Genomic DNA, 56,958 nt, shown 5'->3' on the forward strand with positions numbered 1-56,958 from the left:
GGCCCGGACGGTCGTCTGCGTCGGCCCCGACGAGCAGCCGCCGGCCGGCGAGGGCTGGCACCAGGACCCGGACGTCCTGGACACCTGGTTCTCCTCCGGCCTCTGGCCCTTCTCCACCCTCGGCTGGCCGGAGAAGACCCCGGACCTGGAGAAGTTCTACGCGACCGACGTCCTGGTCACCGGCCACGACATCATCTTCTTCTGGGTCGCCCGGATGATGATGTTCGGCCTGTACGCGATGGACGGCCAGGCGCCGTTCAAGACCGTCGCCCTGACCGGCCTGGTCCGCGACGAGTTCGGCAAGAAGATGTCGAAGTCCTCCGGCACCGCCGTGGACCCGCTGGACTGGATGGACGCCTACGGCGCCGACGCCGTCCGCTTCACCCTGGCCCGTGGCGCCAACCCCGGCGCCGACGTGCCGATCGGCGAGGACTGGGTCAAGGGCTCGCGCAACTTCTGCAACAAGATCTGGAACGCGACCCGCTTCGCGCTGATGAACGGCGCCACCGTCGAGGGCCCGCTGCCCGCGCCGGAGGAGCTGACCGCGGTCGACCGCTGGATCCTGTCGCGGCTGAACGCCACCGTCGCCGAGGTGGACGCGCTGTACGACGACTACGAGTTCGCCAAGGTCTCGGACGCGCTGTACCACTTCGCCTGGGACGAGGTGTTCGACTGGTACGTCGAGCTCTCCAAGACCACCCTGGCCAAGGGCGGCGCGCAGGCGGACGCCTCCCGCCGGGTCCTGGGCGAGGTCCTGGACGTCACGCTGCGGCTGCTCCACCCGGTCGTCCCGTTCGTCACCGACACGCTGTGGACCACGCTCACCGGCGCCGAGTCCCTGGTGGTCACCGAGTGGCCGCAGGACAGCGGCTTCCGGGACACCGCGGCCGAGGCCGAGATCGCCACGCTCCAGCAGGTGGTCACCGAGGTCCGCCGGTTCCGCTCGGACCAGGGCCTCCAGCCCGCGCAGAAGGTCCCGGCGCGGCTCGGCCTGGACGGCACCGTGCTGGCCGTCCACGAGGACGCCATCCGCTCGCTGCTGCGCCTGACCCTGCCCGACGACGGCTTCACCGCCACCGCCTCGCTCCCGGTCGCCGGCGCCACGGTGGCGCTGGACCTCTCCGGCACCATCGACGTCGCGGCGGAGCGCAAGCGCCTGGCCAAGGACCTCGCGGCCGCCGAGAAGGAGAAGACCCAGACCACCGCCAAGCTCGGCAACGAGGCGTTCCTCGCCAAGGCGCCGGACGACGTGGTCGCCAAGATCCGCACCCGCCAGGAGGCCGCCGAGGCCGACATCGCCCGGATCACCGCCCAGCTCGCGGCGCTGCCGCAGGCCTGATCCGCACCGGCTCCAGGAGGGGCCGCATCCCGCCGACGCGGGGTGCGGCCCCTCCGGCTTTTCCGGACCGCCCGTCCTTTCCTGCTACTAATAGCTCAATGGCGTTGCTCCCTTCCGGCGAATATTCATCCTGGACCGGGTGAGGTCTTATTCCGCCCGAATTCATTCCGGTCTTGCCCGCGCGGGTTCGCGGAAGTTAGCAGGTCGGATGTGTACGGTGTGCAGGAGTTCCGCTGAGCCGACGGCATCGAACGGGAGGGCATGGAGTGGTGGCGACCAAGGAGTTGGCCGACGAACTGCCTGCTGAGGCGGTCGACGAGGCCAAGGCCCGGGCGGCGATGCTGCTTCTCGCGTTCCGGCACGGAAACCAGCTGGCGTTCGACGAGGCGCTGGACCGGATCCTCGACGAGCACGCGCACCGCGAGGTCACCACCCTGCTCACCTGGATCGCCGCCGAGGCGGTCCGCAAGGCGTACGCGCCCGAGGTCGGCGACCGGGTGCTGCATGCCATGGCCCGCCGCGCCCCGGCCGACACCGCAGCGGTGGACGTGGACGAGGAGACCGCGGACGCGGCCCGGCTGATCGAGGCCGTCGCCGGCGGCCGCGTCTGCGAGGTCCGCGGGCTGGTGGCGGCCACCGCCGACACCACCTTCCTGCTCGGCGGCCTGCTCCAGGGCGTTGCCATGATGCTGCCGTTCCTGCCGGATGGCGAGCTGGCCGAGATCACCGCCGAGCTGCGCCGCCGGCACTGCGGCCCGTGCCCCGAGATCCCCGAGGCCCGGGCCGGGGTCTGACACCCCGTCCCCGGGCCCCGGGCGGGTCGGCCTACGGCATCGCGTGCAGGTGCGCGCCGACGGTGGCCGCGATCCCGCCGCCCGCCTTGGCGTCGTGGTTGGTCGACCAGGTCATCGCCCCGCCGATCCCGGGCCAGGTGGTGTCGGGCCTGAAGGTGCCGCAGTTGGTGCCGGCGGCCAGGCAGTCCAGCGCGTTGTCGACCACGCCCGGGCCGACGTACCCGCCGCCCGCCGCGCTGGTGGAGGCCGGCACGCCGAGCCCGACCTGGTCGGGCCGCAGCCCGCCCTTGAGCTGGATGCAGGCCAGCGCCGTCAGGAAGTTCTCGGTGCCCTGCCCGTACACCTGGCCGTCGCAGCCGAGCATCGTGCCGGAGTTGTAGTACTGCATGTTGACGATGGTGAGGACGTCCTTCACGTTCAGCGCCAGCTTGAAGTACTCCGTCCCGGTCGACTGCATGTCGATGGTCTGCGGCGCCATGGTGAGCACGAACCCGCTGCCGGCCTTCGCCGCCAGCGTGTGCAGCGCCTGGCCCAGGTAGGTGGCGCTGACCCCGTTCTCCAGGTCGATGTCGATCCCGTCGAACCCGTAGCCCTGCATCAGCGACCAGGCGGTGTCGGCGAAGGTGGTGGCGGAGGCGGAGCTGTTGACGGAGACGGTGCCGTTCTGGCCGCCGACCGAGAGGACGACTTTCTTCCCGGCCGCCTTCTTGGCCGCGATGTCCGCCTTGAACTGCGCCTCGGTGTAGCCGCCGAGCCGCGAGGAGAGCGTCGGGTCCAGGGTGAAGGCCAGGCCGCCGGGTGTGCTGGTGGCGTCCGCGAAGGAGACCGCGATGATGTCGTACGCGGCCGGAACGTCGCTGATCCGCTGGACGGTGGCGCCGTTGTCGAAGTTCTGCCAGTAGCCGGTGAGGATGTGCTTGGGCAGGCCCGGCGGACGGCCGGTCGGGGTGGCGGTGGGGGGCGCGGTGCCGGTCGGCGAGGCGGTCACGGTGGTGGTCGTCGTCGGGGAGGGCGTGGGGGTGGTGGAGCTGGGGGAGGGCTTCGGGTCGCCCGGGCCGACCAGCGAGACGTCGTCGGCCAGGAAGGCGGGCTGCCCGTACCAGCCGTGCAGGTAGACGGTGACGCTGGTGGTGTTCGCCCCGGTGGTGAAGGTGGTGCCCAGCTTGGCGTACCCGGTGGAGCTGGTCCAGGTGCTGGGATCGGTCCCGCCGGTGCCGCGGGCGCCCAGGTAGACGTACGAGCCCTGGACCCAGCCGCTCAGCGTGTACGTCGAGGACGGCTTCACGGCGACGGTCTGGACGCACTCGCCGGTGTCGCCGGCGCCCGGGGCGGAACGCAGCGCGAACGAGCCGGAGTGGACGGTGGCGGTCTCGGGCACGGCGGCGGAGCAGGTCCAGCCGGTGAGGTGGTTGCCGGACTCGAAGCCGCCGTTGGTGATCAGGTCGATGTCGGCGGCCTGGGCGCCGGTACCGCCGGCGAGGACGAGGCCGCTCAGGCCCAGGGCGATCGCGGTGGCCCCGGCGAGCAGGCCGTGGAGGGCGCGCGGGCGCGCGGGCGCGCGGGTCGGGCAGGTGGCATGACTCCATCTCCTGTGGGGGAGGCCGGGCGGCTCGCGTGGGGGGAGCCGCCCGGGTGTCGATGGTGTGCGTGCGGGAGCTACCGACAATTCAAGTCCCCATCAGGGAAGGAGACTTGCCTCACAAGGTGGAGTAGACCAATCCGGCTGTCAAGAGGACGGGGCCTCAGGCGGCCGCCGGCACCGGCTGTTCGGACAGCCGCGCGGTCAGGGCGGCGATCCGCGCGGAGGCCAGCCCGTCGCCGTACGGGCTCGGGGTGGCGGCCAGCCGGGCGAGCCGCTCGGGGGAGTCGGCCAGCCAGTCGGCGGCCAGGTCGCCCAGCCCGGGGCCGGGCGGGACGAGCGCGGCGAAGCCCGCGTCCACCGCCTCCGGGCGCTCGGTGGAGCGGCGGACGACGAGCAGGGGGCGGCCGAGTACGGTGCACTCCTCCTGGACGCCGCCGGAGTCGGAGACCAGCAGCGCGGCGTGCCGGGCCAGGCCGAGGAACTCCGCGTAGCCGACCGGTCCGGTGGCGGCGATCCGCGCGAGCAGGCCGTCGAGGGCGAACCGCTCGACGGCGGCCCGGGTGTGCGGGTGCATCGGGAACAGCACCGGCGTCCTGGCCCGGGCGATCCGGTCCAGCTCGGTGAGGACGGCGCGGAGCGCCCCGGCGGTGTTGGTGTTCTCCGGCCGGTGCACGGTGGCCAGCACGTAGCCGTCCGGCGCGACCCCGTGGGCCGCGAGCAGCGCGGCCCGGGCGTCCCCGTCGGGCAGCCGGCGGCGGACCACCTCGACCACGGTGTTCCCGGTGAGGGCGATCCGCTCCTCGTCCAGCGACTCGGCGCGCAGGTTGGCGGCGTTCCCGGTGGTGGCGGCGCAGAGCAGGTCGGCGACGTGGTCGACCATCACCCGGTTGTGCTCCTCGGGCACCGCCCGGTCGAAGCTGCGCAGCCCGGCCTCGACGTGCACCAGCGGGATCCCGCGGGCGCCGGCGGCGAGCGCACCGGCGAGGGTGGCGTTGGTGTCGCCCTGGACGACGACGGCGGCGGGCCGGTCCTCGGCGAAGGCCGCGTCGAGCTGGCCGAGCGACTGGGCGATCTGGCCGGCCCGGGGGCGGCCGCCGACACCGGTCAGCAGCTCCGGGCGGGGCGGGCCTTGCCGGCCGGGCGGTAGTGCGGCGAGCGCAGCACCCGCCCGGTGTAGCGCAGGCACTGCATGTCGCCCTGGGCCCACCGGGTGCGCTGGGTGAGGAAGCGCCGGAGCGAGACCAGCCCCTCCTGGGACACCCGCCTCGGTGATGTGCGTCAACCGCCAGCCGGCGAGCCGCAGTTCGAGCCCGGACTCGTAGTCCTCCAGCAGCGCCCGCTCCGGCCAGGGGCGGCCTGCGCGGCCCTCCTCGGCGGTGAGCGAGTCCAGTGCGGAGAGCCGGAGGAACTGGCCGTTGCCGCCGAGGCCGACGGAGCCGGTGCCCCGGCGCAGCAGCTGCATGCCGGCGTTGTTGGCCTGGAACTCGACGTCCTGCATCCGCACCAGGGCGCGGGCCCGCGCGTTGGCGAACCGGCCCCGCCCGGGCAGCGGCCGCTCGTCGTCGGCGTTGCGCATCCGGACGCCGATCTGCACGGCGCCGGTGTCCGGGCGGCCGGGCGCCTTCCCGTTGCAGACCTGGGCGAGGGTGCCCGGGTCGAGCCGGCCGTCGGCGTCGACGACGCCGATCACCACGCGGGAGCGGTCGGTGCCCTCGGGCAGCCGGGCGGAGATCTCGCGGTAGGCGGCGTTGAGGGCGGCGCCCTTGCCGATCCGGGCGTGCGGGCGGCGGCGCTGGACGAGGTGGAGCCGGTCGTCCCGGTCGGCGGCGGTCAGGACCAGGGCGCGGGTGGCGTCCTCGCTGTCGTCGTCGATCACCCACAGGTGCGCCCCGGGGGCGGAGTGCCGCAGCCCGTCCAGGGTCTGGACGACCGCGGCCTCCTCGTCGCGGCAGGGGACGGCCAGGTGCCACTCGAAGGCGGCCGGGTCGCCGGGTTCGGCGGGCCGGTTGCTCCGGAAGGCGTGCCGGGAGCCGGCCCAGTACACGAGGAAGCGTCCGAAGACGAGGGCCATGTAGCCGACGAGTGCCAGCGAGACCAGTCCGGCTAACCGGACGATGCCGTCCTGCCGGAACACGATCCAGTCGTGCAGGGTGTCGAGCATGGCGCGGTTTCTCCTCGTGATCAAAGGTTGGCGACTCCTGACGATTGCGAATCGATGCTTCATTGCGGCTCAAATTCGCTGAATCAATAGTAAAGGGGGCAAACTAGAAAATTAGGGCAAAGTGGCCGTTCTCACCCCGTGAGGACGGCCCGCCAGCGCTCCGTAGACTGTGGTCGTGAGCGACAAGGCCGACCCGAACCCGTACACCCTCCGCCCCGCCGACGCCGGCCCCGGCGACGCCCTGCGCGACGTCGAGATCGAGCTCTCCGAGCGCTGGCCGGAGAACAAGCTGGAGCCCTCGCTCGACCGGATCGAGGCGCTGATGGACATCCTGGGCCAGCCCCAGCGGTCCTTCCCCTCCATCCACATCACCGGCACCAACGGCAAGACCTCCACGGCCCGGATGATCGAGCAGCTGCTCAACACCTTCGAGCTGCGCACCGGCCGCTACACCAGCCCGCACGTGGAGTCCGTCACCGAGCGGATCAGCCTCGACGGTGCCCCGATCACCCCCGAACGGTTCGTCGAGGTCTACCGCGACATCGAGCCGTACGTGCAGATGACCGACGCGCAGCAGCCCGTCCCGATGTCCTTCTTCGAGGTGCTGACCGGCATGGCGTACGCCGCCTTCGCCGACGCCCCGGTGGACGTCGGCGTGATCGAGGTCGGCATGGGCGGCTCCTGGGACGCCACCAACGTGATCGACGCCGCCGTCGCGGTGATCACCCCGATCGGCCTGGACCACACCGACAAGCTGGGCGGCACCACCGGCGAGATCGCGGTCGAGAAGTCCGGGATCATCAAGACCGGCACCGTCGCCGTCGTCGCCCAGCAGCAGCTGGACGCCGCGCAGTCCATCCTGCGCCGCGCCGTCGAGGTGGACGCCACCGTGGCCCGCGAGGGCATGGAGTTCGGCGTGATCCGCCGTGAGGTCGCCATCGGCGGCCAGCTGGTGACGCTGCGCGGGCTCGGCGGCGAGGAGTACGAAGACGTCTTCATCCCGCTGCACGGCGCCCACCAGGCGCAGAACGCCGCGCTGGCGCTGGCCGCCGTCGAGGCCTTCTTCGGTGTCGGCGGCGCGCGCGGCGGGCAGCTCGACGTCGACAAGGTCCGCCAGGCCTTCTCCGGCGTCGCCTCGCCGGGCCGGCTGGAGGTCGTCCGCCGCAGCCCGACGATCCTCCTCGACGCCGCCCACAACCCGAACGGCGCCCAGGCCACCGTCGCCGCGATCGGCGAGGCCTTCGGCTTCACCCGGCTGGTCGGCGTGATCGGCACCAGCGGCGACAAGGACGTGGCCGGCCTGCTGGAGGCCTTCGAGCCGATCCTGGCCGAGGTCGTCATCACCCAGAACTCCACCCACCGCGCGATGGACGTGGACGCCCTGGCCGCCCTGGCCGTCGAGATCTTCGGCGAGGACCGCGTCCAGGTCGAGCCCCGGCTCGACGACGCCATCGCCGCCGCCGTCACCCTCGCCGAGGAGGAGGGCGACCTCGGCGGTGCCGGGGTGCTGGTCACCGGTTCGGTCATCACGGTGGGCGAGGCCCGCCTGCTCCTCGGGAGGAAGTGACGATGAGGACGCTCTGCTCCTCGACGCTGATCGGCGAGGCGTTGCTGGCGATGTTCGCGGGGTTGGTGGCGATGCAGCTCTCCGACATCCCGACGGCCACCGTCTGGACCGTCACGGGCGTCGTCATGGCCCTGTGCATCGCACTCTGCGGCATGATCAACCGGCCGGGCGCGGTCGCCCTCGGCTGGGCGCTGCAGATCGGCCTGATCGCCAGCGGCTTCATCCTGCCGACCATGTTCGCCCTCGGAGTGGTCTTCGCCGGCCTGTGGTGGTGCTCGGTGCACTACGGCCGCAGGATCGACGAGTTCAAGGCCGCCCGCGCCGCTGCCCAGGTGGCCTAGACCAGGCCCCGGGCGGGCGGCCGGAGCCGCCGCTCACGCAAGGTAACCTCTGCGGTAGTCGCACTCCGCGCCACGAACCGAGTGCAAGCCGAACCGATTTCCCAGGAGACGCACCGTGTCCCAGCGCACTCTCGTCCTGCTCAAGCCCGACGCCGTCCGCCGCGGCCTGGCCGGCGAGATCATCAGCCGCATCGAGCGCAAGGCCGGCTGGCGCCTCGCCGCCGTCGAGCTGCGCACCTTCGACCGGGCGACGCTGGAGCAGCACTACGCGGAGCACGTCGGCCGCCCGTTCTACGAGCCGCTGCTGGAGTTCATGACCTCCGGCCCGTCCATCGCGCTGATCGTCGAGGGCGAGGAGGTCGTGCCCGGCATCCGCATGCTGGCCGGGGCGACCAACCCGCTGGAGGCCGGCGCCGGCACCATCCGCGGCGACTACGCGACGATCACCCGCGAGAACCTGATCCACGCCTCCGACTCCCCGGAGTCCGCCGAGCGCGAGATCAAGATCTTCTTCCCGGCGCACGCCTGAGAACCACCACGGGCGAAACGCCCGAGGGACCTTCGGGTGCCCCGGCCGGGACCATTGGCCCGGCCGGGGCATTCTTATCGTGAAATAGGGAACTGGGGGTGCCGACACGGCGTCCCAATGCCCGGAGAAGCGATCACGCTCCGGACAATGGACGGTATGCCCCACGCCGACGTCCGTACTGGCCGACGTGACTACGATGGACGCGACTCAAGGGCCCGGTACGGCTGGTCAGCTGTTTTCCGCCCAAGCCGTGGGCGCATGCTTCTCGTCCACCCCCGCTAATGACTCCGAGCCCGGGAAGGCACCTACACCCCATGGCAACCAACCTGTCGTTCATCGGCCGCGACCTGGCGATCGACCTCGGAACCGCCAACACGCTGGTGTACGTCAGGGGCAAGGGGATCGTCCTCAACGAGCCGTCCGTCGTCGCGGTCAACACCAACACCGGCGGAATCCTGGCGGTCGGCTCCGAGGCCAAGAAGATGATCGGCCGCACCCCGGGCAACATCGTCGCCATCCGCCCGCTCAAGGACGGCGTGATCGCCGACTTCGAGATCACCGAGCGGATGCTCCGCTACTTCATCCTCAAGATCCACCGCCGCCGCTACCTGGCCCGCCCCCGGGTCGTGGTCTGCGTGCCCTCCGGCATCACCGGGGTCGAGCGCCGCGCCGTCATCGAGGCCTCCTCGCAGGCCGGCGCGCGCCAGGTGCACATCATCGAGGAGCCGATGGCCGCCGCGATCGGTGCCGGCCTGCCCGTCCACGAGGCCACCGGCAACATGGTCGTCGACATCGGCGGCGGCACCACCGAGGTCGCCGTCATCTCGCTCGGCGGCATCGTCACCGCCCAGTCCATCCGGGTCGCCGGCGACGAACTGGACAACGCCATCGTCCAGCACATCAAGAAGGAGTACTCGCTGCTCCTGGGCGAGCGCAGCGCCGAGCAGATCAAGATGAGCATCGGCTCCGCCTTCGGGCTGGAGGGCGAGAAGGACGAGCACGCCGAGATCCGCGGCCGCGACCTGGTCAGCGGCCTGCCCAAGACCGTCGTCATCTCCGCCGCCGAGGTCCGCGAGGCCATCGACGAGCCGGTCAACTCCATCATCGACGCCGTCAAGACCACCCTCGACCAGTGCCCGCCCGAGCTGGCCGGCGACGTCATGGACCGCGGCATCGTCCTCACCGGCGGCGGCGCCCTGCTGCGCGGCCTGGACGAGCGGCTGCGCCGCGAGACCGGCATGCCGATCCACATCGCCGAGAACCCGCTCGACTCGGTCGCCCTCGGCTCCGGCAAGTGCGTCGAGGAGTTCGAGGCGCTCCAGCAGGTACTCGACGCCCAGCCGCGCCGTTAGCACAACCGACGAAACCCGTAACTCAACTGAACGGCCCACCGCCCGGGCCCCACGGCCCGGGTGGGCGGCCAGGTACGAAGGGGCAGTACCAGCACCGTGAGGGACACACGAGAGAGCCGGCTGCTGCTCATCCTGCTGGTGGCCGTCGCCTTCGCGCTGATCACCGTGGACATCAAGGGCGGTGAGAGCTCCCCGCTCGGCGGCGCCCGCCGCGCCGCGGCCGGCGTCCTCGGCCCGGTCGAGCGCGGCGCCGCCACCGCGGTCGACCCGGTGGCCGACACCGTCCGCGCCTTCCGCGACGCCGCCACCCACAGCGGCCGCACCGACCAGCTCGCCCGCGAGAACACCGAGCTGCGCCAGAAACTGGCCTCCTCCGACGCGGCCGGCGCCCGCACCAAGCAGCTCGACGACCTGCTGCGCACCGCCGGCGCCGGCGGATACACCGTCAAGGCCGCACAGGTCATCGCGATCGGCCCGGCCCAGGGCTTCTCCTGGACCATCACCGTCGACGCCGGCAGCGACGACGGCCTGACCCGGGACATGACCGTGATCAACGGTCAGGGCCTGGTCGGCCGGATCACCACCGTCGCCCCGACCACCTCCACCGTGCTGCTCGCCTCCGACCCCGGCTTCAGCGCCGGCGCCCGGCTGGAGAGCAGCGGCGAGATCGGCTTCGCCTCCGGCGGCGGCACCAGCGCCATGAAGGTCTCCCTGCTCAACGGCAAGGCCCAGGTGAAGGAGGGCGACCGGATGGTCACCTTCGGCTCGCAGAGCGGCCGCCCGTTCGTGCCCGGCGTCCCGGTCGGCAAGGTCGTCCAGGTCGAGGCCAACCCCGGCCAGCTCACCAAGACCGTCCTGGTCGAGCCCTTCGTCCAGTTCACCCGGCTCGACCTGGTCGGCGTGGTGGTGGTACCGCCGCGCACCGACCCGCGTGACGCCGTCCTGCCGCCCGCGCCCGCCCCGCAGGGCCAGGCACCCGCGGCCCCCGCCGCACCGCCCGCCAAGCCCTCCGGGGGGAACTGAGCCATGCGCCTCGCCCGCATCCCCGTCTCCGCCGTCCTCGTCCTGCTCGGCCTGATCCTCCAGGTCAGCGTCTTCGGCCGGCTCCAGCTTCCGGGCGCCACCCCGGACATACTGCTGCTCGTCGTGGTCGGCCTGGCCATGGTCTACGGCCCGACCGGCGGCTGCCTGGTCGGCTTCGCGGCCGGCCTGCTCGCCGACCTCGCACCGCCCTCCGACCACGCCATCGGCCGCTACGCCCTGGTGCTCTGTCTGATGGGCTACGCCGCCGGGCTGCTGCGCCCCGACCACGGGCGCCAGCGCTCGGTCTCCAGCGCGCTGCTGGTGGTGGCCGCCGCGGCGGTCGCCTCGACGCTGCTGTACGCGGTGGTCGGCGCCCTGGTCGGCGACACCGCCGCCCGCCACGTCGGCCTCGGCAGCCTGGTGGTCACCGCCCTGCTGTACGACCTGCTGCTGGCGCCGTTCGTGGTGCCCGTGGTGATGCTGGTCGGGCGCCGCTTCGGGAAGGACCCGGTGGCCGCCGCCGCCGGGGACGACGAGGGCGGACCGGGCCTGGGCACGCTGGCCCGCTACCGCACCACCCGTGAGGCGTCGTCCGGGCCGGGCTACCGGAAGAAGCGCTCGCTCGGCTTCGCCAAGCGCCCGTGACACCGCGCGCGTGACACCGTGCCCGTGACACCCCGCGCCTGCAAGGCCCTTCGCGCCCGCAACGCCCTTCGCGTCCGCAAGGCCCTTCGCGCCCGCAACACCCCGACCCCCTTGTCCGGACCCCCGCACTCTGGAGCGCACGAGACGTGAGCAACATCCCCGAGACCGGCCGTACCCGGCGGGTGACGATCCGTCTGGTGGTGCTGCAGATCCTGGTGCTGTCGCTGCTCGCCACCCTCGGCGGACGGCTCTGGTACCTGCAGATCCGCAACGCCAGCGTCTACACCGCCAAGGCGACCGGCAATCACATCCGCGAGGTGGTCGAGCCCGCCGTGCGCGGCGAGATCCTCGACGCCTCCGGCCGCATCCTGGCCGGCAACGAGACCCGGCTGGTGGTCTCCGTCAGCCGCACCTCGCTGCTCCAGCAGAAGGACGGCGGCAAGGCGGTGCTGAGCCGGCTCGCCGAGGTGCTCGGCATGCCGGCCAAGGACGTCCAGGAGAAGGTCCGGCTCTGCGACGCCAAGACGCAGCAGCCCTGCTGGAACGGGTCGCCCTACCAGCCGATCCCGGTCACCAAGGAGGCGACCACCCAGCAGGCGCTGCAGATAATGGAGCGCCGCGAGGACTTCCCCGGGGTGACCGCGCAGCCCACCGCCGTGCGCCACTACACCGGCGTCGAGGGTGCCAACATGGCCCAGGTGCTCGGCTACCTCTCGCCGGTCACCGACGAGGAGGTCTCCAAGACGGCCGACAAGAGCGGTCTCGACCGCTACCTGCCGGCCGACCAGATCGGCCGGGCCGGCCTGGAGTCGGTGTACGACCGCGACCTGCGCGGCACCGCCGGGATCACCAAGCTGGAGGTCGACAACCTCGGCCGGGTGATCGGCACCGCCGGCACGGTCGAGCCGCAGACCGGCAACAACCTGGTGACCAGCATCGACGCCCGGGTGCAGAAGGTCGTCGAGGACAACCTCGTGCAGGCGATGAACGACGCCCGCAAGACCTTCGACAAGGTGACCAACCGCAACTACGAGGCCGACTCCGGCGCCGCCGTCGTGATGGACGTGCACACCGGGCGGATCGTCGCGATGGCCAGCGCCCCGACCTACGACCCCAACCTGTGGCAGGGCGGCATCTCGGGCAAGGACTACCAGGCACTGACCAGCAAGGAGTCCAACTTCCCGCTGCTGAACCGGGCCATACAGGGTCAGTCCGCCCCCGGCTCGACCTTCAAGGTCATCTCCACCACCGCCGCCGTGCAGGCCGGTTACTCGCTGGACGGGCGGTACGACTGCCCGAAGAGCCTGACCATCGGCGGCCGCGAGTTCAAGAACTTCGAGAGCGAGAACTTCGGCCCCATCTCCCTGGAGAAGGCGCTGGAGGTCTCCTGTGACACCGTCTTCTACGGCCTGGCGTACGACCAGTGGATGAAGGACGGCGGCATCAAGCCGAAGAAGGACCCGGCGGACTGGTTCTACAAGACCGCCCACCAGTTCGGCCTCGGCGCCAAGACCGGCATCGACCTGCCCAGCGAGGTCACCGGCCGGGTGCCGGACCGTCAGTGGAAGCAGTCCTTCTACGACAACAACAAGGACGCCTGGTGCAAGCAGGCGGAGAAGGGCGGCAACACCTTCTCCGACCAGATCGCCCGGGAGAACTGCGTCGACGGCTACCAGATGCGCGCCGGCGACTCGGTCAACTTCGCGATCGGCCAGGGCGACACGCTCGTCACCCCGATCCAGATGGCCCGGATCTACTCGGCGCTCTCCAACGGCGGCACCTTCTACCGCCCGACCGTCGCCAAGGCGGTGATAAGCCCGGGCGGGGATCTCGTCCGCGAGATCGCCCCGCACGAGGACGCCAAGTTCCCCGGCGACCAGAAGCTGCTGAGCTACATCGACCAGGCCACCGCCGGCGTCGTCACCGGCGGCACCGCCGCCTGGAAGTTCACCGGCGCCGGCTGGCCGCAGGGCAAGATCGAGCTGCACGCCAAGACCGGCACCGCCGAGGTCGAGGGCAAGCAGACCACCTCGTGGCTGACCACCTACAGCGGCGACTACGCGGTCGTGATGACGATAAGCCAGGGTGGCACCGGCTCCGGCGGTTCCGGTGACGCGATCCGCCGGATCTACCAGGCGCTGTACGGCGTGGACGACAAGGGCAACGTCGACGGCGGCAAGGCGCTGCTGCCCAAGCCGCAGGCCGAGCTGCCGAAGTTCAACCCGGACGGTACCGCGATCGTCAAGCCGGCCGCGTACTCCCCGGCCGCCCAGGGCGACCCGGGCGTGACCGGCAGCTCTCCGCGGGTCTTCCTCGACCCGGCGCAGCCTTCCGGCCCGGTGACCCCGCTCACCGCGGTGGACGCCGCCCTCGAACCGGCCCGGAGCACGGGAAGGAGCCGCGCATGAGTTCCTACGGGTCGTACCGGCAGCTGCGGCTGGCCCCGCAGCGCAGAGGGGTGTCGAAGGCCCTCGCCAAGGACTCCCCGCTCTGGCGGATCGACTGGATACTGCTGCTGTCCGCACTGGTGCTCTCGCTGGGCAGCTCGCTGCTGGTCTGGTCGGCCACCCGCGGGCGGGACTCGCTGACCCACGGCGATCCGCAGTACTTCCTCTTCCGGCACCTCACCAACGTGGTGATCGGGATGGTGCTGTGCGCGGTGGTGATAGGGATAGGGAGCCGCCGCTTCCGCACGGTGGTGCCGTTCCTGTACGCCGGCGTGATCCTGCTGCTGGCGGCCACGCTGAGCCCGCTCGGCTCGACCATCAACGGCCAGCACTCCTGGATCCAGCTCGGCGGCGGATTCTCCGTCCAGCCGGCCGAGTTCGCCAAGCTGGCGATCGTGCTGGCGATGGCCGTGGTGCTGTCGGACCAGGTGGACGCGGGGGAGCGGGAGTTCCCCTCGAACCGGGCGGTGTTCCGCGGGCTGGTCTGGGCCACGGTGCCGATGGCCGTCGTGATGCTGATGCCGGACGCCGGGTCGGTGATGGTGATGGCCGTCATCGTGCTGGGCATCCTGCTGGGCTCCGGCGCGGCCAACCGCTGGGTCTTCGGGCTGATCCTGGCCGGGGTCGGTGGCTGTGTGGCGATCTGGAAGCTCGGGGTGCTGAGCAAGTACCAGATCGACCGCTTCGCCGCCTTCGCCAACCCGGCGCTGGACCCGTCGGGCGTGGGCTACAACACCGCCCAGGCCCGGATCGCGATCGGCTCGGGCGGGCTCACCGGCAAGGGGCTCTTCCACGGGACGCAGACCACCGGGCAGTTCGTGCCGGAGCAGCAGACCGACTTCGTCTTCACGGTCGCCGGCGAGGAGCTCGGCTTCCTCGGGGCGATGGCGATCATCGTGCTGCTCGGTGTGGTGCTCTGGCGGGGCTGCCGGATCGCCCGGCAGGCCACCGACCTCTACGGGACGATCGTGGCGGCCGGGGTGGTCGCCTGGTTCGCCTTCCAGGGCTTCGAGAACATCGGGATGTGCCTGGGCATCATGCCGGTGGCCGGCATCCCGCTGCCGTTCGTCTCGTACGGCGGGTCGTCGATGTTCGCGACCTGGGTGGCGATCGGGCTGTTGCAGGCGGTGCAGAGCCAACGGCCGATAGCGGCCTGAGCACGGTGACCGGGGCCGGTCCGGGGGCACTCCCCGGGCCGGCCCCGTCGTCTGCCGGCATGGGCGGCCCCCTGCGGCCCCGTGCGCGGCCCGGGGCCCGCAGGCCGGGGACGCGACCGCGACCCGGGACCGCGGCGCGGCGGGGAGTCAGCCGGACAGCACGCAGTCGGCCGTGGTCAGGACCGCCCGGGCCTGGTGCGCCACCTGGGTCTCCACCGGCACCCAGCGGGCGCCGAGCCGGTCCAGCCCCACCAGCCCCACCAGCCCCGCCGCCACGACGGCCCGGGCCTGCGCCCGGGCCGCCTCCACCGCCGGGCCGCCCGTGTCGGCGAGCAGCCGCAACAGCATCGAGGCGATCCGCAGCGGAAGCCGCTCCGCGACGATCCGGGCCGTGGTCACCCGGGAGACCGAGAGCGGGGCGGCGCACCACCCGGTCCGCAGCTCGTCCACCAGCAGCGGGCAGACCCGCAGGTTGAACTCGGCGGCGCGCAGCAACGGCCCGTACGCCGGGCCGGCATGGGCGGGAACCAGCGGCAGCAGCCCGCCCAGCACCTCCACCCGGGCACCCGACGGCGGCGCGGGCCTGCGGGTGCGGCCCGCCGTCGCGGACCTCCTCGACGGCCCACATCGGCACCTCCAGCACGGCCGTCACCCCGCCGTACGGGCCGCGTGCGACCAGGTGGAGAGCTCGGGCCGGTCCGGCAGGACCAGCGAGCCGGCACCCGGCGCCGGCATCACGTACGCACCGGGGGCCGGACGGTCCCAGCCCACCGCGTCGTAGGAGTCGACGTCCAGCGGGATGCCGCCGCGCGCCACCGACCGGGCGAACCGCTCCGGCAGGCCCGCGGCGGGCCGGGTCAGCTGGACGAACGCACCGCCGAAGTCCACCCCGTGCAGCGAACACTGGAGCACCGGACGCAGCTCGTCGATCAGCCCGGTCAGCGCCAGGCTCTCCGGCAGCGGCGGGCGGCCGCCGTCCGGCGGCGGCAGCAGCTCGGGCTGCTCGTCGAAGGACGGCCGGAAGAAGTGCTCGTAGTGCCGCGCGGCGGTCAGCGGGCCGCCCAGCCAGCCCTCGTTCAGCGCGGCGCCGTCCGGGTCCAGGCAGAGCAGGACGTGCCAGGCCACCCCCGGCCGAGGCGGCAGCTCCAGCACCCGCTCGGCCAGGCGCAGCGCGGACGCCACCCCCACCGGCTCGTTGGGGTGCGGCCCGCCGACCACCAGGACGGCACGCTCGCCCTCGTCGACCGAGAGCACGACCAGCGGTCGGCCGGCCCGGGAGCGTCCCACCTCGCGCAGCCGGCAGCGCTCCGGGCGCAGCCGGGCCAGCCGCCGCGCGGCCGCGACCGCACGGGCCACCGTCGGGTACCCCGTCGCGTCCCGGTGCGGCACTGCGGTCAGGGGCGGCCGGGACCGCCGGCGGTGCCGTCGTGCATGGTCAACTTCCTTGTCCCGGTGGCGAGCTGGGGATTCGGGCAGGGCTCTGACAGTACGGCACGGTCCGTCCGGGGCTGTCAACGGTCGGTGAGCAGGGCCGCGCGCCCGCGGGCGGGCCCCGAGGCCCGGCCGGGCGGCCCGCGGATTCGGCTACCCTTGAGGGTCACCCCCTCCCAGACGCCGCCCGCCGCCCCGACCGGGAGTCGATGCGCGCGGCACCGCTCAAGCTCGTAAGGGTTCCTAGTACATGACTGTCGAATCGGTCTTCCCACGCCTGGAGGCCCTCCTCCCGCACGTCCAGAAGCCGATCCAGTACGTCGGCGGCGAGCTGAACTCGACCGTCAAGGACTGGGACGCCTGCGACGTCCGCTGGGCGCTGATGTACCCCGACGCCTACGAGGTGGGCCTGCCCAACCAGGGCGTCATGATCCTCTACGAGGTGCTCAACGAGCGCGAGGGCGTGCTGGCCGAGCGGACCTACAGCGTCTGGCCGGACCTCGAGGCGCTGATGCGCGAGCACGACGTCCCGCAGTTCACCGTGGACGCCCATCGTCCGGTGAAGGCCTTCGACGTCTTCGGGCTCTCCTTCTCCACTGAGCTCGGCTACACCAACATGCTGACCGCGCTCGACCTCGCGGGCATCCCGCTGGAGGCGAAGGACCGCACCGACGAGGACCCGATCGTGCTGGCCGGCGGCCATGCGGCGTTCAACCCCGAGCCGATCGCGGACTTCATCGACTGCGCGGTCGTCGGCGACGGCGAGCAGGCCGTGCTGGACATCACCGAGCTGATCCGCGGCTGGAAGGCCGAGGGCCGCCCGGGTGGGCGCGACGAGCTGCTGCTGCGCCTGGCCCGCACCGGCGGGGTGTACGTGCCCAAGTTCTACGACGTGGAGTACCTGGCCGACGGCCGGATCGGCCGTGTCGTGCCGAACGCGCCCGGGGTGCCGTGGCGGGTCTCCAAGCACACCGTCATGGACCTCGACGAGTGGCCCTACCCGAAGCAGCCGCTGGTCCCGCTCGCCGAGACCGTGCACGAGCGGATGTCCGTCGAGATCTTCCGCGGCTGCACCCGCGGCTGCCGCTTCTGCCAGGCCGGCATGATCACGCGCCCCGTGCGGGAGCGAAGCATCACCGGCATCGGCGAGATGGTGGAGCGCGGGCTCAAGGCGACCGGCTTCGAGGAGGTCGGCCTGCTGTCGCTGTCCAGCGCCGACCACACCGAGATCGGTGACATCGCCAAGGGCCTGGCGGACCGCTACAGCGAGGACAAGATCGGCCTGTCGCTGCCGTCCACCCGCGTCGACGCCTTCAACATCGACCTCGCCAACGAGCTGAGCCGCAACGGCCGCCGCTCGGGCCTCACCTTCGCCCCCGAGGGCGGCAGCGAGCGCATGCGCAAGGTGATCAACAAGATGGTGTCGGAGGAGGACCTCATCCGCACCGTCGCCACCGCGTACGGCAACGGCTGGCGCCAGGTGAAGCTGTACTTCATGTGCGGCCTGCCCACCGAGACCGACGAGGACGTGCTCCAGATCGGCGAGATGGCGAAGAACGTCATCCAGAAGGGCCGCGAGGTCACCGGCCAGAACGACATCCGCTGCACCGTCTCCATCGGCGGGTTCGTGCCCAAGCCGCACACGCCGTTCCAGTGGGCCCCGCAGCTCTCCGCCGAGGACACCGACGCCCGCCTGGCCAAGCTGCGCGACTCCATCCGCGGCGACCGCAAGTACGGCAAGAACATCGGCTACCGCTACCACGACGGCAAGCCCGGCATCGTCGAGGGCCTGCTCTCCCGCGGCGACCGCCGGATCGGCGCCGTCATCCGCGCGGTCTACGAGGACGGCGGCCGCTTCGACGGCTGGCGCGAGCACTTCTCCTACGACCGCTGGATGGCCTCGGCCGAGAAGGGCCTGGCCGGCACCGGCGTCGACGTCGACTGGTACACCACCCGCGAGCGCACCTACGAGGAGGTGCTGCCCTGGGACCACCTGGACAGCGGCCTCGACAAGGACTGGCTCTGGGAGGACTGGCAGGACGCCCTCGAAGAGGTCGAGGTCGACGACTGCCGCTGGACCCCGTGCTTCGACTGCGGGGTGTGTCCTCAGCTCGGACTCGACATCCAGGTGGGCCCCACCGGCAAGAAGCTGCTGCCGCTGACGGTCGTCAAGTAGTTCCCGCGCCTCCTGCGACCCCCGTCCGGATCCCTCCGGGCGGGGGTCGTCGTGTCCGGGCTGACCAGGGGCGGAGCGAGCGGTCCGGCCGGGCGCGTACCCTTTGAGGTGACAGAGTCCGGCCAGCGGTGCACAGACGCCGTGCCGGACGGGGACAACTGACTAAGGACTGAGCGACTCTGGCACGCCGTACGCCCGACGGTCCGCCGCCCGCGCCGACGGTGCAGCGGATCCGTCTCCGCTACACCAAGCGCGGCCGGCTCCGCTTCACCAGCCACCGCGACTTCCAGCGCGCCTTCGAGCGCGCCCTGCGCCGGTCGGCCGTGCCGATGGCCTATTCGGCAGGCTTCACCCCGCACCCGAAGGTGTCCTACGCCAACGCCGCTCCGACCGGGGTGGCGAGCGAGGCGGAGTACCTGGAGATCGGGCTCGCCGCGGTCCGCGACCCGGAGGGGCTGCGTGCGCAGCTCGACGAGTCGCTGCCCGGCGGCCTGGACGTCATCGACGCCGTCGAGGTCCGGACGCCGAACTTCGTGGAGCGCCTGGAGGCCTCCGAGTGGCAGGTCCGCCTGGACGGTGTCACCCGGGAGGAGGCGGCCCGCGCGGCCGGGCTCTTCCTGGCCGAGGAGCGGGTCGAGGTCGAACGCCTCACCAAGAACGGCGTGCGGGTCTTCGACGCGCGCGGCGCGGTGGCGGCGCTGGAAATCCTCCCGCCGCAGGTCGACGGCGGTGCGGACGCGGAGGGTGATGGGGCCCGCGATGTTCGGACCGGCCGTCCCTGTGCGATACTGCGCCTGGTAGTACGACACGCCACACCCGCCGTACGACCCGACGACGTATTGTCCGGTCTCCGTGCGACGGCCGACCTGGCGCCGCCGGTCCCCGCAGAGGTGACCAGGCTGGCGCAGGGGCCGCTCGACGAGGAGACCGGCACGGTGACCGACCCGCTGGCGCTCGACCGCGCCGCGGCCCCGGCCGGCCCAGTGGCGGCCGGCGAGCCGCGCGCAACCGCGTCCGCCTAGCGGGCGGAGGCCGGGGCCAGTACCCACTGGGCCCGCTGGTCCTCCAGGCCCCCGCAGCTCCCCAGGGGAGCGAGCGTCGTCGAAGCACAGGCCGGCCTCTTGTGGCCCGCCGACCCCGATGGTCGGCGGGCCCGAGGACCCCGTCCGGGAGCCACCCGGGGTTGGGGGACGGCGAAGCTTGGGAAAACCTCAGAAGACTGGTCAGACCAGAAGACTTTCGACACCCCGCCGAGGGCGGGGCGCCGAGCGAGACTACGAGCCCCTGTGCGGCCTCGCGTCCGCACGGCGGCACCGGGAAAGGGTCCGGCCCGAGCATCCATCGGGATGCCGGCCGGCCATCGGTGCCCTGCCGTGCCTGGATACGGAGCCCGGGGGCCTGACGGGAGATCCACCCGCATGCTCGATAACACCGATCCGCAGCAGTCTGCGGCAACGGAACAGAACGAGTCCGCCGTCACCGGTGGCGAGGGCGCGTCCGCCGCGCCGCCGCGCCGCCGTCGCCGGGCGGTGTCCCGCCCGGCGGGCACCCCGCAGGGAGCGGCTGCCGAGGCCGCCGAGACGGTGATCCCGGCCGAGACGCCGGCCGCGGCGCCCGCTGCCGAGGCCGCGCCCGCCGAGGCCGAGCCGGTCGCGGAGAAGCCGGTCCGGGCCCGCCGGACCCGCAAGCGTGCCGAGGCGCCCGCCGGGGCGCCGGAGGCCACCCCGGTCGTCGTGACCGCGCCGGAGGCCGCCGAGGCCGCTTCCGTGCAGGCGCCGGCCACCGAGGCCGAGCCGGCCGCGGAGAAGCCCGCCCGGGCCCGCCGGACCCGCAAGCGTGCCGAGGCGCCGGTCAGCGCGCCCGCCGCCGAGGAGCCGGCCGTCGAGGCCGCGCCCGTCGAGGCGCCCGCCGCCGTCGAGGCCGCGCCCGCCGAGGAGGCCCCGGCCGCGCCGGCCCGCCGTGCCCGCCGCCGCCGCGTGGTCGAGGCCGCGCCGGTCGCCGAGGAGACCCCGGCCGAGGAGCCGGCCGCCGAGGAGACGCCCGCCGAGGAGGAGGCCGAGGTCGTCGCGCCCGAGCCGGCCGCCGCGCCGGAGCCCGCCCCGGCCCCTGTGGCCGGCGCCGCCGAGCCGCCGCAGCGGGTGCGCCGCCGTGCGGTCCGCCCGTCCACCGCGATCTTCCAGGCCCCGGTCTTCCAGGAGCCGGCCCCCTACGCCGCCCCGGCCGCGCAGCCCGCCGCCGAGGCCGCCGCCGACGCGCCGGCTCCGGCCGAGACCCCGGCCCCGGCCGCGGCTGTGCAGGCCACCGAGGCCGAGGACGAGTTCGAGTACAGCGGCGTCGGCCGTCGTCGTCGCACCCGCACCCAGGTGCGGGTGCAGACCCCGTCCCGCCGCAAGGCCGCCGCCCAGGCCGCCCAGGCCGTCCAGGCCGCGCCGGCTGCGCCGGTCGCGCCGGTCGTCGAGGAGCCGGTCCCGGCGCCCGCCGTGGAGGCCCCGGCCGCCGTCGAGGCGCCCGCCGCCACCGGCCCGGAGGCCGAGGACGAGTGGGAGGACGGCCGTCCGTCCCGCCGTCGCCGTCGGGGCGGCCGCCGCCGCCGTCGTGGCGAGGCCGAGGAGTTCGAGGCCGAGACGGCCGAGGCCGAGCAGCCCGTCGGGGAGCCGGCCGCCGTCGAGGACGAGGAGGGCGAGGAGGAGGACGACCTGTCCGCCGGCCTGGCCTCGTCCCGTCGTCGTCGTCGCCGTCGCCGCCGCAGCGGTGAGGCCGGCGCCACCGAGGCCGCCGAGACCACCGAGGACGGCGTCCGCACGGTGGTGAAGGTGCGCGAGCCGCGCCGCCGTTCCACCGAGCCGTCGTTCGACCCGGACGAGGTGCAGTCCATCAAGGGCTCCACCCGCCTGGAGGCGAAGAAGCAGCGCCGTCGCGAGGGCCGCGAGCTGGGCCGCCGCAGGGTGCCGATCATCACCGAGGCCGAGTTCCTGGCCCGCCGCGAGTCGGTCGAGCGCGTCATGGTGGTGCGCCAGAACGGCCAGCGCACCCAGATCGGCGTCCTTGAGGACGGCGTGCTGGTCGAGCACTACGTCAACAAGGAGCAGGCCACCTCGTACGTCGGCAACGTCTACCTGGGCAAGGTCCAGAACGTGCTGCCGTCGATGGAGGCCGCCTTCGTCGACATCGGCAAGGGCCGCAACGCGGTGCTGTACGCCGGCGAGGTCAACTTCGGCTCGCTGGGCGGCCACGGCGGCCCGCGCCGGATCGAGTCGGTGCTGAAGTCCGGCCAGTCCGTGCTGGTGCAGGTCTCCAAGGACCCGATCGGCCACAAGGGCGCCCGCCTGACCAGCCAGATCTCGCTGCCCGGCCGCTACCTGGTGTACGTGCCCGAGGGCTCGATGACCGGCATCTCCCGCAAGCTGCCGGAGAACGAGCGGGCCCGCCTGAAGCAGATCCTCAAGAAGATCGTCCCGGACGACGCGGGCGTCATCGTGCGCACCGCCGCCGAGGGCGCCTCCGAGGAGGAGCTGACCCGCGACGTCCAGCGCCTCCAGCAGCAGTGGGAGGACATCCAGAAGAAGGCCGCGACCGGCAACGCCCCCGCGCTGCTGTACGGCGAGCCGGACATGACCGTCCGGGTCGTCCGCGACATCTTCAACGAGGACTTCACCAAGGTCATCGTCTCCGGCACCGAGGCGTGGAACACCATCCACGACTACGTCTCCAACGTGGCCCCGGACCTCACCGAGCGGCTCCAGCGGTGGACCTCCGAGGTGGACGTCTTCGCCACCTACCGGATCGACGAGCAGCTGATGAAGGCGCTGGACCGCAAGGTCTGGCTGCCCAGCGGCGGTTCGCTGGTGATCGACCGCACCGAGGCGATGGTCGTCATCGACGTCAACACCGGCAAGTTCGTCGGCCAGGGCGGGAACCTTGAGGAGACCGTCACCCGGAACAACATCGAGGCGGCCGAGGAGATCGTGCGCCAGCTGCGGCTGCGCGACCTCGGCGGCATCATCGTGATCGACTTCATCGACATGGTGCTGGAGTCCAACCGCGACCTGGTGCTGCGCCGCCTGCTGGAGTGCTTGGGCCGGGACCGGACCAAGCACCAGGTGGCCGAGGTCACCTCGCTGGGCCTGGTGCAGATGACCCGCAAGCGGGTCGGCCAGGGCCTGCTGGAGTCCTTCTCCGAGCCCTGCGTGCACTGCAACGGCCGCGGCGTGATCGTCCACATGGAGCAGCCGAGCAGCCACGTGCACGCTCCGGCGGCTCCGGCCGTCGAGGCGGGCGCGGGCGGCGGCAAGCGCCGGCGCCGGGGCAAGGGCGGGGCGTCCCAGGAGGAGCTCCAGGCCGCCGCCGAGGCGGGCGTGGAGGCCGTCGAGGCGGCCACCGAGGCGCCCGAGCGCGAGGAGATCGAGGGCCAGCTGGCGATCGAGGTGCCGGCGCCCGAGGCCCCGGCCGAGGTCGTCGCCGAGCCGGTGGCCGAGGCCGCCGCCGAGGCGCCGGCCCAGCCGAGCCTGGTCGAGATCCCGGCCGCCCCCGCGGCGCCCGCCGGCCGCACCCGCCGTCGCGCGGTGCGCAAGGCGACGGCTCCGGCCGGTGCGCCCGCCGAGGCCGAGATCGTGGTGCTCCAGGCGCGGGCCGACGCGGCGCTGGAGGCGGCCTTCTCGGCCGCCGAGGCGCCGGCCGAGGCTCCGGTCGAGGCTCCGGCCGAGACGCCCGCCGAGGCCCAGCCGGTCGCCGAGGCTCCGGCCGAGGCCGCCGCCGAGGCCGCCGAGGTCGTCGAGGCCCCCGCGGAGGCTCCGGCCGAGGAGGCGCCGGCGCCGAAGAAGCGGGCCGCGCGCAAGACCGCTGCGAAGAAGACGGCCGCCAAGAAGACCACGGCGGCCGCCGCGAAGAAGACCACCGCCCGCAAGACCGCCACCAAGCGGACCAGCGCGGCGGCCAAGAAGGCCGCGGCCGCCGAGGGTGATTCGGCAGCCGAGTAGTGCCCGCGGTCCGGGGGCGGGTCACCGCCCGCCCCCGGGCCCGTACGGTCCGGTTTGCCCCTGCGGCGGCCGGTCCGTATTCTTGACCCTCGGCGTGTCTACGCCTTGCTCCCGAGCACATCACCTTCCGGGCCCTCGTCAGAGGTGTCAGGGAGAGGCCCCTGTGTCCGTACCCAGGTGGCTGGCATCAGGAGCTCCGACCGAGTTAGGAAATGGGGTACCGCATGTACGCGATCGTTCGCGCAGGCGGCCGCCAGCACAAGGTCGCCGTCGGCGACGTGCTGGAGATTGACCGTATCGAGGCCAAGCCGGGTGACTCGGTGGAGCTCTCCACCATCCTGATCGTCGACGGTGACGCCGTCACCTCCGACCCGTGGGTGCTGGCCGGCGTGAAGGCTCACGCCGAGGTGGTCGACCAGACCAAGGGCGACAAGATCGTCATCCTGCGCTACAAGAACAAGACCGGCTACCGTCGTCGCCAGGGTCACCGTCAGCGTCACACCGCTGTGCGGATCACGAGCATCGACTCCGTCAGCAAGTAAGGGGATAGCGAGATGGCACACAAGAAGGGCGCAAGCTCTACCCGTAACGGCCGTGACTCGAACGCCCAGCGCCTCGGCGTCAAGCGCTTCGGCGGCCAGACCGTCAACGCCGGCGAGATCATCGTCCGCCAGCGTGGCACCCACTTCCACCCGGGCGCCAACGTCGGCCGTGGTGGCGACGACACCCTGTTCGCGCTGACCGCCGGTGCCGTGCAGTTCGGTACCCGTCGCGGCCGCAAGGTCGTCAACATCGTGGCCGTCGAGGCCTGAGTCCGACAAGACTCACAATGAAGGGTGGGCCGGAATGATCCGGTCCACCCTTCATGCTTTACAGCAGGTCAACACTTTCTTCGCACTGGAGGCACACCCATGACCACCTTCGTGGACCGCGTCGAGCTGTACGTCGCCGCGGGTAACGGGGGCCACGGCTGCGCCTCCGTGCACCGGGAGAAGTTCAAGCCGCTGGGAGGCCCCGACGGCGGCAACGGCGGGGAGGGCGGCAGCGTCATCCTGACCGTGGACGCCCAGATCACGACGTTGCTGGAGTACCACCACTCGCCCAAGCGCAAGGCGACCAACGGCAAGCCCGGCGCGGGCGGCAACCGGACCGGCGCCGAGGGTCAGGACCTCGTGCTGTCGGTGCCGGACGGCACCGTCGTGATGGACCGGCAGGGCAACGTCCTCGCCGACCTGGTCGGCCACGGCACCAGCTTCGTCGCCGCCGCCGGCGGCCGCGGCGGCCTGGGCAACGCGGCGCTGGCCTCGGCCCGCCGCAAGGCGCCCGGCTTCGCGCTGCTCGGCGAACCCGGCGAATCCCGTGACATCGTCATGGAGCTCAAGTCCGTCGCCGACGTGGCCCTGGTGGGCTACCCGAGCGCGGGCAAGTCCTCGCTGATCTCGGTGATCTCCGCCGCCAAGCCGAAGATCGCGGACTACCCGTTCACCACCCTGATCCCCAACCTCGGCGTGGTGACCGCCGGCGACACCGTCTACACCGTCGCCGACGTCCCCGGCCTGATCCCGGGCGCCAGCCAGGGCCGCGGCCTCGGCCTGGAGTTCCTGCGGCACGTCGAGCGCTGCTCGGTACTGGTCCACGTGCTGGACTGCGCCACCCTGGAGCCCGGCCGCGACCCGCTGACCGACCTGGAGACCATCGAGGCCGAGCTGGCCCAGTACGGCGGCCTGGAAGACCGGCCGCGCCTGGTGGCGCTCAACAAGATCGACGTGCCGGACGGCCAGGACATCGCCGACCTCACCCGCGCCTCGCTGGAGGAGCGCGGCTACCGCGTCTTCGAGGTGTCCGCCGCCTCCCGCAAGGGCCTGCGCGAGCTGAACTTCGCGATGGCGCAGATCGTCGCCGAGGCCCGGGCCGCCAAGCCGCTGGAGGAGTCCACCCGGATCGTGCTGCGGCCGACGGCCGTGGACGACGAGGGCTTCACCATCACCGAGGAGGACGGCGCCTACCGCATCCGCGGCATCAAGCCGGAGCGCTGGGTCCGCCAGACCGACTTCTCCAACGACGAGGCCGTCGGCTACCTCGCCGACCGGCTGGCCCGCCTCGGCATCGAGGACAGGCTCTGGAAGGTCGGCGCCCACGAGGGCGACACCGTCATCATCGGCCCGGAGGAGAACGCCGTCGTCTTCGACTGGGAGCCGACCATGGCCGCCGGTGCGGAGATGCTCGGCCGCCGTGGTGAGGACCACCGCTTCGAGAACCCGCGCCCGGCGGTCGACCGCCGCCGCGAGAAGCAGAAGGGCCGGGACGCGGCCGAGTCCGAGTTCCTCGCCTTCGAGGCGCTCTCCAGCGGCCGCCAGGCGGCCATCGAGGGCGACGACGACGAGGACTGACCAGCCTGAACCGCAGCGTTGAACCGCAGCGCGGCCCCGCCACCGTCCCGGGTGGCGGGGCCGCGCTGTTCCACCTGACGGGTGAGACGTCACTCCGCCGAGGGGGAGACGGTCCCGGTCCCGCCCCCCGCCCGGCCCGTAAGGGGCCGCAGGCACGGGTGCGACGGGCGGGAGGCCGCCCCTGCGCCCTTCCGCCCCTCCGGGCTGACGTCCGGTCAGGGGCCGTTCCGTGCGGCCCGGTTGCCGGCCGCCCCGTGGCGACGCCGCGGCCGGGCCGGGTCCAGCCGGTGAAATGCCCTGCGGGCGGACTGCGCCGATCGCGTAGATTGCGGATGACGGCAGGGCCCGGCTCCGCCGTTGTCCGCAACACACCGGAAGGGCGTACAGCGAGATGAGCGAGGACTCACTGCGGGAGGAGGTGCTGACCGCCCGGCGGATCGTCGTCAAGGTCGGCTCCTCCTCACTCACCACGGCGGCCGGCGGCCTGGACGCCGACCGGGTCGACGCCCTGGTCGACGCGCTCGCCAAGATCCGCAGCCGCCCGGACTCCCCGGAGGTGGTCCTGGTCTCCTCCGGCGCCATCGCGGCCGGCCTCGCCCCGCTCGGCCTCGACCGGCGGCCCAAGGACCTCGCCCGCCAGCAGGCCGCCGCCAGCGTCGGCCAGGGCCTGCTGGTCGCCCGCTACACCGCCTCCTTCGCCCGGTACGGCATCCGGGTCGGCCAGGTGCTGCTGACCGCCGAGGACGCCAGCCGCCGCGCCCACTACCGCAACGCCTACCGGACGCTCGACCAGTTGCTCGCGATGGGCGCCATGCCGATCGTCAACGAGAACGACACCGTCGCCACCGCCGAAATCAAGTTCGGGGACAACGACCGGCTGGCCGCACTGGTCGCCCACCTCGTCCGGGCCGACCTCCTGGTGCTGCTCTCCGACGTGGACGGCCTCTACGACGGAGACCCGAGCCGCCCCGGCACCAGCCGGATCGCCGAGGTGGCCGGCCCGCACGACCTCGACGGCATCGAGATCGGCAGCGCGGGCAAGGCCGGCGTCGGCACCGGCGGCATGGTCACCAAGGTCGAGGCGGCCCGGATCGCCACCGGCGCGGGCATCCCCGTGGTGCTCACCGCCGCCAGCCAGGCCGCCGACGCGCTGGCCGGCCGGCCCACCGGCACCCTGTTCCTGCGCACCGGCAGCCGCTCCTCCGACCGGCTGCTCTGGCTGGCCCACGCCAGCAGCCCGCGGGGCTCCCTGCACCTGGACGACGGGGCGGTGGAGGCGGTCGTCTCCGGGGGCGCCTCACTGCTGCCGGCCGGGGTCACCAAGGTCGACGGCGAGTTCGCCGCGGGCGATCCGGTCGACCTTCTTGCCGAAAACGGCCACATCGTGGCGCGCGGACTGGTCAACTTTGATGCGAGGGAGTTGCCCCGCCTGCTCGGCCGGTCCACCCGCGACCTGGCCCAGGAGTTCGGCGCCGCGTACGAGCGGGAGGTCGTCCACCGCGACGACCTGGTCGTCCTGCGCGGCTGACCCTGCCGCGGGCGGCACGGGCGGCACCGCACGGGGTGAACGCCCGGCCGCGGGCGAGGAGGGCTCAGCCGTACACGCCGGGCCGGGGCCGGCGGGCACGACGACACGACATCGCCGAACAGGAGGCCGCCGGTGGAACGCAGGCGCGAGGCAGCGCTGACCGGAGGAACGGCGGGCCGGCGGCTGACCAGCATCGACGGCGGACGCGGGAGCGAGGACGGCGCCGGACCCGCCGGTGTGCCGCCCCAGGGGTCCGGCCCGGTGCGCGGCGTCCGGCCGGACCAACGGGGCGAGGGCGACCCGCCCACCGTGCCCGAGCAGGCCCGGCTCTGGCACGTGGTGCTGAGCGTCTCCGGGCAGGTCACCCCGCTGTCCGAGCTGCGGGCCGGGCTGGAGCGGCTGGCACACGACCACTCGTTCTTCCTGACCGCCCGCTACGCCGCCGACCACGCGGAGATCCGCTACTGGGAGCAGGCCCGGGACCTCCACGACGCGGCGGCGATCGCGCTGCGGCTGTGGGGCGAGCACAAGGCGACGGCGAAGCTGCCGCCGTGGGAGATCGTCGGCCTGGAGGTGGTCGACCGGGCGACCTACCACAAGCGGGTCGCCGAGGGCTTCGGCGACCCGCCCCCGCACCTGGGCGGCGTCCACCCGTACTGAGCCCCCGCCACCGGGCCCGGCCCGGCGTCTCACCGGGCGAAATACCCGGCGGGCGGGGGTCGTGCAGTCGCTACCCTTGGCGCATGACCAGCGACCTCGCCACCGCCGACAGCCCCGTCCTCGCCGTAGCGCGCCGAGCCAGGGAGGCCGCCGCCGCGCTCGCCCCGCTGCCGCGCCGGGCGAAGGACGCCGCGCTGCTGGCGGTCGCGGACGCCCTGGTGGCCCGCAGCGCCGAGATCACCGCGGCCAACGCCGAGGACGTCGCGCGGGCCCGCACGGCCGGCACCGCCGAGTCGGTGATCGACCGGCTGACCCTCACCGACGAGCGGATCGCCGCGATCGCCTCGGACGTCCGCGACGTGGCCGGCCTGCCCGACCCGGTCGGCGAGGTGGTCCGCGGCTACACCCTGCCCAACGGCCTGGACGTCCGGCAGGTCCGGGTGCCGCTCGGCGTCGTCGGCATCATCTACGAGGCCCGGCCCAACGTCACCGTGGACGCCGCCGCGCTCTGCCTGAAGTCCGGCAACGCGGTGCTGCTGCGCGGCTCGGCCTCCGCGTACCGCTCCAACACCGCGCTGATCGCGGTGCTGCGCGACGCCGTGGCCTCGGCCGGCCTGCCCGCCGACGCCGTCCAGCTCGTCCCGGGCGAGAGCCGGGACTCCGTCCAGGAGCTGATGCGCGCCCGCGGCCTGGTGGACGTGCTGATCCCGCGCGGCGGCGCCTCGCTGATCCGGACCGTGGTCGAGGGCTCGACCGTGCCCGTGATCGAGACCGGTACCGGCAACTGCCACGTCTACGTGGACGCGCAGGCCGACCCGGCGATGGCCGTCGGCATCCTGCTGAACTCCAAGGCCCAGCGGGTCAGCGTCTGCAACTCCGCCGAGACCCTGCTCGTCCACCAGGACATCGCGGACACCTTCCTGCCGCTCGCGCTGGCCGCCCTGGCCGGCGCCGGGGTCACGGTGCACGGCGACGACGCGGTGCTCAAGGCCGCCGAGGGCTCGCCCGCCACCGTCGTGCCGGCCACCGAGGAGGACTGGGAGACCGAGTACCTCTCCTACGACCTGGCGGCCGCCGTGGTGCCCTCGCTGGACGCCGCCGTCGCGCACATCCGCCGCTGGTCCTCCGGCCACACCGAGGCCATCGTCACCACCTCGCAGGCCGCTGCCCGCCGCTTCACCCAGCTGGTCGACGCCACCACGGTCGCCGTCAACGCCTCGACCCGGTTCACCGACGGCGGTGAGTTCGGCTTCGGCGCCGAGATCGGCATCTCCACCCAGAAGCTGCACGCCCGCGGCCCGATGGGCCTGCCCGAGCTGACCAGCACCAAGTACATCGTCACTGGTGACGGGCACGTCCGGGGCGAGGCGACGCAGACCGTGGGCGGCGCGGCCGACGCTGGCTGAGCCCGGCCGCACGGCGGTCCGTCACACGTGTGACGGACCAACTGCGAGGAGCCACAGACAAAACGCCCGCCCGGTAATACGCTGAATCCGTGGCTGAGGATGTGGGGGGCTTGCCGTACCCCGACGGCGCCGACCACGGTGGTGCGGACGACGAGTTCGCCACCGTGGTCTTCGATGAGGCCTTCGTCCGTTCCGCCGCCGTGCACGAGCCGACGGCCAAGGAGCGGCAGCTCGCCGCCGCCGAGGCCCGGTTCGAGCCGGACGCGGCGGTGGCGGGCTGGGGCTATGACGTCCCGGTCGGTGACGGGCTCCCGCTGGAGCTGCGCCCGTACCCGAGCGGGCTCGACGACGACCGCCTCTACCCCGACCCGTGGTCGGGCCCCGGCCGGGCGGCCGGGCGCCGGACCCGCCGGTGGGGCCGGGCCGGCGGCTACGATCCGGTGCGGGCGTCCAGCGGGCGCTACGTCGCCCAGCAGCGCTGGCACCGGCCGGTGGCCTGGGTGCTAGCCGTGATCATGGGCGTGAGCCTGGTCGCGGTGGCGGTCGCGGCGGTCTACCAGGGCGTGGGCGGGGCCGGCGGCGGCACGCCCCGGCGGCCCGAGTCCGGCAGCAGCAGCGTCGGGGCCGATCCGGCCTCCTCGCCGGCCGAGCCGTCGCTCGTGGTCACGGCACCGGCGGGCTGATCCGCTGAGGGTGGTGCGCCCCGGGGTGGGCGGTGACGCGGTGCCCCCGGGAATGTACGCGGGCGCCCTCGTGGAGGGGTGCCGGTGCGTCTTACCCTGGTGTCATGGGTGACCCGCGAGAGCCTCCGGAGGGTGCGCCCGACGGTGGTTCCGGAAACGAGGACGAGTACCGGTCCGTCGTGTTCGACGAATCGTTCGTCCGGGCTGCCCGCATCCAGGAGCTGTCCGCCCGGGAGCGGCTGGCCGGGTCGTTCGGCCGGGCGACCCGGACGCGCGTGCGGCTCGGACCGCTGGGCACCGTGCCGCGGCAGGCGCTCGCGCTGCTGCTGCTGATCCTGCTGGCCTTCGCGGCCGCCGTGTACTTCGGCGTCAGCGCTCCGAACCGGCAGACCGCGCGCCCCGAGGGCAGTCAACTGACCGTCAGCCTGGTGGCGTTGAGCCCGGCTTCGGCGGTCCGGCCGGTCGCCGACCCGGCCAGTCCGTTCGCCGCGCTGCCGGCCGGCTACAGCGACGGCGCCATCGGTCTCGGGACGCCCGCGGGGGCGGCCACCGAGCACTTCAGCAGGGTCGAGGTGACCAAGGCGCTCGACACCGTGCAGCGCTACCTGGTGGCCTCCTCGCTCGCGCCGGCGGCCCTGGTCCAGGGGGCCACCGCCGATGTGCGGGCCTTCGTCACGCCCGGCGAGCAGGCCCAGTTCGACACGAGCGTGGCCCAGCCCGTCGACGACCGCCACCACGCGCTGACCGGCTGGGTGGTCCGCTTCGACCCGGCGCAGGTCGCGCTGGCGGCCGACAGCGTGAAGGTGGTGGGCGCGATGCGGATCGACGAGGCGGACAGCGGCACGCTGCAGATCACCACCGACCACACCTTCGTCTACGCGCTGAAGCCGGCCGGGGCGCCGAGCGGCGCACCGGTGACGCTGGAGACCGTGCGGCGGCAGCTGACCTTCCAGTTCGACCGGATCGACCTGGCCTCCGCCCAGCTGCGGCTGGTGGACTCGGTGCTCCAGGCCGGGCCGGTGCCGTGCACCGGCTCGCTGGCGGCCTTCGTCCAGCCTGTGCTGGCCGGGCCGGACGGCACCGCGGCGCCCGCGCCGACGGCGGTCGACCCGGGCAACCACGCCCGCCCGGCCTGGCAGGTCTGCGCGGTGCTGGCGGGCGGCTGAGCGGCCCGGTACCGGGAGCGGACGCGCCGACGGCCCCCGGCGGTGGCCGGGGGCCGTCGGGCGGGGAGGCGTCAGTTCTGGTCGCGGGAGCCGTGGCCGTCCTGCCCGTCGCGGGGCGCGGAGCCGTTGCCGCGTGCGGCACCGGCGAAGGTGTCGCGGAGCTTGCCGCCGACCGTGGCCGCGCCGCCGGCGACGTCGCGGATCAGGCCCATCAGCGGGTCCTTGCTCTCCTTCACCGAGCTGCTGTAGTGGTCGGCGGCGGCCTTCCACTGCTCGCCGACCGAGGCGTCGGGGTCGTCGGTGCGGCGCGGGTAGGCGCCGGCCAGGATCGAGCGGTACTCGTCGCTCTCCGCCCACTTCTTCAGCCGGGCGACCCGGACCACCGCGAACGGGTGGCTCTGCGGCAGCACCTGGAGCAGCTTGAGCACGCCGTCGCGCAGGTCGCCGGCCTTCTCGTACTCCTCGGCCTGCTCCAGGAAGGCGTCGACGTTCATCTCGGCCAGGTTGTGGCCGCCGGCCAGCTTCATCAGGGCCCGCATGGACGCCTGGAGGTCCTGCCCGGCGAGCAGGCCGGCCCGGTCGCTGGAGAGCTCGGCCTTGCGGAACCACTCCTTGAGCGCGGTGACGATCGCCATGATCGCCAGGTTGCCGAGCGGCACCCAGGCGATCCGGGCGGCGATGTTGGTGAGGATCAGCAGCATCGTCCGGTAGACGGCGTGGCCGGACATCGCGTGGCCGACCTCGTGGCCGATGACGGAGCGCAGCTCCTCCTCGTCGAGCAGCTCGACCAGGCCGCTGGTGACCACGATGATCGGGGTGTCGATGCCGATGCAGTACGCGTTGACCGTCGGGTCCTGGCTGACGTAGAGGTCCGGGACCTTCTCCAGGTCCAGCACGTAGGCGGCGTCGCGCACCATGTTGTACAGCTCGGGGAACTGCCGCTCGGAGGTCTTCACGGCGGTGGCCAGGAACATCAGCCGGATCGAGCGCTCGGAGACCAGGCCGGCGAGCTTCTTCAGCACGTCGTCGAATCCGGTCAGCTTCCGCAGCGCGACCAGGGCGGAACGGTCCGCCGGGTGCTCCCAGGCCCGGGTGGAGATCTCCGGGAAGCGCTGACGGCGCCGGCTGGGCGCCTTCTCGGTGGTGTCGGTCATGGGTGTGAGTACCTCCCTGGTCGACGGCGGCCCCGGCCGCTGGCCGGCCCCCGCTGGTCTTCGCCTGCAACGACTGTCTGTGCAACGTCCGCGGTTGCGTACTCGTCCCCGCGACCGCCCCGTCGGCCCGGCGCCCGTTCGGGGCGGGCCCCGGGCCGCACCCCCGGCCCGCCCCGGGAACGCGGTGCGGTGCGCGGCGCGGACGGGGCCGGAGGGGGCGGTGGGCGGCGCGGGTGTGAGGCCGGTTTACCCTGAATGACCTGGAGAGCCGAGACCACACCTGGCCGCGGTACCGAGCAGTCCGAGGAGCCCGCAGATGTCCACCGACGCCCTTGTCAGCCTGGCCGGCCCGATCTCCACGGAGAACGGCCCCGGGCTCTTCCTGCGGATCATCGTGGTGGCCTCGTTCGTCGGCGTCGGCCTGCTGGCCTGGATCCTGCTGCGGGCCGGCCGCAACAACTGAGCCCCCTCGGGCAGTTCACCGGGCACCTCCTTCCGGCCCTCCGGGCACCGGGCGACCGGGCCCCGCAGCACCGGGGCCCGGCTCACACCGGATCAGACGCGGTGGGCCGCCGAGCGGTTGCCTTGTAGGCCCCCGTACGATGACGGGTGGGCCCTCACCGGCCCGTACCACCCCCTGGTCCGTCATCCGAGCCGAGAAGGTCCGCCGACCATGAGCACTGCCGCCGCACTTCCCGTCCTGAACCTGCTCGCCTCCGAGGGCGAGGGGGGCAACCACGAAAGCCTGAACCCGTACCTGACGGGTGGCGCCGCGCTGTTCATCCTCCTGGTGATGCTCTACGTGACCACCCGCTTCAACCGGGACCGCTGAGCCGCTTTCCGGGACGGCCGAGCCCGTTCCGGGCCGCCCGGGGGAGCGTCCGGCAGGTGCGCCGGCCGCTCCCTCACGCATCTCCCGGCCTGTCCCGGGGCCCGCACCCGGGCGTTCCCGCACCGTAACGGGCGTCGCGTAAGGTATCGCGGCATGGGAGAGCAGGCCGGGAATCCCGGCGGACCGGCACCGGTGAAGAGGCGCCTCGGCGTGATGGGCGGCACCTTCGACCCGATCCACCACGGGCACCTGGTCGCCGCCAGTGAGGTGGCGAGCGCGTTCCACCTGGACGAGGTGGTCTTCGTTCCCACCGGGCAGCCGTGGCAGAAGACCGACCGGCACGTCACGCCGGCCGAGGACCGCTACCTGATGACGGTCATCGCGACCGCGGAGAACCCGCAGTTCTCGGTCAGCCGGATCGACATCGACCGCGAGGGCCCGACGTACACCGTCGACACCCTGCGCGACCTGCGCGCGATGCACCCGGACGCCGACCTCTTCTTCATCACCGGCGCCGACGCGCTCGCCCAGATCCTCTCCTGGCGGGACTCCGAGGAGCTTTTCTCGCTCGCCCACTTCATCGGCTGCACCCGGCCGGGGCACACTCTTTCGGACGCCGGGCTTCCGGTGGGCGGGGTCTCCCTGGTGGAGGTCCCGGCGCTGGCCATCTCCTCCACGGACTGCCGCAACCGGGTCGCCAAGGGCGAGCCGGTCTGGTACCTCGTCCCGGACGGCGTGGTCCGCTACATCGACAAGCGGGCGCTCTACGCGCCGCACCGGACCTGATCCCCGGAGGGGCCGACCGATGAGCGATCGCAGGGGACCGCAGGACGACTGGTCCACCGGGCAGTACCCGCAGCACCGGCAGCAGCAGTACGACCAGTACGGGCAGCCGGTGCAGGGCGGCGGGTACGAGCAGCCGTACGACCAGCCGTACGAGCAGTACGACCAGTACGGGCAGCCGGTGCAGCAGCCGTACGGGCAGGACGGCTACGCCGGCTACCCGGGCCAGCAGGGCCAGCAGGGGCAGGACCAGTACCAGCAGGCCTACCAGCCGTACGAGCAGCCCCGGCAGGGCGGCGGGTACGAGCAGCCGTACGAGCAGTACGACCAGTACGGGCAGCCGGTCCAGCAGCCGTACGGGCAGGACGGCTACGCCGGCTACCCCGGCCAGCAGGGCCAGGACCAGTACCAGCAGGCCTACCAGCCGTACGAGCAGCCCCAGCAGTACGCGGCGGCGCCGGTCGTCACCGGGCCGGACGCCGCGCCCGCCGGGGCGGCCCCCGCTGCCGCCCCGGCTCCGCCGCGCCCGCGCACGCCCCGGCCGGCCGCCGCGGCCGCCGACGCGCCCGCCCGGCCCGAGCCGCCGTCCGAACAGGTCGGCGGGAGCCGCGCGGCCAGGACCGGCGGCGCCGGCAAGACCCCCAAGGACGACTACGCCACCGGCGAGTTCACCTTCGTCGACGAGGAGGCGGAGGAGTCCGAGGACGTCATCGACTGGCTGAAGTTCGCCGAGTCCCGCAGCGAGGTGCGCGCCGAGCGCCGTCGCAAGCTGCGCACCCGGCTGATCGGCGCCGGCGTGGTGCTGGCGCTCGCGGCGGCCGGTGCCGGCGGCTACCTCTGGTTCACCGGCGAGGACAAGCAGAGCGCGGCGAGCGCGGCCGGCCCGCGCCAGGTCAACGTGGTGCACCTGCGCGACCTCACGGGCAAGGTCTCCAGCGCGCTGCTGGTCAACGACTCCGCCGGGCACAAGGGCACCGTGCTGCTGCTGCCGGACACCCTGCGGCTGCCCGGCCCCGGCGACCCGCCGGTCACCACCGTCGGCCAGGCCATGGACAGCCTTGGCCCGTCCGCCACCCGCGACGGCCTCGCCACCGTGCTCGGCGCCCCGGTGGCCGGCACCTGGCGGCTGGACACCCCCTACCTGGAACTGCTGGTCGCCCAGCTCGGCGGCGTCCGGGTCGACACCAACGCCGAGACCCACGAGGGCGGCAAGGCCGACGGCAAGCTGCTCGCCGCCGCCGGGAAGAACACCCTGCTCAGCGGAAAGGCGGCGGTCGCCTACGCCACCCTCCAGGCGCCCGGCGAGAACCGGGACGCCCAGCTGGCCCGGTTCGGCCAGGTGATGGACGCGGTGGTGCGCACCATGCCGACCGAGTTCAAGGACGCCAAGGACGACGTGCACCGGATGAACGCGGTGCTCGACCCGTCGCTGCCGGAGGACGCCCTGGCCGGGGTGCTGGTCCAGCTCGCCCAGCAGGCCAAGGACGGCCACCTCGGCACCAGCGCGCTGACCGTCAAGGCGGACGGCTCCCTGGACGAGGCCACCGCCGGCAAGCAGGTCAAGGACGTCCTCGGCAGCACGGTGAAGTCCGCCACCACCGGCGACGCCCCGGCCCGGGTCTCCATCCAGGACGCCACCGGCAACGACCAGGCGGCCGCCGCCGCACAGGTCCAGGTCGTCAACGCGGGCCTCACCTTCATCCCCGGCGGGGCGAAGAGCACGCCGCAGGCGGCCAGTGAGATCCGCTACACCGACGACGCCCGGCAGGCCGCGGCGAAGTCCCTGGCGATCAGCCTCAACCTGCCGGAGACCGCGGCCAAGAAGGTCACCGACGCGCAGAACGCCGACCTGGTGGTGGTCCTCGGCAAGGACTACCAGCCGCCGAAGGCCCAGTAGCGCGGCCCCGCCCGGCACGGGCGGGCCGGGCGGGCCGGGAAAACGGTTCCGGGGCCGCCCGGGCGGCGTGAGATCCTGGAAGGCGATGCCCGGCCGCGTGCCGGGCATCGCCCCCAAGCAGCCGAGCCGGAAGAACACCGTGACCGCCACCGAGCACAGCCAGAACCTGATCACCGTCGCCGCCCAGGCCGCGGCCGACAAGCTGGCGCACAACATCATCGCGTTCGACGTCAGCGAGGTGCTGTCGATCACCGACGCCTTCCTGATCGCCTCCGCGAACAACGACCGCCAGGTCAAGTCGATCGCCGAGGAGATCGAGGACCAGCTGCGCGAGCAGCTGGACATCAAGCCGGTGCGCCGCGAGGGCGAGCGCGACGGCCGTTGGATCCTGCTCGACTACCTGGACATCGTGGTGCACGTCCAGCACGCCGAGGAGCGCTCCTTCTACTCCCTGGACCGCCTCTGGAAGGACTGCCCCGAGCTCCCGCTCCCGGCCGACGCGCTCGCCTCGCGCAACCGCCCCGACGCGCACACCGACGAGGCCGGCAACGCCGTCTCGCCGGCCGAGGCCGCCCCGGCGGACGACTTCGGCGCCGAGGACTACAGCTGAGCCGGGACGCGCGGGGTCCGCGCATCGTCTTCTGGCGGCACGGCCAGACCTCCTGGAACCTCGAATCGCGCTTCCAGGGCACCACGGACATCGAGCTGACCGGCCAGGGCGTCCTGCAGGCCCAGCGGGCGGCCCGGCTGCTCTCCGGCCTGCGCCCCGACCTGCTGATCTCCTCCGACCTCCAGCGCGCCCGGCGCACCGCCGACGAGCTGGCCACGGTCACCGGCCTGGACGTGCAGCACCACGAGGGGCTGCGCGAGACCTACGCCGGCTCCTGGCAGGGGCTCACCAACGCCGAGATCCGCGAACGCTTCCCCGAGGAGTACGCGGCCTGGGCGCAGGGTGAGCCGGTCCGCCGCGGCGGCGGCGAGCTCTCCACCGAGGTGGCCGACCGCTCGGTGCCGGTGGTGCTCGACGCGGTCGGGAAGCTGCCGGAGAACGGCACCCTGGTGGTGGTCAGCCACGGCGGGACCATCCGCACCATGCTCGGGCGGCTGCTCGGCCTGGAGCCCGAGCTCTGGGAGTGCTTCGGCGGCCTGTCGAACTGCTGCTGGTCCGTGCTGGGCCGGGGCACGCGCGGCTGGCGCCTGCTGGAGCACAACGCGGGCACCCTGCCGCAGCCGGTCATCGGCGACGACACCTGAGGGACGCCGGAGGGGTCCTGCGAGGGCGGATTTCGCAGTTCCGGGCCTGACCAGTTAGAGTCTTCCTCGTTCGCACGGAGGAAACGCAGACCGGAAAACGGGAAGCGGGAAATCCGGTGAGTGCGGGGCTGTAGCTCAGTTGGTAGAGCGCTTGCATGGCATGCAAGAGGTCCGGGGTTCAATTCCCCGTAGCTCCACTCCGCACCTGCGGTCCGCGAGGGCCGTGCGTGTCGCGGGGCTGTAGCTCAGTTGGTAGAGCGCTTGCATGGCATGCAAGAGGTCCGGGGTTCAATTCCCCGCAGCTCCACAGACAGCAGGAAGGCCGCCACCCACCGGGTGGCGGCCTTCGGCGTTCCCGGGGCGCCGCCTCCGGGGGTATGTCCCGGCGGGCACCTCTTCCGGGACGTCCGTGGACGCGCCCGCCGCCGCCGTCCCGGGCACCCGTCGCCGGACTCACTCGTAGCCGGACTGGTGGCAGGGGCGCAGCCAGCCGCCGGGCGGCAGCGCGGAGAGCTGCACGATCCGCTCACGGTCCTGCGCCCCCTCCGGGACGTAGACCACCACGTACGTCTCCGGCACCCCGGGCATCGTCAGGTACGAGGCGTTGAGCCGCACCGCCCCGACCTTCGGGTGGTTGAACACCCGCAGCCACGTCTCCGGCGGCGCCACCTCCTGGCGCTCCCACAGCTCCCGGAACAGCGCGCTGCGCGCCGACAGCTTCTGGACGTGCTCCTCCCAGGCCGGCTCGCCGACGTGCTTGCCGTAGGCGGAGCGCAGCACCGCGACCATCCGGGGCAGCGCCTCCTCCCGGTTCAGGAAGGGGTTGCAGCACGGAGGCGCGAGCAGCGTGCACCAGATGCTGTTGAACCGGCCGGTGTCCGTGCGGACCCGGTTGGTGCCGAACAGCGACTCGTACGGCCGGTTGTACAGCAGCACGTCGAACCGGGTGTTGGAGACCGCCGCCGGCAGCGGCGCCAGCGCGTCGAGGATGACCTGGGTCGACGGGTCCAGCACCAGGGGCTCGGGCCCCGACGGCAGCGTGGCGGCGGACACCCCGGCCAGCCGGAACAGGTGCTTCCGCTCGGTGCCGTCCAGCCGCAGCGCCCGGGCCACCGCCAGCACCACCTGCTCGCTGGCGTTGATCGGCCGCCCCTGCTCCAGCCACGTGTACCAGGTGACCCCCACCCCGGCGAGCTGTGCCACCTCCTCGCGGCGCAGCCCCGGCGTCCGGCGGCGCAGGCCGGGCGGCAGGCCGACGTCCTCGGGCGTGATCCGGGCCCGGCAGGCCTTCAGGTACCGGGCCAGCTCCGTCCGGCGGCGGTCCTGGCGGCGGGGCCCGGCGGGGGTGACGGTGTGGTCGTCCACGATGGTCATACCCGCCATCGTGCCGCAGACCGCGCGGCCCAGACAGGTGCTGCCAGTACCAGGATCAGCAGGCTCTAACCACCAGTACCGGCCCGGCCGCACGCTGGATCCATGACGGACCTTCAGATCCGGCCCGGAGTGGCCGGCAGCACCACCCCCGGCCCGGCCGCCCGGCCCGGGCTGCTCCTCGCACTCGTCCTCTGCGGCCAGTTCATGGCCGTCCTGGACGTCTCCATCGTCAACGTCGCGGTCCCGACCATCCGCACCGACCTGCACGCCTCCGGCGCCGCACTCCAGCTGGTCATCGCCGGCTACACCATCGCGTACGCGGTGCTGCTCATCACGGGCGCCCGGCTCGGCGCCCGCCACGGCTACGGCCGGCTGTTCCAGCTCGGCCTGGCCGTCTTCACGGCCGCCTCGCTCGCCTGCGGCCTCGCCCCGGCCACCGGCTGGCTGATCGCCTTCCGGCTGCTCCAGGGCGCCGGCTCGGCCCTGATGGTGCCCCAGGTGATGAGCCTGCTCCAGCAGACCTTCACCGGCGCCGCCCGCACCCGGGTGCTCGGCCTCTACTCGGCGGTGCTGGCGGGGGGCATGGCCATCGGCCAGGTGGTCGGCGGGGTGCTGGTCAGCGCCGACCTGTTCGGCACGGGCTGGCGCCCGGTGTTCCTGGTCAACGTGCCGATCGGGCTCGCCCTGCTGGTGGCCGGCGCCCGGCTGCTGCCGAAGCTGCCCGGCGACCGCGACCGCGGCTTCGACATCCCCGGCCTGGTGGTGCTCGGTGCGGCCCTCGGGCTGCTGGTGGTGCCCCTGGTGCTCGGCCACGAGCTGGGCTGGCCGGCCTGGGGCTGGGCGATGCTCGCCGGCAGCGCCGTCCTGTTCGCCGTGTTCGCCGTGGTCGAGCGCGGGATCGCCCGGCGCGGCGGCCAGCCGCTGATCTCCGGCCGGGTGCTGCGGGCACCCGGGCTGCGGCCGGCGGCGGGCGGCCTGTTCATGATCATGGCGGCCTTCGCGGGCTTCCTGTTCTCCTTCGCCCTCCACCAGCAGGCCGGGCTCGGCCACAGCGCGCTGCGGGCCGGGCTCTGCTCGGCGCCGGTCGCGGTCGGCTTCGGGGTCTCCAGCCTGCACTGGCAGCGGCTGCCCGCCCGGCTGCACGGCGTCCTGCCGGTGCTCGCCACCGTCCTGCTCGCCCCCGGCTACCTGTTGCTCGGCGTGCTGCTGGGCGGCGGTGCGGAGATCGGCCCGGTGGCGCTGGTGCTGATGACCGTGCTCGGGCTGGTCGCGGGCTGCGGGTACGCGCCGCTGTTCGCCCGGGCGCTGGGGGGTGTCGCCCCGGCGGACGCGGCGGACGCCAGCGGCGTGATGGTGACGGTCATCCAGCTCGGCCAGGTGGTCGGGGTGGCGGTGCTCGGCTCGGTCTTCCTCGGCGGGGTCGACCTGCCGGCGCCGGCCCGCGACTCCGGGCACGCGCTGCTGGTGACCACCGCCGTCATCGCGGGCGCCGTCGCGCTCGCCGTGGTCTTCGCCGCCCGCACCCGGCGGTCCGCGGGGTAGGGCCTGCGACAACGGATTAGTGGAGCACCCCTTCGACCGTGTAAAGTAGTCGATGTCGCCGAGGGAAACCGAAGGAAACAGAGGAAAACCTCCGGTGACAACGCAGGTCAAGGGGCTGTAGCTCAGTTGGTAGAGCGCTTGCATGGCATGCAAGAGGTCCGGGGTTCAATTCCCCGTAGCTCCACAGGAATCGAAGGCCGCCTCCCGTTTCGGGGGGCGGCCTTCGGCGTTCTCCGGGCGTTCTTGTGGGGGCGGCCTTCGGCGTTCTCCGGGCGTTCTTGTGGGGGTGGCCTTCGGTGTTCCCCGGGCGTTGGCCGGCGTGGGCAGGCGGTGCGGGGGAGGCCGGTTTTCGTGAACGGTTCGGCGGCCGGCCCCGGGGGACCGCTACCGTCGTGCCATGGCCGATCTGGAGCGCAGGCGCAACGAGGAGTTGGCCCGGATACTGCACCAGCTGGGCTGGAACCCGGAGCGGCTCGCCCGCGAGGTGAACCTCGCCCTGCCGCCCGGCCTGGCGATCAGCTCCACCGCCCCGTACAAGTGGCGCGACCGCGGGATGGTGCCGCGCAGCCCGCACGACCAGGCCGTCTGCGAGGTGCTCGGCCGCGCCCTCGGCATCGCCGTCACCTACGAGCAGCTCTGGGGCCGGATGGGCGGCAACCGCGGCGCCAAGATCCTCTCGCCGAACCTGCTCACCGACCCGTGGACCGCCGACACCGCGCAGACCGCGCTGCGCGAGGCGGCCGCCGACGCCGGGCCGGTCCGCCTCACCGACCTCTTCCGCGGCGCCGACCTCGACCAGGCCGCCCGGCGGCTGGCCGTCCCGCCGCCACCGGTCGGCGGCGGCGAGGGCGCGCTGCGGATCGACCCCGGCCTGGTGGGCGACCTCCGACACTCCCACCGGAGCAAGCAGCGGCTGGAGCGGGCCTACGGCGGCGGACTGGTGCTCGGCCCGGCCCGGGCCGAGCTGGCCCTCGTCGCCAAGCTCCTGGAGCTCGGCGGGTACGACGAGCAGCTCGGCCGCGCACTGTACGGGACGGCCGCCCGGTTCGCCCGGCTGGCGGGCTGGGCCGCGTACGACCTCGGGCACGAGGCGGCCGCCCAGCGGGCGTTCGTCGCCGCACTGCGGGCCGCGCACCTCAGCGGGGAGCTGCGGCTGGGGGTGGGCGTGGTCGGCTGCCTGGTGGTGCTGGCCACCCAGAGCACGGGGGGACGGGGGCTGGACGCGCGCGGGCTGGACGCCGTCGGTGCGCTCTCCGGGGCGCTGGAGGCGGCCGGGGATGCGCTGCGCCCGGCCGACCGGGCGGTGCAGCTCGGGCGGATCGCCCGGGCGCACGGGCGGCGGGGCGAGCCCGAGGAGACGCGGAGGGCGGCCGAGCGGGCGTTCGCGGAGCTGGACGGGCCGGCGGGGGGTGCCGGCGGAGGCGTCGGCGGGGGTGCTGCCGGGGGTGTTCGCGGGCCCGTCGGCGGCGGCGCCGGGGCCGTCTTCGCGGCGGCGGGCGAGTCCGGCTCCGCGGCGGCCGGAGGGGCCGGGGAGCTGCGGGCGGACCTCGCGGGCATGGTGGGGGAGGGGTACCTCTTCCTCGGCGACCACCGCCGCGCCCAGTCCCTGCTCGCCGGGGCGGTGGGCGGCCTCGGCCCCGGCCGGGCCCGGGCCAGGGCGCTGCTGATGGTCAGGCTGGCCGACTCCCAGCGGCGCACCGGCCGCCACCAGGAGGCCGCCGCCACCGCCGACCGGGCCCGCGCGCTGGCCGCCGGCATGCAGTCCGAGCGGGTCGCCCGAGCGCTGCGCGACTTCGACGCGGCCTCCCGGGCGGGATTGCCGGGAGAGGCCTGAACCCCTTGCGGTACCCTGAGCCCATGCGAACCGTGCGCCTGCTCCTTAGCCGGCCGCGCTGACCAGGACCGGCCCCGCTCACGGGCGGCTGCCGGAGTCGGCGTGGCGTCCCCTCCTGCGAGGGGCTTTTTTGTTTTCCACCGCCTTTTCCGAAACCGCCTCACCGCCTTGGCCGTCCGCGGCCGGTCACCCCGTCCGGTCACCCGTCCGGTCACCGGCACGGTTCGCCCACTGACATCGATGGAGCCTGAAGGACCATGAGCGAGACGACCCCTGCTTCCGGCGCGGCCGAGGCCGCAACCGAGCCGTTCCGGTACAGCGCCACCCTGGCGGCGGAGATCGAGTCCCGCTGGCAGGACATCTGGGAGAAGGAAGGGACGTTCCACGCCCCCAACCCGGCCGGCGACCTGGCCGACCCGGCCGCCGGTGACGTCGCCGCGAAGCCGCACAGCTTCATCATGGACATGTTCCCGTACCCCTCGGGCGCGGGCCTGCACGTCGGCCACCCGCTGGGCTACATCGCCACCGACGTCTACGCCCGCTACCAGCGGATGACCGGCCACAACGTGCTGCACACGCTGGGCTACGACGCCTTCGGCCTGCCCGCCGAGCAGTACGCGGTGCAGACCGGCACCCACCCGCGGGTCTCCACCGAGGCCAACATCGCCAACATGCGCCAGCAGCTGCGCCGGCTGGGCCTGGGCCACGACCCGCGCCGCTCGATCTCCACGATCGACCCGGAGTACTACCGCTGGACGCAGTGGATCTTCCTGCAGATCTTCAACTCCTGGTACGACGAGGAGGCCGGCAAGGCCCGCCCGATCGCCGAGCTGATCGCGCAGTTCGAGGCCGGCACCCGTGAGGTCCCGGGCGGCGGCACCTGGGCGGAACTGTCCGCCGCCGGCCGCGACGAGCTGCTGGGCGAGTACCGGCTGGCGTACTCCAAGGAGGTGCCGGTCAACTGGTGCCCCGGCCTGGGCACCGTGCTGGCCAACGAGGAGGTCACCGCGGACGGCCGCTCCGAGCGCGGCAACTTCCCGGTGTTCAAGTCCAACCTGCGCCAGTGGATGATGCGCATCACCGCGTACTCGGACCGCCTGATCTCCGACCTGGACCTGCTGGACTGGCCCGAGGCCATCAAGCTGCAGCAGCGCAACTGGATCGGCCGCTCCGAAGGCGCCCGGGTCGACTTCGCGGCCCCGGGCGACCAGAAGATCACCGTCTTCACCACCCGGCCCGACACCCTGTTCGGCGCCACCTACATGGTCCTGGCGCCCGAGCACGGCCTGGTCGACTCGATCGTCCCCGCCGCCTGGCCGGAGGGCGTTCCCGCCGAGTGGACCGGCGGCGCCGCCACCCCCGCCGAGGCCGTCGCCGCCTACCGCGCCGAGGCCGCCGCCAAGTCGGACGTCGAGCGCCAGGTCGAGGCCAAGGTCAAGACCGGCGTCTTCACCGGTGCCTACGCGGTGAACCCGGTCAGCGGCCGGCCCGTCCCGGTGTTCATCGCCGACTACGTGCTGATGGGCTACGGCACCGGCGCCATCATGGCCGTCCCCGCCCACGACCACCGCGACTTCGCGTTCGCCCGGGCCTTCGCCCTGCCGATGCGCTGCGTCGTCGAGCCCACGGACGGGCGCGGCGAGGACCCGTCGGCCTGGGACGACGCCTTCGACACCTACGACTCCGTCATCGTCAACTCCGAGCGCTCCGAAGGCGACCTGTCGCTGAACGGGCTGAGCGTCGTCGACGCCAAGGCCCACGTGACCGGGTGGCTGGCCGAGCGCGGCATCGGTGAGGGCACCGTCAACTACCGCCTGCGCGACTGGCTGTTCAGCCGCCAGCGGTACTGGGGCGAGCCCTTCCCGATCGTCTACGACGAGGACGGCGTCATGCACGCGCTGCCCGAGTCGATGCTGCCGGTCGAGGTCCCCGAGGTCGACGACTACTCGCCGCACACCTACGACCCGTTCGACTCCACCTCCTCGCCGAAGACCCCGCTCTCGCGGAACGAGGACTGGGTCAACGTCGAGCTGGACCTGGGCGACGGCCCGAAGACCTACCGCCGCGAGACCAACACCATGCCCAACTGGGCCGGTTCGTGCTGGTACGAGCTGCGCTACGTCGACCCGTCCAACGGCTCGCGCGTCGTCGACCCCGCCAACGAGCGGTACTGGCTGGGCCCGACCGAGCAGAAGCCGGCCGGCGGTGTCGACCTGTACGTCGGCGGCGCCGAGCACGCGGTGCTGCACCTGCTGTACGCCCGCTTCTGGCACAAGGTGCTGCACGACCTGGGCCACGTCTCCTCGGTCGAGCCGTTCCACAAGCTGTTCAACCAGGGCATGATCACCGCCGACGTCTACCGCGACGAGCGCGGCTTCCCGGTGCCCGCCGCCGAGGTCGAGGAGCGCGACGGCAAGTACTTCTGGCAGGGCGAGCCCGTCAAGCGCGAGGCCGGCAAGATGGGCAAGTCCCTGAAGAACGCCGTCGCCCCCGACGAGATCGCCGACGAGTACGGCGCCGACACGCTGCGCCTGTACGAGATGTCGATGGGCCCGCTGGACGTCTCCCGCCCCTGGGACACCCGCGCGGTCGTCGGCTCGTACCGGTTCCTGCAGCGGCTGTGGCGCAACGTCGTCTCGGAGGCCACCGGCGAGCTGGTCGTCACCGACGAGGAGCCGGACGAGGCGACGCTGCGCGCGCTGCACAAGGCGATCGACGGCATCCGCGGCGATATGGCCGGGCTGCGCTTCAACACGGCCGTGGCCAAGGCGATCGAGCTGAACAACTTCCTGGTGAAGCGCGGCTCCACCCCGCGGTCGGTGGCCGACCAGCTGGTGCTGATGGTCGCCCCGCTGGCCCCGCACATCGCCGAGGAGCTGTGGCGCCGGCTGGGCCACGGCGAGTCGCTGGCGCACACCGACTACCCGGTCGCCGACCCGGCGTACGTGGTGGACGAGTCGGTGACCTGCGTCGTGCAGATCAAGGGCAAGGTCAAGGCCCGGCTGGAGGTCGCGCCGTCGATCTCCGACGCCGAGCTGGAGGCGCTGGCGATGGCCGACCCGGCCGTCGTGGCGGCGATCGGGGACGCGCCGGTGCGCAAGGTCATCGCGCGGGCGCCGAAGCTGGTGAACATCGTCACGGGCTGATGGTTGACGGCTGACCGTCGACGGCTGACGGCTGATGTCCGTCGGCTGTCGGTGGACGGCGGTGGGCTGTCGGTGTGCGGGCGGGCGTCCTTCGGGGCGCCCGCCCGTTCGTTTTGTCCGGGTGCTTCCGGGTGCTTCCGGGTGCTTGGACCGCCGGGCTCCCCGGACCGGTGATTGGGCCCCGGGGCCTGGGGCGCTTGGTGGAGCTCGGCGGGGCGGTCAGGTGCTCCGGAGTCCGTCGAGCAGGCGGGAGACGTGCGCGGGCGCCTCGGCCGGGTCGAGCGGGGCGTGGCCGACCAGCAGGCGGTACCAGAACAGACCGAAGAGCTGGTCGGTGGCGGCCTCCAGGTCGGAGGTCGCGGGCAGTTCGCCGCGGTCGGCCCCACGGGCGAGGATCCGCAGCACCACGGCGCGCCGGCTCTGCACCCAGGCGCGGAACGGTTCCTCGAACGCCGGGTCCAGCTGGGCCTCGGCCATCAGCCCGCGCAGCGCGCGCACCCGGAGCGGGTGCCGGGCTACCGAGTGGAGCGCGGCGACGAAGACGACGAGGTCCTCGGCGGTGCTGCCGGTGTCCGGCTCGGGCATGCGCTGCGCGACCGTCTCGCGGTAGGAGTCGAGGACGAGCAGGGCCTTCGAGCTCCACCAGCGGTAGATGGTGCTCTTGGCGACCTCGGCCCGTGTGGCCACCCGCTCCATGGTGACGGCCTGGTAGCCGCTCTCCTCCAGGATCGCGGCGGTGGCGGCAAGGACGGCCCGGTGGGCCTCCTCGCTGCGGATCCGCCCACCGGTGCGGCGGGCTTTCTGCTCTGGCATGACAGCACGGTAGCAGCGGTGCTAGCTTTAATCGAAACGCGACGGATCGTTTTGATTAAGGGGAGAATCATGAGCGCAGTCGTGGTGTCGCACGGCCTGGGGGCCCGCGAGGACAGTGTCTGGTTCCCGTATCTGGCAAGGGAGTTGGCGGCATCCGGCGATGTCGTCACGGTGCCCTCGCTGCCCGGTCCGCAGACGCCGGACCTGACCGCTTGGCGGAGCGCCTTCGGCGAGGCCGCCCGCGCCGCCGGGCCGGCCGGGGACACCGTGCTGGTCGGCCACAGCGTCGGCGGGGCCAATGTGCTCCGCTTCCTGGAGCAGTACGACGCCGAGGCGCACGGCCGCTTCGCCGGCGTACTGCTGGTCGCCACGCCGGCCCGGGACGTCGGGTACGACGTGCTGAAGGAGTTCTTCGCCGAGCCGTTCGACTGGGCGCGGATCCGGGCCACGGCGGACGGCTTCCGCGTCCTGCAGGCCCTGGACGACCCGGTCAACCAGCCGGACCCGGCCGCGCACGCGCGCGACCTGGTGGCCGGGCTGGGCGCCACGGCGGTGCTGACGGCGGCGGGCGCGCACTTCGGGGCCGCGCCGGACGACCACGTGGAGGTGCCGGAGGCCGTGCGCCTGGTGCGGGAGCTGCTGGCGGCGCGGGCGTAGGGAACGCGGACGAAGGGAATGCGGGCGTAGGGAGAGCGCGGACGTAGGGAGGGGCGGCGGGCTCTGCCGGGGCCCGTCCCCCCGGACCGGGGGCGCGGGCCGGTTCGTCCGGCCGGCGCCTCCTGCCGGCGCCTCCTGCCGGCGCCTCCTGCCGGCGCCTCCTGCCGGCGCCTCCTGTCGGCGGCGCGGGCCGGGTGGCTCCCCCGGCGGGTGCTCCCCGGACTGGTTGCTCCCCGGGCAGGGAGGGGCCTTTCGGGCCGGGCTGACTTGGGCCGGGGTGTTCGCCTGGCGGGGCTTCGGGGCCGGGTGGGACTGGCTTCGGGGCCGGGTGGGACTCCTGGGGTTGAGCGGGACTCCCGGGGGCCGGCTCTGGGGGAGATCCCCGATCTGTCCCTGATCTCCGCTGCGGAGCCCTGTTTGCACTGCCCCCGGGCCCCGCGCGGCGGCTACCGTGGAACCCTCGGTGGACCGGCCCGCGTTGGGCCCGGTGGGGGCCGGTTCGGCTGGCGGAAGGTGGTTCGTGATGGACATGCTCGGCGTGATGGTCGGCTTGGCCCTGCTCTTCGGACTGGCGATGGTGACGCTGGCCGTCGTGGGCACGGTGAAGGCCGCGAAGACGGTCGCCAGGAAGGTCGAGCGGCACGAGGCCAACGCCCGGCGCGCGGTCGAGAACGTCACCCTCAAGGCGAAGACCTACACCAAGCCCGGCCCGCAGGGCCAGATCTCGGCCGTCCGGCTCGGGCTGCGGACCTCGCTGGAGGGCACCCGCCAGGTCCTGGAGAGCGGTCTCGCCCAGGACGGCCAGCTCGGCGAGTCGCTCGCCCTGCTGCGACGGCTGGACGCCCACGCGGCGGAACTCGACGGCGAGCTGCGGATCCTGGAGCGCGAGCCGGACGCCGGGCGGATCGCGGCCAAGCTCCCCGAGTTGCGGGAGCGGGCCGGGCGGATCACCCACTCCGCCGAGACGATGCGCTGGGCCGCCCAGGACCGGATGCACCGGTTCGCGGACGACGAGCTGAGCCGGCTCAGCCAGGAGTGCGAGAGCGAGGCGGGGGCACTGCGGCACTGGGACACGTCGGGTGGGGCGGGTGCCGGGGGCGGCGTGGCCGGGGGCACGGCCGCTGGTGGTGCCTCCGGGCCTGCCGGCGAGGCGCCCGGGGCCGGGCGGGAGCAGGCCCAGCGGGCCGGGCTGACCGACGGCCGGGGCGGGCGGCCCGGGGCCGAGGAGCTGCTGGGGCTGGCCGACCCGCTGGCGCGGCTGGCGGAGCGGCTGCGGAAGCCGTCGGCGGGCCCGTCGGCCGGCTGAACCGGCTGAACCGGCTGAGTCGGCTGAACCGGCGGTCCGGTGCTCCTGGGGCCGGGCTTGCGTGCGACCCGGCCGAGCGCGACGCGGGCCGTGGACTTGAGCGGTTGCGGCCCGGTGGGCCCCCGGGCTCCGGGGCTCCGGGGCTCCGGGGCGCTCCCGGGCTTGCGTGTGACCCGGTCCGGGCGCTGTCATCCGGGCCGGGCGCGGAGTAACCTCCGCCTCATGCCCGCCGACCTCGCGCTTGTCACCGATTCCACGGCCTATCTGCCGCAGGAGGCCGTCGACCGGTACGGAATCTCCGTGGTCCCGTTGAGTGTCGCGGTCGGTGACACGGCCCTCGCCGAGGGCGTGGAGATCTCCCCCAAGGACGTGGCCGAGGCGCTGCGGGGCAAGCAGCGGGTGACGACGTCCCGGCCGAGCCCCGAGACCTTCGCCGCCGCCTACCGGGCGGCGGTGGAGGCGGGCGCCCGGGGGATCGTCTCGGTGCACATCTCCGGCGAGCTGTCCGGGACCGTGGAGGCGGCGCGGCTGGCGGCCGCCGAGGCGGCCGTTCCGGTGCGGGTGGTGGACAGCCGGCTGGTCGGCATGGCCCTGGGGTACGGCGTGCTGGCCGCCGCCGAGGCGATCGCGGACGGGCGGGAGCTGGACGAAGTGGCCGCGGCCGTCACCCGGCGTACGGCATTGACCAGCGGTTTCTTCTACGTGGACACCCTTGAGTACCTGCGTCGCGGCGGCCGGATCGGGGCGGCGCGGGCGCTGCTCGGGTCGGCCCTGGCGGTGAAGCCGCTGCTGCACCTGGACGGCGGGCGGATCGAGCCGCTGGAGAAGGTGCGGACCGCCTCCCGGGCGATCGCCCGGCTGGAGGAGGTCGCGGTCGAGCAGGCGGGGGAGCGGGAGGTCGACATCGCCGTTCACCACCTGGCGGCCGAGGACCGGGCCGAGCCGCTCGCGGAACGGCTGCGCGGGAGGGTCCCCGGGCTGCGGGAGCTGTACGTGGGCGAGGTCGGCGCCGTGATCGGCGCGCACGCCGGGCCGGGGCTGCTGGCGGTCGTGGTCTCGCCGCTCTGAGGCGGCTCGTGGTGGCGTGTGGTGGTACGTGGTGGCGCGTGGTCAACTCTGAAGAGCCCTCATCCCTCGTGTGAGTGACCTGATTTATCCACAAACCCCGGGTTTTCCACAGGTCTTCGGCAATTCTCGTGCGGGGCCCGGACCTGCTCCTACCGTGCTCCGCATGACGAGCCTGACAAGCCTGACGAGCATGAGGACCGGCGCGAGGAAGCGCCTGGAGATCAGCGAGACCGCACGCCTGCGGATGGTGGCCCTGCTGCCGGCGGCCGGGGGATCGGCCTTGGGATCGGCCGGGGGGTCGGCCGGGGGGTCGGCCGGGGCGGGAGGAACGACGACCACCGGGCCCCCGCCTGAACCGTCGTCCGCTGTGCCGCCGCCCGCTGAACCGTCGTGCGTTGTGCCGGTGACTGCTGTGCCGGGCGAGCCGTTGTCCGGGGAGTCGTCTGTGGTGCGGTCCGTGGTGCCGGTCGACGCGTCGTCGGAGTCGCCGTCGGAGTCGCCATCGGGGCCGTGGTTCGGTGAGCTGCCCGGTGCGGTGGCCGGCAGCACGGCCACCGAGGGAGCAGCGGCCGCGGGCAGCACGGCCGTGGGCGGTGCGGTGGCCGATGTGGCGGTGGCCGGTGTGGCGGATCGTGTGCCGTTCCGGTTCGGCCCGGCGGTGGTGCTCGACCGGCGGGCCCTGGCGGGCCTGGCTCTCCTGCTGCTGCTCACCGCGGGCTACGGCGTACAGCACTTCTGGCTGGCCCGGCCACAACCGGTCGACGTACCTGGGGTGGCCGTCTCGGCGGAACCGGCGGTGAGCGTTCCCGGGGCGTCCGAGGCAGCCCCCGGTTCGGCTCCGCCCGGTGCGGGCGGCCCGGAGGCAGGCGTCGTAGTGGTGGTCGACATCGGCGGCCGCGTGCACTCGCCCGGCGTGCACACCCTCCCCAGCGGCGCCCGGGTGGCTGACGCCCTGCGTGTGGCCGGTGGCCCGCTGCCCGACACGGAGACCAAGAACCTCAACCTGGCACGGGTGCTGACGGACGGTGAGCAGATCCTCGTCGGCGACCCGGCCGCACCACCGGCCGGCGGGGCGGGCGCCGGGCCTCCCGCGGCCGCCGGGCCGAAACAGCCGGTCAGCCTGAACCACGCCACCCTCGAACAACTCGACACGCTCCCCGGGGTCGGGCCGACGCTCGCCCAACGCATCCTGACGTTCCGCGCGGCCCACGGCTCGTTCCGTTCGCTCGACCAGCTCCGGCAGGTGAGCGGCATCGGCGAGCGCACCTACACGGAGATCAAACCGATGCTCACCCTCTGACCGGAGGCCTGCCCCGACCTGCCCCGACGCGCTGACCACCGGTCTCCACCCGCCCGCCCGCCGACCCAGCTGAAGGGAGGTGCCATCATCGCCGCCACCACGGCCGTCGATCTCCGTCCGACCGCCCGTCCGTCCTCAACCTCCTTGCCGGTCAGCGACCTTCGACTGCTCCTGCCCGCCGTCGCGGCGTGGGCCGTCACGGCGGCCGTCCTCGGCCCGGGCGCGGGCCGCGGTCTCCTGCTGCTCCTTGCAGCGGGCGCGGCCGCGGTCGTCGCCGTCCTCCTGCTCGCCCGCCCGGGTGTGTGGCGGCGCCGAGGCGCCGGCGTGACGGCGGCCGCGGTGCTGCTCACCGGTGCGGCGGCCACCGCCGTGACCCTGCTGCACACCGCCGACCTGCACCGGGGTCCGGTGCCGTCGCTGGCCCGGGTCGCGGGCCCCGCCCCCGCGGTGGACGTCGAGCTGACGATCACCGGAGACCCGAAGGCCCACACCTCCCGGACCAGGGGGACGACCGCCGGGCAGGCCGTCCTCACCGTGGACGCCGTGGTGGACCGGGTCACCGTCCTGGCCGGCCCCGAGCCGGGGCCGGGCGTCGGCGCGACCAGGACCCGGACCCCGGTGACGGTGCTGGCGCGCGGGGCGGACATCGGCCAGTGGCAGCGGCTGCTGCCGTCGGCCAGGGTGGCCGTCGAGGCCGATGTCCGCCCCGCGGGGGAGGGGCACGACGACGAGTCGGCCGCGCTGCTGGTCGTGCACGGGCCGCTCCGGGAACTCATGCCGCCGAGCCTGCCGCAGCGGGTCGCCGGCCGGCTGCGGGCGGGGCTGCGGTCCGCGAGCGACGGGCTCCCGGTGGACGCGCGAGGACTGCTCCCGGGGCTGGTCGTCGGGGACACCTCGCGGCTGTCCGGCGACCTCCTGGACGCCTTCCGGGCCACCGACATGGCACACCTGGTCGCAGTGAGCGGGGCCAACCTCGCGATCGTCCTCGGCGCCCTGCTCGGTGCGCCAGGGCAGGCCGGCACCCCCGAACGGCGGGGCCTTGCAGCTCTGTTCGGGCTCCCCCTGCGTACCACCGCGCTGCTCGGCACGGCCGTCACGCTGGCCTTCGTCACCATCTGCCGGCCTGAGCCCAGCGTGCTGCGGGCGGCAGGCACGGGCCTGATCGGCATGCTCGCGCTGGCCACCGGCCGTCCGCGCCAGGCGGTGCCCGCCCTGTCCGGCACCGTCCTGCTCCTGGTGCTCCTCGACCCCTACCTGGCGCGGTCATTCGGCTTCCTGCTCTCGGTGCTCGCCACCACCGGCCTGCTGGTCCTCGGCCCGCACTGGGCCCGGGCCCTGCGGGCGCGCGGCTGGCCGCACCACCTGGCGGGTGCCGTCGGGGCGACGGCCGCGGCGCAGGCGCTCTGCGCACCCGTGACGGTGGTGCTGTCCGGGCACATCAGCCTCGTCGCCGTCCCGTGCAACCTGCTGGCCGAGCTGGCGGTGGCCCCGGCGACTCTGCTCGGCTTCGCGGTGCTCGTACTGGACCCGTTCCTCCCGGCACCGGCCCGGCTGCTCGCGGAAGTGGCCGGGCTGCCGGCCGGCTGGCTGGCAGCGGTGGCCCGGCACGGCGCCGACCTGCCGGGAGGCCGGCTCTCCTGGCCGGGCGGACTCCTCGGTACGGTGACGCTCGCCCTGGCGACCGTGGCGCTGTGCTGGACGGTGCCGCTCCTGCTTCCCCGGCGTGCGGCCGCGACCGGCCCGCGCGTTCGCCGCGGTTGGATCCGGCCGGTGGTCGCGGGTCTTCTCTTCCTCGTCCTGCTGGCCGTGCTGTTGCGCCCGCCCCTGCTCACCCGGCTCGCGACCGGCTGGCCGCCCCCGGGGTGGCGGCTGGTCATGTGTGACGTGGGGCAGGGCGACATGCTGGTGCTGCCGGTGACCTCGGACGGTGGCGCGGCGACGGACAGCGCGGTGGTGGTCGATGCCGGCCCGGACCCGCAGGCGGCGGACCGTTGTCTGCGCGACCTCGGGATCACGCGGGTTCCGCTGTTGCTGCTGACCCACTTCCACGCCGATCACGTGGAGGGCGTGCCGGGGGTGTTGCGGGGGCGCGCGGTCGGGGCGGTCGAGGGGACGAGTGTGAACGATCCGCCGGGCGAGGCGGCCCGGGTGACCGGGTGGGCGGCGGCCGCGGGGATTCCCGTGCTGAGGGCCCGGCGTGGTGAACGGAGGTCGGTCGGGCCGGGCTTGTCCTGGCAGGTGGTCTGGCCGGAGGCCGAGCTGCCGGGTGATGCGTCCGGGGCCAACAACGTCAGCGTCGCGCTGCTGGTGACCGTCGCGGGCGGGCTGGAACTGGCTCTGCTGGGTGATCTCGAACCGCCGGCGCAGTCGGCGTTGTCGGGGAGATTGGGAAGTGGGGTCAAGGTGGACGTTCTGAAGGTGGCCCATCACGGCTCGGCGCATCAGGACTGGGGCCTGGCCTCGGCCCTGCGCCCTCGGCTGGCATTGATCTCCTGCGGCGAGGGCAATCCGTACGGCCATCCGTCGGCGAGGACGGTCGACCACCTGCGTGCCCTCGGTGCGACGGTGCTGCGTACGGACCGTGCCGGTGACATCGCCGTGACGGGTGACACCCCGGCGCGCCTTGGTGCCGTGGTCCACCCGCACGATGCCGAGGCCCTGCACGGTCCCCGCGCTTCTCGTCCGCTCCACCAGGTGGGCGGGCCGCGCGGCCCGCCCACCTGAGCGCCTCCTCCGGCTCGCTCGCTCTCCCTCCCCAGCGGGAGGAGGGGACAGGGTGGGGAGGGAGAGCGAGGGGGTGGGGGGCGGGGGCCAGAGAGGTGCACCGGCCCGGGCAAGGCCCGGCCCGGCGCACGTGGGCAGGGCCGGGGAGTCGAGTGGTCGTCGCGCTCCGGGCCCGCCCGGAGCGCGACCTGGGAGGTGGCGTGGGCTGCTTCGCGAAGATGTCGTGAGCGGCACGGAAGGCCGGAAGCAGAGGGTGGGGCAGCGGAGGCGGGAGATGTCCGCACCCTGCCCCAGCGGGAACCGGGCACCGCACCAGAAGTCGGACCGGCCGACTTCTGGTGCAGCTGCGGGATCTCGCGGGCGGCGGCCAGGCCGGACCGGCGAGTCCCGGCAGGCGGATGGCCCCGGCTTTGCGGCGTGACGGTGATGCGTACGGCCTGCCGACCGACGTTGCGGTGACGGGTGAAACCCCGGCGCGCCGTGGAGCACCAGGGCATCCGCACGACATCAAGGGCCAGCGTGGCTCACCGGCCTGAACCGGGCACGAAGGGGCGCGCGAGGAGGGCGCGCGAGAGGACGGGGCTCAGATGGCGCGTCGGCCCCCGGGCAGTGCCCGGGGCCGACGCGGAAGCGGCGTGATGGCCGTGCAGAACGGTCCGGAACTGTCCGGCCGGGAGGGAGAGGGCAGGGCGATGGCAGAGAGGCCAAGGCGCCGCCAGGACGTCGGGCGGTGAGGGTCAGCCCTCTTCGCGCCAGCCGTCGGCCTCGGCGGCGACGGCGTCGAGGGCGCGCAGGTGGCCGGGGGTCCAGCCGTCCTCGGGGGGTTCCACGACCACCAGCCACTGGGCGTCCTCGGCGTCGTCCTCGCCGGCCAGGGCGTCCCGGATGATTTCGAGTTCGCCGAGGTCGGGGTGGTTGGCACTGAGCTCCTCCGCGGCCTCCTCGGCGGCGTCGCGGTCGGGCAGGACGAGGAGCTGCCGGGCGTTCGGGTCGAAGGCGTCCGGCTGGTCGGTGGTGTGGTCGTCGGTCACCGGTCCATTCTCCAAGGCGCTCTCGCGGGTGCGGCGCCCACCCCCCGGACGCCCCCTGTCGCCCAGCACCCAGCACCCCCACACCCCCCCGCCCCCACACCCCCGCGCCCCCATGCCCCCCGCACCCAGCGGGCCGGGCAGGGCTGTCCGTGCCGCGTGGGATGCTGGTACGCGATGGCCAGGAAGAGTGCACCCGATGACCTGCTCGCCCCGCTGACCCTCGCGGTCGGTCAGGAGGAGCTGCTGCTGGACCGCGCGGTCGCCCAGGTGGTGGCGGCGGCGAAGGCGGCGGACCCGGACACCGACGTACGTGATCTCGCGCCCGGGAGCCTCCAGCCCGGCAGTCTGGCCGAGCTGACCACGCCCTCGCTCTTCGCCGAGCGCAAGGTGATCGTGGTCCGCGCCGCCCAGGACCTCGGCGCCGACTCCGTGAAGGAGGTCAAGGCGTACATCGAGGCCCCGGCCGAAGAAGTGATCATGGTGCTGGTCCATGCGGGCGGCGCCAAGGGCAAGGGGTTGCTGGACGCGGGGCGCAAGGCCGGCGGCCGCGAGGTCGCCTGCGCGAAGCTGGCCAAGGCGTCGGAGCGGCTGGCCTTCGTGAAGGGCGAGTTCCGGACGCTCGGGCGGTCGGCGACCCCGGAGGCGTGCCAGGCGCTGCTGGACGCGCTCGGCAGCGACCTGCGCGAGCTGGCGGCGGCGTGCAGCCAGCTCACCTCGGACGTCGAGGGCACGATCGACGACACGGTGGTGGCCCGCTACTACAGCGGCCGGGCCGAGGCCACCGGCTTCGAGGTGGCGGACCTGGCGGTCACCGGCCGGGCCGCCGAGGCGCTGGAACGATTGCGCTGGGCGCTGGCCGTGGGGCAGCCGCCGACCGGCATCACCTACGCGCTGGCGTCCGGGGTGCGCAGCATCGGCCGGCTGGCCACCACCGGGCGGAACATGCGCCCAGCCGACCTGGCGCGCGAGCTGGGCATGCCGCCGTGGAAGGTCGACCGGGTCCGCCAGCAGATGCGCGGCTGGACGGGCGACGGCGTGGCCACCGCCTTGACCGCGATCGCGCAGGCGGACGCCGCGGTCAAGGGAGGCTCCGACGACCCGGCCTACGCCCTGGAACGCGCCGTGGTTGCCGTCGCCCGCGCCGCCCGGGCCGGCTCCCGCCCGTACTGAGCGGCCAGGGCTGCCAGGGCGGCGAGGGTCCTGCGAGGGCAGCAACGGAACGGCCAGCGCGGAGCAGACCGGTGCGGGAAGGAGCGGCAGGTCCGGGGCGGAGCCCCGAGCGGGCCGGGCAGAAGCCCCCGCCCCCGCCTACCTCCCGGCCTACTTCCCGCCGATCGCCTTGAGGATGTCCCGGGTGTCGTCGAGCATGGCCTTCCGGACGGTGTCGCGGTCCAGCGTGGCGTCCTTGCCGAGCTGGTAGTTGTCGGTCCAGTAGAGCGAGAACGTCATGCCGCCGTCCCTGACCACGAGGTAGTAGTTGATGTCGTGGAAGGTCTTGTCGGAGCTGGTCGGCTCGTCGCCGTAGGCGTAGTACGCCTCCTGGCCGAGGTTCGGCACGTCGGCGATCTCGAACTTCTGCTGCTCGAAGTAGTGCCGGGTGGCGGCGTACTCGGGCGAGGAGTCGACGGTCTTGTGCAGCTCGACGCGGATGTCGAGGGTGGCGTAGTCCGGGGTGTCGCTCCCGCTGACGGAGCGCTTCATCAGGGCGTAGCACCGCATGATGTCCATGGAGTCGCTGCGGCCGGTGTGCTCCAGCGGGTAGTTGTCCACCATCTTGTACTTCTGCCGGAACGCGGTGAGTTTGCCCGCCTCGCAGATCTTGTCGATGGCGTGGTACCCGTGGATGCTCTGCGCCGAGGAGCGGCCCTGCACCATCCGGGGCACGACGGCCACGGCACCGGACCAGACGACCGAGGCGAGGATGGCGCCCACGAACGCCCAGACGGCGTTCCGCCGCAGGTTCCCGCCCGTGTGGCCCGTCCCGCCCGCACCGCCCGCACCGCCCGCACCGCCTGGCCCGCCGGCTGGGCCGGACGGGGCCGGCGGCAGTCCGGGGGAGGTGGGCGGCAGTCCGGGCGAGGAGGGCAGCCCGGGCGGCGGACCGAACCCGGGTGCGCCCGCCGGCCGCGGTTGCTGCTGCGGAAAGCCGGTGAACCCCGGCCCGCCCTGAGCCGGCGGTGGTGGCGGTGGCGTCGCCATAGGTGGTCCCCCCCTGGGCCTTCAAGGCCTTCAGTGCTTCAGTGCATTCGGCGGCGTCGTTGAGATCAACGAATCCAGCGGAACAGCGAATTCGAGCTGTGACGAGTCCGGCGACGAGGTTCGACGACGAGGTTCGACGACGGGTTTGCCGCCGAATTCGGCGACCGCTTCGGGTGACGGCGACCGCTTCAGCAAGGCGTGGCTTCGGCGGCGCCCGGCTTCGGCAAAGGCGCGTACTCGCCGTACGGCGTCTGCCGCCGAGGCGGTCGCCGCGACCGTGATCCCGGAACCGCCGTGACCGACCATAGCGGTTGGACCACAGAACGCGACAGGCGCCGCAGCAGCCTCTGGGGAGAGGTCCGCTACGGCGCCTGCCGTACTGCCTTTGCACCGCACCCGCGTGGCGAACGCAGGCCGCGTACGGTGCGAGTCTTCTCGCCTCGGGGGTCCGGGTAGAGGGCCGGTTCGTCCCGAGGGGGTGGGGCCGGTGGCCCCGGGGTGTCAGGCCTGGGCGGCGTTGACGCGCTTGGTGATGGCCGACTTCTTGTTGGCGGCCTGGTTGGCGTGGATGACGCCCTTGCTCACGGCCTTGTCGAGCGCCTTGGAGGCGGCACGGGCCAGCACGACGGCCTTCTCGGTCTCGCCGGCGGCAGCGGCCTCACGGGCCTTGCGCAGAGCGGTCTTCAGCGAG

46 protein-coding genes and 3 tRNA genes are annotated in these 56,958 nt (G+C 73.5%); 39 read left to right on the forward strand and 10 right to left on the reverse strand.

The genetic code is table 11. The features are described 5' to 3' along the window. Together C2142_RS25850 and C2142_RS25855 are read left to right on the forward strand one after the other, a co-directional pair. A partial coding sequence (locus C2142_RS25850) for a class I tRNA ligase family protein (protein ID WP_148645915.1) occupies window positions 1–1,339 on the forward strand: 1,339 nt, incomplete at its 5' end. A gap of 266 nt (window positions 1,340–1,605) precedes the next feature. Further along, a complete protein-coding gene (locus C2142_RS25855) occupies window positions 1,606–2,133 on the forward strand; it encodes a hypothetical protein (protein WP_153882820.1) in 528 nt (175 codons plus the stop codon). 31 nt (window positions 2,134–2,164) lie between these two features. Here the strand turns inward: C2142_RS25855 and C2142_RS25860 are convergent, their stop codons facing one another. Together C2142_RS25860 and wecB are read right to left on the reverse strand one after the other, a co-directional pair. Further along, window positions 2,165–3,640 (reverse strand): glycosyl hydrolase family 18 protein, encoded by a 1,476-nt coding sequence (locus C2142_RS25860; RefSeq protein WP_241003271.1) that lies wholly within the window; start codon window positions 3,638–3,640, stop codon window positions 2,165–2,167. A gap of 235 nt (window positions 3,641–3,875) precedes the next feature. Next, window positions 3,876–5,876: a UDP-N-acetylglucosamine 2-epimerase (non-hydrolyzing) gene (wecB, locus tag C2142_RS42025; protein ID WP_346766394.1), complete on the reverse strand. Its 2,001-nt coding sequence runs from the start codon at window positions 5,874–5,876 to the stop codon at window positions 3,876–3,878. 175 nt (window positions 5,877–6,051) lie between these two features. Between wecB and C2142_RS25875 the strand changes: the two genes are divergently transcribed. The 8 genes from C2142_RS25875 to rodA all read left to right on the forward strand — a co-directional run bounded on the left by C2142_RS25875 (window position 6,052) and on the right by rodA (window position 14,937). Continuing rightward, window positions 6,052–7,443 carry a folylpolyglutamate synthase/dihydrofolate synthase family protein gene (locus tag C2142_RS25875; RefSeq protein ID WP_148645162.1) on the forward strand — a complete coding sequence of 464 codons (1,392 nt, stop codon included), beginning with the start codon at window positions 6,052–6,054 and terminating at the stop codon, window positions 7,441–7,443. 2 nt (window positions 7,444–7,445) lie between these two features. Beyond that, the gene (locus C2142_RS25880; RefSeq protein ID WP_148645163.1) at window positions 7,446–7,784 is read left to right on the forward strand and encodes a DUF4233 domain-containing protein; all 339 of its coding nucleotides are present in this window, start codon (window positions 7,446–7,448) and stop codon (window positions 7,782–7,784) included. Window positions 7,785–7,899: 115 nt separating this feature from the next. Continuing rightward, a complete protein-coding gene (gene ndk, locus C2142_RS25885; RefSeq protein ID WP_148645164.1) occupies window positions 7,900–8,313 on the forward strand; it encodes a nucleoside-diphosphate kinase in 414 nt (137 codons plus the stop codon). A 326-nt stretch (window positions 8,314–8,639) separates the two neighbouring features. Further along, entirely contained in the window at window positions 8,640–9,665 is a 1,026-nt protein-coding gene (locus tag C2142_RS25890; RefSeq protein WP_148645918.1) for a rod shape-determining protein, read from the forward strand. Between the two features lie 96 nt (window positions 9,666–9,761). Continuing rightward, window positions 9,762–10,688 carry a rod shape-determining protein MreC gene (gene mreC / locus C2142_RS25895; RefSeq protein ID WP_148645165.1) on the forward strand — a complete coding sequence of 309 codons (927 nt, stop codon included), beginning with the start codon at window positions 9,762–9,764 and terminating at the stop codon, window positions 10,686–10,688. Between the two features lie 3 nt (window positions 10,689–10,691). Then, window positions 10,692–11,333: a rod shape-determining protein MreD gene (gene mreD, locus C2142_RS25900; protein ID WP_148645166.1), complete on the forward strand. Its 642-nt coding sequence runs from the start codon at window positions 10,692–10,694 to the stop codon at window positions 11,331–11,333. Between the two features lie 146 nt (window positions 11,334–11,479). Beyond that, window positions 11,480–13,741 carry a penicillin-binding protein 2 gene (gene mrdA / locus C2142_RS25905; protein WP_148645167.1) on the forward strand — a complete coding sequence of 754 codons (2,262 nt, stop codon included), beginning with the start codon at window positions 11,480–11,482 and terminating at the stop codon, window positions 13,739–13,741. Beyond that, window positions 13,738–14,937 (forward strand): rod shape-determining protein RodA, encoded by a 1,200-nt coding sequence (gene rodA / locus C2142_RS25910; protein WP_148645168.1) that lies wholly within the window; start codon window positions 13,738–13,740, stop codon window positions 14,935–14,937. Before mrdA ends, rodA begins: the two co-directional genes overlap by 4 nt. A 147-nt stretch (window positions 14,938–15,084) precedes the next feature. On the opposite strand, the gene C2142_RS40395 is transcribed toward rodA, so the two are convergent. Next, window positions 15,085–15,495, reverse strand: a complete 411-nt coding sequence (locus C2142_RS40395; protein ID WP_241002787.1) for a hypothetical protein — start codon at window positions 15,493–15,495, stop codon at window positions 15,085–15,087. 90 nt (window positions 15,496–15,585) lie between these two features. Further along, a complete protein-coding gene (locus C2142_RS40400) occupies window positions 15,586–16,293 on the reverse strand; it encodes a M14 family zinc carboxypeptidase (RefSeq protein WP_241002788.1) in 708 nt (235 codons plus the stop codon). A gap of 325 nt (window positions 16,294–16,618) precedes the next feature. Between C2142_RS40400 and C2142_RS25920 the strand changes: the two genes are divergently transcribed. From C2142_RS25920 to C2142_RS25970, 11 genes are all read left to right on the forward strand, one after another. Beyond that, window positions 16,619–18,544, forward strand: coding sequence for a TIGR03960 family B12-binding radical SAM protein (locus C2142_RS25920; protein WP_148645169.1), 1,926 nt, complete (start codon window positions 16,619–16,621; stop codon window positions 18,542–18,544). 221 nt (window positions 18,545–18,765) lie between these two features. Then, on the forward strand, window positions 18,766–19,566 hold the full coding sequence (locus C2142_RS25925) for a TIGR03936 family radical SAM-associated protein (protein WP_148645170.1): 801 nt from the start codon (window positions 18,766–18,768) through the stop codon (window positions 19,564–19,566). Between the two features lie 396 nt (window positions 19,567–19,962). Continuing rightward, window positions 19,963–23,520: an Rne/Rng family ribonuclease gene (locus tag C2142_RS25930; RefSeq protein ID WP_148645171.1), complete on the forward strand. Its 3,558-nt coding sequence runs from the start codon at window positions 19,963–19,965 to the stop codon at window positions 23,518–23,520. 224 nt (window positions 23,521–23,744) lie between these two features. Then, on the forward strand, window positions 23,745–24,062 hold the full coding sequence (rplU, locus tag C2142_RS25935) for a 50S ribosomal protein L21 (RefSeq protein WP_148645172.1): 318 nt from the start codon (window positions 23,745–23,747) through the stop codon (window positions 24,060–24,062). Between the two features lie 12 nt (window positions 24,063–24,074). Next, complete coding sequence (gene rpmA, locus C2142_RS25940; protein WP_148645173.1) at window positions 24,075–24,332, forward strand: 50S ribosomal protein L27; 258 nt, start codon at window positions 24,075–24,077, stop codon at window positions 24,330–24,332. A gap of 99 nt (window positions 24,333–24,431) precedes the next feature. Continuing rightward, window positions 24,432–25,910 carry a GTPase ObgE gene (gene obgE, locus C2142_RS25945; protein ID WP_148645174.1) on the forward strand — a complete coding sequence of 493 codons (1,479 nt, stop codon included), beginning with the start codon at window positions 24,432–24,434 and terminating at the stop codon, window positions 25,908–25,910. Window positions 25,911–26,301: 391 nt separating this feature from the next. After that, a complete protein-coding gene (proB, locus tag C2142_RS25950) occupies window positions 26,302–27,438 on the forward strand; it encodes a glutamate 5-kinase (RefSeq protein ID WP_174315741.1) in 1,137 nt (378 codons plus the stop codon). A gap of 132 nt (window positions 27,439–27,570) precedes the next feature. Further along, window positions 27,571–28,098 (forward strand): hypothetical protein, encoded by a 528-nt coding sequence (locus tag C2142_RS25955; protein ID WP_148645175.1) that lies wholly within the window; start codon window positions 27,571–27,573, stop codon window positions 28,096–28,098. An 83-nt stretch (window positions 28,099–28,181) separates the two neighbouring features. Next, window positions 28,182–29,504, forward strand: a complete 1,323-nt coding sequence (locus C2142_RS25960) for a glutamate-5-semialdehyde dehydrogenase (RefSeq protein WP_148645176.1) — start codon at window positions 28,182–28,184, stop codon at window positions 29,502–29,504. Window positions 29,505–29,593: 89 nt separating this feature from the next. Beyond that, window positions 29,594–30,187 carry a hypothetical protein gene (locus tag C2142_RS25965; protein WP_148645177.1) on the forward strand — a complete coding sequence of 198 codons (594 nt, stop codon included), beginning with the start codon at window positions 29,594–29,596 and terminating at the stop codon, window positions 30,185–30,187. 104 nt (window positions 30,188–30,291) lie between these two features. Continuing rightward, a complete protein-coding gene (locus tag C2142_RS25970) occupies window positions 30,292–31,353 on the forward strand; it encodes a hypothetical protein (RefSeq protein ID WP_148645178.1) in 1,062 nt (353 codons plus the stop codon). Window positions 31,354–31,424: 71 nt separating this feature from the next. Here the strand turns inward: C2142_RS25970 and C2142_RS25975 are convergent, their stop codons facing one another. Continuing rightward, window positions 31,425–32,507: a M48 family metallopeptidase gene (locus C2142_RS25975; protein ID WP_148645179.1), complete on the reverse strand. Its 1,083-nt coding sequence runs from the start codon at window positions 32,505–32,507 to the stop codon at window positions 31,425–31,427. A gap of 316 nt (window positions 32,508–32,823) precedes the next feature. Between C2142_RS25975 and C2142_RS25980 the strand changes: the two genes are divergently transcribed. From C2142_RS25980 to C2142_RS26015, 8 genes are all read left to right on the forward strand, one after another. Further along, window positions 32,824–32,970, forward strand: a complete 147-nt coding sequence (locus C2142_RS25980) for a hypothetical protein (RefSeq protein ID WP_174315742.1) — start codon at window positions 32,824–32,826, stop codon at window positions 32,968–32,970. A gap of 210 nt (window positions 32,971–33,180) precedes the next feature. Further along, on the forward strand, window positions 33,181–33,339 hold the full coding sequence (locus C2142_RS25985; RefSeq protein WP_174315743.1) for a hypothetical protein: 159 nt from the start codon (window positions 33,181–33,183) through the stop codon (window positions 33,337–33,339). Window positions 33,340–33,492: 153 nt separating this feature from the next. Next, window positions 33,493–34,125: a nicotinate-nucleotide adenylyltransferase gene (nadD, locus tag C2142_RS25990; protein WP_148645180.1), complete on the forward strand. Its 633-nt coding sequence runs from the start codon at window positions 33,493–33,495 to the stop codon at window positions 34,123–34,125. 19 nt (window positions 34,126–34,144) lie between these two features. Continuing rightward, window positions 34,145–36,019: a LytR C-terminal domain-containing protein gene (locus C2142_RS25995; RefSeq protein ID WP_148645181.1), complete on the forward strand. Its 1,875-nt coding sequence runs from the start codon at window positions 34,145–34,147 to the stop codon at window positions 36,017–36,019. A 139-nt stretch (window positions 36,020–36,158) separates the two neighbouring features. Then, window positions 36,159–36,629, forward strand: a complete 471-nt coding sequence (gene rsfS / locus C2142_RS26000) for a ribosome silencing factor (protein WP_148645920.1) — start codon at window positions 36,159–36,161, stop codon at window positions 36,627–36,629. Beyond that, the gene (locus C2142_RS26005; protein WP_148645921.1) at window positions 36,626–37,273 is read left to right on the forward strand and encodes a histidine phosphatase family protein; all 648 of its coding nucleotides are present in this window, start codon (window positions 36,626–36,628) and stop codon (window positions 37,271–37,273) included. The genes rsfS and C2142_RS26005 overlap by 4 nt, the downstream gene beginning before the upstream one ends. 124 nt (window positions 37,274–37,397) lie before the next feature. Beyond that, window positions 37,398–37,470 (forward strand) — tRNA-Ala (locus C2142_RS26010). 37 nt (window positions 37,471–37,507) lie between these two features. Beyond that, window positions 37,508–37,580 (forward strand) — tRNA-Ala (locus tag C2142_RS26015). 146 nt (window positions 37,581–37,726) lie between these two features. On the opposite strand, the gene C2142_RS26020 is transcribed toward C2142_RS26015, so the two are convergent. Further along, window positions 37,727–38,647 carry a helix-turn-helix transcriptional regulator gene (locus tag C2142_RS26020; protein WP_148645182.1) on the reverse strand — a complete coding sequence of 307 codons (921 nt, stop codon included), beginning with the start codon at window positions 38,645–38,647 and terminating at the stop codon, window positions 37,727–37,729. 102 nt (window positions 38,648–38,749) lie between these two features. On the opposite strand from C2142_RS26020, the gene C2142_RS26025 reads away from it, so the two are divergent. The 4 genes from C2142_RS26025 to leuS all read left to right on the forward strand — a co-directional run bounded on the left by C2142_RS26025 (window position 38,750) and on the right by leuS (window position 45,169). Then, on the forward strand, window positions 38,750–40,189 hold the full coding sequence (locus C2142_RS26025) for an MFS transporter (RefSeq protein WP_148645183.1): 1,440 nt from the start codon (window positions 38,750–38,752) through the stop codon (window positions 40,187–40,189). A 111-nt stretch (window positions 40,190–40,300) separates the two neighbouring features. Further along, window positions 40,301–40,373, forward strand: a tRNA-Ala gene (locus tag C2142_RS26030). 213 nt (window positions 40,374–40,586) lie between these two features. Further along, window positions 40,587–42,023, forward strand: coding sequence for a hypothetical protein (locus C2142_RS26035; RefSeq protein WP_148645184.1), 1,437 nt, complete (start codon window positions 40,587–40,589; stop codon window positions 42,021–42,023). Window positions 42,024–42,280: 257 nt separating this feature from the next. Continuing rightward, window positions 42,281–45,169, forward strand: a complete 2,889-nt coding sequence (leuS, locus tag C2142_RS26040; protein WP_148645185.1) for a leucine--tRNA ligase — start codon at window positions 42,281–42,283, stop codon at window positions 45,167–45,169. A 219-nt stretch (window positions 45,170–45,388) separates the two neighbouring features. Here the strand turns inward: leuS and C2142_RS26045 are convergent, their stop codons facing one another. Beyond that, complete coding sequence (locus C2142_RS26045; protein ID WP_148645186.1) at window positions 45,389–45,982, reverse strand: TetR/AcrR family transcriptional regulator; 594 nt, start codon at window positions 45,980–45,982, stop codon at window positions 45,389–45,391. A gap of 69 nt (window positions 45,983–46,051) precedes the next feature. Between C2142_RS26045 and C2142_RS26050 the strand changes: the two genes are divergently transcribed. The 5 genes from C2142_RS26050 (at window position 46,052) to C2142_RS41705 (ending at window position 53,037) form a co-directional block, all read left to right on the forward strand. Beyond that, window positions 46,052–46,639: an alpha/beta fold hydrolase gene (locus C2142_RS26050; RefSeq protein ID WP_148645187.1), complete on the forward strand. Its 588-nt coding sequence runs from the start codon at window positions 46,052–46,054 to the stop codon at window positions 46,637–46,639. Between the two features lie 523 nt (window positions 46,640–47,162). Further along, window positions 47,163–47,945: a hypothetical protein gene (locus tag C2142_RS26055; RefSeq protein WP_148645188.1), complete on the forward strand. Its 783-nt coding sequence runs from the start codon at window positions 47,163–47,165 to the stop codon at window positions 47,943–47,945. A 222-nt stretch (window positions 47,946–48,167) separates the two neighbouring features. Continuing rightward, on the forward strand, window positions 48,168–49,013 hold the full coding sequence (locus tag C2142_RS26060) for a DegV family protein (protein ID WP_148645189.1): 846 nt from the start codon (window positions 48,168–48,170) through the stop codon (window positions 49,011–49,013). Between the two features lie 445 nt (window positions 49,014–49,458). Then, entirely contained in the window at window positions 49,459–50,313 is an 855-nt protein-coding gene (locus tag C2142_RS26065) for a ComEA family DNA-binding protein (RefSeq protein ID WP_162002547.1), read from the forward strand. 144 nt (window positions 50,314–50,457) lie between these two features. After that, window positions 50,458–53,037 (forward strand): ComEC/Rec2 family competence protein, encoded by a 2,580-nt coding sequence (locus C2142_RS41705; protein ID WP_148645191.1) that lies wholly within the window; start codon window positions 50,458–50,460, stop codon window positions 53,035–53,037. Between the two features lie 737 nt (window positions 53,038–53,774). On the opposite strand, the gene C2142_RS26075 is transcribed toward C2142_RS41705, so the two are convergent. Beyond that, complete coding sequence (locus C2142_RS26075) at window positions 53,775–54,068, reverse strand: hypothetical protein (RefSeq protein ID WP_148645192.1); 294 nt, start codon at window positions 54,066–54,068, stop codon at window positions 53,775–53,777. Between the two features lie 174 nt (window positions 54,069–54,242). Here C2142_RS26075 and holA point away from each other — a divergent pair, with 174 nt between their 5' ends. Further along, a complete protein-coding gene (gene holA / locus C2142_RS26080; protein WP_148645193.1) occupies window positions 54,243–55,238 on the forward strand; it encodes a DNA polymerase III subunit delta in 996 nt (331 codons plus the stop codon). A gap of 150 nt (window positions 55,239–55,388) precedes the next feature. Here holA and C2142_RS26085 read toward each other — a convergent pair whose 3' ends face one another. Continuing rightward, the gene (locus C2142_RS26085; protein ID WP_148645194.1) at window positions 55,389–56,000 is read right to left on the reverse strand and encodes a hypothetical protein; all 612 of its coding nucleotides are present in this window, start codon (window positions 55,998–56,000) and stop codon (window positions 55,389–55,391) included. Window positions 56,001–56,768: 768 nt separating this feature from the next. Continuing rightward, window positions 56,769–56,958: 30S ribosomal protein S20 (gene rpsT / locus C2142_RS26090; RefSeq protein ID WP_148645922.1), on the reverse strand; the 190-nt coding region annotated here is incomplete at its 5' end.

This window comes from Streptomyces sp. CB01881 (assembly GCF_002953255.1).
Classification (GTDB): Bacteria; Actinomycetota; Actinomycetes; order Streptomycetales; family Streptomycetaceae; genus Kitasatospora.

Bases quoted from the DNA above. Each gene is read 5' to 3' on its own strand.
- wecB (WP_346766394.1), bottom strand. From the start codon at position 5,876: ATGCTCGACACCCTGCACGACTGGATCGTGTTCCGGCAGGACGGCATC.
- C2142_RS25880 (WP_148645163.1), top strand. From the start codon at position 7,446: ATGAGGACGCTCTGCTCCTCGACGCTGATCGGCGAGGCGTTGCTGGCG.
- mreD (WP_148645166.1), top strand. From the start codon at position 10,692: ATGCGCCTCGCCCGCATCCCCGTCTCCGCCGTCCTCGTCCTGCTCGGC.
- rodA (WP_148645168.1), top strand. From the start codon at position 13,738: ATGAGTTCCTACGGGTCGTACCGGCAGCTGCGGCTGGCCCCGCAGCGC.
- C2142_RS25920 (WP_148645169.1), top strand. From the start codon at position 16,619: ATGACTGTCGAATCGGTCTTCCCACGCCTGGAGGCCCTCCTCCCGCAC.
- C2142_RS25930 (WP_148645171.1), top strand. From the start codon at position 19,963: ATGCTCGATAACACCGATCCGCAGCAGTCTGCGGCAACGGAACAGAAC.
- rplU (WP_148645172.1), top strand. From the start codon at position 23,745: ATGTACGCGATCGTTCGCGCAGGCGGCCGCCAGCACAAGGTCGCCGTC.
- rpmA (WP_148645173.1), top strand. From the start codon at position 24,075: ATGGCACACAAGAAGGGCGCAAGCTCTACCCGTAACGGCCGTGACTCG.
- obgE (WP_148645174.1), top strand. From the start codon at position 24,432: ATGACCACCTTCGTGGACCGCGTCGAGCTGTACGTCGCCGCGGGTAAC.
- proB (WP_174315741.1), top strand. From the start codon at position 26,302: ATGAGCGAGGACTCACTGCGGGAGGAGGTGCTGACCGCCCGGCGGATC.
- C2142_RS25960 (WP_148645176.1), top strand. From the start codon at position 28,182: ATGACCAGCGACCTCGCCACCGCCGACAGCCCCGTCCTCGCCGTAGCG.
- C2142_RS25970 (WP_148645178.1), top strand. From the start codon at position 30,292: ATGGGTGACCCGCGAGAGCCTCCGGAGGGTGCGCCCGACGGTGGTTCC.
- C2142_RS25975 (WP_148645179.1), bottom strand. From the start codon at position 32,507: ATGACCGACACCACCGAGAAGGCGCCCAGCCGGCGCCGTCAGCGCTTC.
- C2142_RS25980 (WP_174315742.1), top strand. From the start codon at position 32,824: ATGTCCACCGACGCCCTTGTCAGCCTGGCCGGCCCGATCTCCACGGAG.
- C2142_RS25985 (WP_174315743.1), top strand. From the start codon at position 33,181: ATGAGCACTGCCGCCGCACTTCCCGTCCTGAACCTGCTCGCCTCCGAG.
- nadD (WP_148645180.1), top strand. From the start codon at position 33,493: ATGGGAGAGCAGGCCGGGAATCCCGGCGGACCGGCACCGGTGAAGAGG.
- C2142_RS25995 (WP_148645181.1), top strand. From the start codon at position 34,145: ATGAGCGATCGCAGGGGACCGCAGGACGACTGGTCCACCGGGCAGTAC.
- C2142_RS26020 (WP_148645182.1), bottom strand. From the start codon at position 38,647: ATGACCATCGTGGACGACCACACCGTCACCCCCGCCGGGCCCCGCCGC.
- C2142_RS26025 (WP_148645183.1), top strand. From the start codon at position 38,750: ATGACGGACCTTCAGATCCGGCCCGGAGTGGCCGGCAGCACCACCCCC.
- C2142_RS26035 (WP_148645184.1), top strand. From the start codon at position 40,587: ATGGCCGATCTGGAGCGCAGGCGCAACGAGGAGTTGGCCCGGATACTG.
- leuS (WP_148645185.1), top strand. From the start codon at position 42,281: ATGAGCGAGACGACCCCTGCTTCCGGCGCGGCCGAGGCCGCAACCGAG.
- C2142_RS26045 (WP_148645186.1), bottom strand. From the start codon at position 45,982: ATGCCAGAGCAGAAAGCCCGCCGCACCGGTGGGCGGATCCGCAGCGAG.
- C2142_RS26050 (WP_148645187.1), top strand. From the start codon at position 46,052: ATGAGCGCAGTCGTGGTGTCGCACGGCCTGGGGGCCCGCGAGGACAGT.
- C2142_RS26055 (WP_148645188.1), top strand. From the start codon at position 47,163: ATGGACATGCTCGGCGTGATGGTCGGCTTGGCCCTGCTCTTCGGACTG.
- C2142_RS26060 (WP_148645189.1), top strand. From the start codon at position 48,168: ATGCCCGCCGACCTCGCGCTTGTCACCGATTCCACGGCCTATCTGCCG.
- holA (WP_148645193.1), top strand. From the start codon at position 54,243: ATGGCCAGGAAGAGTGCACCCGATGACCTGCTCGCCCCGCTGACCCTC.